This window comes from Bacillus sp. Root131 (assembly GCF_001429475.1).
GTDB lineage: Bacteria > Bacillota > Bacilli > Bacillales > Bacillaceae_G > Bacillus_A > Bacillus_A thuringiensis_S.
In genome coordinates this window covers 115,344-161,057 of the sequence record NZ_LMJQ01000044.1, presented here as the reverse complement: position 1 = coordinate 161,057, position 45,714 = coordinate 115,344, and the positions used below count along the sequence as shown (strand labels likewise).

Sequence of the window (45,714 nt, the reverse complement as noted above, 5' to 3'; positions counted from 1 at the left end):
ATCCCGGAAACGTCACCGATTACGGAGGAGTTTCCATTAAGTGCAACAAATCCATATGGTCAAACGAAATTAATGATTGAGCAAATTATGCGTGATGTRGCATTTGCAGATGCAGAATGGRGTATCGCATTACTTCGCTATTTCAATCCATTTGGTGCACACGAAAGTGGGCGTATCGGAGAAGATCCAAATGGAATCCCAAATAACTTAATGCCATATGTAACGCAAGTAGCAGTAGGTAAGTTAAAAGAATTAAGTGTATTCGGAAATGACTATCCAACGAAAGATGGAACAGGAGTCCGTGATTACATCCATGTTGTGGACTTAGCAAATGGTCACGTAAAGGCGCTTGAGAAAGTAATGAGTACAACAGGAGTAGATGCTTATAACCTGGGCACAGGCATGGGCTATAGTGTACTAGAGATGGTTGAAGCATTTGAAAAAGTTTCGGGCAAGAAAGTTCCTTATAAAATCACAGAGCGTCGCCCAGGTGATGTGGCAGTATGTTTTGCTGATGCATCGAAAGCAAAGCGTGAATTAGGCTGGGAGGCAACACGCGGATTAGAAGAGATGTGTGCAGATTCTTGGAAATGGCAATCAAATAATAAAAATGGCTATTTAGAAGTTTAATGATGAATAAAAAAATGACCTTTGCTTAAAAGCAAGAGGTCATTTTTTATATTCATTTTTTATTAAGTTTATTACCTAACCTAGAAAAGAACGTTCCCTGTTTTATAGGAATATTTGACTGGCAACACGTGTAGGAATCGATACTTTCAATATTAGTAAAGGTATTGATTATTAAGTATGCGCTCTATTTCTCGTCTTAGAACGAAAGTGTATTTAATATAGCCTAGTAGTAAGTGAATAAAGATTGAAAAGTGCTACAAAGGTATTGTTATAAATAAGGAAAATTATCGGAAAGGATATAGATGAGGGATCAACTGCCTGTAAAACCCCAACTGATTAAAGTTTTATTTTATGATCAGCCAGCAACACAAGAGCAATTTCAGCGAGCATATGTAAATTTATTAAAAGAAATTAAAGGTTTTGATTCAAGCCTATTCCTTATACAAAATTGAGGATTTGAAACAATCAAAAACTGTTAAGGGTTACTATCGCGTTTTAGGTCCGTAATACAATTTTCTCATAAGAAAGAATGTATTACGGACCACCACCTATTACATAATAGGAGGAATTAATGAATTCGAACAAGTTGTTTGTGATATACTGTGTTTCCCTCTTGACTTGTATATGGTGGGAGACTTCGTCCGAAACAATTTGCAATAATATTGGAGTGAGCGGGATAAGAAATACGTATTTCATACAAATCAATAGTCTCATCTAAATTAGCATAAAAGACTGCGAGATGATTGCCTTGTAAAACATATGGGAATTCTACTTCTGCATTTTCACCAATTAATACAGGTAACTTTACAGGATTAGAATAATTAGACCAATCCCACACTTCTATATTTACATAGTGAGCGTAATATGCATCTAAATTTACAATGTTTATGACCGCTGAAATAGTTGCAGGTTCTCTTGTTAATACACCTGTAGAGTGAAAAACAGAATGATTTGGATAATGAAGAGGCATAAATATCAAACCTTTCTTAAAATGATAGGATTTTACAATATCTTATGCTAGAAGGTAGTAGAATGAGATAGAGGAATGTATTATTTTATTCATTTTTTATGGAAATTGAAAGCGTATTATTGAAATGTATTCCAACACTTGTATCATCGCTAGAGTCCGTTTATAATCAAGGAATCCTAGTTCATGTTTTGATAGGATTATTTGTTATTGAAAGCGTTTTAAGTTCGCTCCTTTTTTAAGGTAGGAGGTCTGACTTATACAGATGAAAAATTATGTATGTAGTTTTAAATGGGAAGAAAAATAATATAAGTATCACTTTATAGTGTGGGGAGGTTAAAAGTGTGAAAGGTAAAGATTTTCACACGAGTATATATGGGTTATGTAGGATTATTACTTTCAGGGGCAGCTTTATTTTTAAATAGTCTTGTTATATTAGGGAAAGCAGAGATGAAAAGTGCGGGTGTTTTTAATTTATTTGTGGGTGCACTACAAATTATTATTCCGTTTTATTTGATCATGATTTCTGACCAAAGCAATTGGACAGTGTATTCATATGCGGCTACTTTCTTATTTGGATTAACCTATTTATATGTAGGTGTTACTTTTATAAAGGGAATGGATAGTAGTGGTCTAGGATGGTTTTGTATTTGGGTAGCAATTATAGCCTTATTCTATATGGTTGTTTCATTTGTTCAATTTCATGATGTTGTTAATGCGTTAACATGGTTTATGTGGGCATTACTTTGGTACTTATTCTTTGTGCTAAATACACAAAAAAAGAATATTAATCAATATCTCGGAAGAATCGCCTTCGTACAATCATGGGTAACATTGACTTTACCTTCACTATTTTATTTTATGGGAGTGTGGGGAGAGGGATTTGTATATGAACTATGGGTTTATGTATCAGTAATTTCTATTTTGTACTTTTGTTATTGTATTTTTAAATATAGAGTCCGTTAATATATTATCTGCATAAAAGCATGGAATCGTTAAACTGATTTCATGCTTTTTTTTATAGTAGCCTTTTATAATAAAAGAAGTAGTATTTTATAAATTGCAAAAATGGGGATGATGAAATTGAAGAAAGTGTTGGTGCTAGGAGGAACAAGATTTTTTGGTAAACATTTAGTAGAGTACCTTTTGCAAGCTGGACACGATGTAACAATTGCCACGAGGGGAGTTACTGAAGATTCTTTTGGTAACGCAGTAAAAAGAATAATTGTCGATAGAGAAGATGGAAAACTACTAGAAGAGCGTCTAGAAGGAAAAAGTTATGATATTGTATACGATAATTTATGCTATAGTTCAAATGCAGCGAAAATGGTATGTGAAGTTTTGAAAGGAAAAACGAAGAAGTATATTATGACATCTTCAATGGCTGTCTATGAACCTGCATTAAGCTTGTTAGAAGAGGACTTTAATCCATACGAATATGCAATTACATATGGAGATAGGAATGATTTTAATTATAGTGAAGGAAAGCGATTAGCCGAAGCGGTTTTATTTCAATATGCAACATTCCCAGTCGTTGCAGTGCGTTTTCCAGTTGTTATTGGAGAAAATGATTATACGAAAAGGTTACAATTTTACGTTGAATGTGTTGTGAACCAAAACCCTATCGTTGTGGATCATGTAGATGGAAATTTGTCATTTATACATGAAAAAGAGGCAGGAGAGTTTCTAGCTTGGTGCGGAATGGAAAATGTGAAAGGACCAATTAACGCCTGTAGTAATGGGGTAGTTTCTACGGAAGAAATTATTCATTTCATAGAAGAGAAGACGGGAATAAAAGCACTTATCCAGGAAGCTGGGGAAAATATAGCTCCTTATAATGAGGTAACTAACTGTACGTTACATAATGGAAAGGCTCGTGAATTTGGATTTTTGTTCCGAGAGCTGAAAATAGAAATAAAAAATGTTTTAAAACATTATATAAATACAATGAAGTAATCATAAATCCCCCGGTGGCAATCCGGGGGATTCTGGAGGATTTCGACAATACTGATTTTACATTACCAAATTTACCTTATACGTACGACTAATGTTTTTGCGATTGAATTGCTTGTAAATACTTCTCGTTTACTTGGTCCCAGTTTACTGTATGCCACCAGTTGGTAACAAACTCGGGGCGCCGATTTTGATACTTTAAATAATAAGCATGTTCCCATACATCAATTACGAGTAAGGGGATTTTTCCTTCTTGCAAAGGCGTATCTTGATTTGGTGTACTCATAACAGAGAGTTCCTCACCGTCAAGAACAAGCCATCCATAGCCACTTCCAAAACGACTAATAGCTGCTTTGGAAAGTTGATCTTTTAAGTTGTCAAAGGTATTGAAATAATAATCAATTACTTTTGCAACGTCTCCATTAGGCTCACCGCCACCTCGTGGGCTCATCACTTCCCAAAAAAGACTATGACAATAGTGACCACCACCGTTATTTCGTACAGCTGTAACAATTTCCTTCGGTAAAGCATCTAAATTACATAGCAATTCTTCTAAAGATTTATTATGTAATTCAGTATAATTTTCTAAAGTAGCATTTAAATTGTTTACGTATGTCGCATGGTGCTTTCCATGATGAATGGAAAGTGTATTGCTATCGATATGTGGCTCTAGTTCATCATAGTCATATGAAAGCTTTGGCAATTGAAATGAAGACATAACATTCCCTCCTTTCTATTCAAAAGTTGGTCTAGGTAAAAATACTTTACCTGAGTCAAAAATACACTCATTTTCTATGGAAGTCAATAGTAAGTTCGTTAATTTTCTGAAAAATATTACAATAAAAGTAACACTCTCGCTTTCATTTGTGACTCCTATCCTTTTTGCTTATACTGTAAAGTATCAGGGTTTTGTTGAAATAGAAGGAGATTGTTTATGAGTGAAACGAAACAATTAATAGAGGAAGCAAGTAATTTTATTACGATTTGTTATAAAGAGCTTCATAAAGAACAATTGATAGAAGAACGTATAAAAGAAATTCAAATTGAGGTAGAGAAGACAGGGACATATGAGCATACATTTGAAGAACTTGTTCATGGTTCACGAATGGCATGGCGTAACAGTAATAGATGTATTGGAAGACTATTTTGGAGTAAGATGCACATATTAGATGCGCGCGAAGTAAATGATGAAGAGGGTGTATATAATGCATTAATTCATCATATTAAATATGCAACGAACGACGGGAAAGTTAAACCAACCATTACGATTTTTAAGCAATATCAAGGTGAGGAAAATAATATACGAATTTATAATCACCAATTGATTCGATATGCAGGATATAAAACAGAAATGGGAGTGATCGGTGACTCTCATTCCGCTACATTTACGGACTTTTGTCAGGAGCTTGGCTGGCAAGGAGAAGGTACGAATTTCGATGTATTGCCACTTGTGTTTTCTATAAACGGGAAGGCGCCTACATATAAAGAAATTCCGAGGAAAGAAGTAAAAGAAGTGCCAATTGAACACCCAGAATACCCTATTTCATCACTTGGAGCAAAATGGTATGGGGTTCCAATGATCTCGGATATGTGCTTAGAAATTGGCGGTATTTCTTATACAGCTGCTCCGTTCAATGGATGGTATATGGGAACAGAAATCGGGGCGCGCAACTTAGCGGATCATGATCGTTATAATTTACTTCCGGCTGTTGCGGAGATGATGGATTTAGATACATCGAGAAACGGTACGTTATGGAAGGATAAGGCGCTAATTGAGTTGAATATTGCCGTACTACACTCTTTTAAAAAACAAGGAGTTAGTATTGTTGATCATCATACTGCTGCACAACAATTTCAGCAATTTGAGAAGCAAGAAGCTGCTTGTGGTCGTGTTGTAACAGGTAATTGGGTGTGGCTTATTCCACCATTATCTCCAGCTACCACTCATATTTATCACAAACCGTATCCGAATGAAATTTTGAAGCCAAATTTCTTTCATAAATAATATTTAGTGCAGTTTTTTTCTGCAAAATATAATTTTTTTAATTACTGTTATGTAGCAAATGGAAGCCTTTACTCTCGGTTATTTTTGGAAGAGGATTTTTGAACCAAGGAGTTCCTTATGTTATAATCAAATTTCTGTTTCGAAGACCTTATAGAAATATAAGGTCTTTTGTTTTGCTTTTTTATGTAAGAGAAAGAGATTTTTTCTTTTTAATAAGGGATTTGGCATATTTTTAGGGACAACATAAGTATGTGGGAAGTCGATAAAATGTTATGCATATATAATTATTTTGTTTTGGGTTTAAACAATAAAACATAATAAAGTTGTTTTTTTAGATTGCTGAGGAAGGAGGAAGTGTAAATGAGGATGAAGAGTCGAAAAACTGATTGGCCTGTATTTATTATTAGCGGTGGTTCACTTTTATTATTTGTAATTGCAGTTTTTTTGAACAAGGATTATGTAGAGAGTGCGATTAATAACAGTTTCGCTTTTTCAATTAAATATTTTGGTACCTTCTGGCAAGTTTTATTATTAGGTACATTTATTGTTGCGATGTGTATGGCGTTCTCCAAATATGGGAGAGTTAAACTTGGGGGATTAGAAAAACCTGAGATTAGTACGGCAAAATGGCTTGCTATTATTATGTCTACATTACTTGCCGGAGGTGGCGTTTTTTGGGCAGCAGCAGAGCCAATGTACCATTTGATGACGGTGCCACCAATACATGATGGTATATCTGCTGGAACGAAAGAAGCAGTCATGCCTGCTTTAGCACAAAGTTATATGCATTGGGGATTTTTAGCATGGACGATTTTAGGTACAATTAGTGCGGTAGTTATGATGTATGGACATTATCATAAAGGTATGCCGCTAAAACCTCGAACGCTTTTATATCCTATTTTTGGGGAAAAATTAAGAAAGAGCCTGCTTGGAACGATAATTGATGCAGCTGCAATTATTGCAGTAGCTGCAGGTACAATTGGCCCCATTGGATTTTTAGGTTTACAAGCAAGTTATGGGTTACAAGAATTATTTGGAATTTCTGATGTGTTTACTACTCAATTGGCAATTATTGTTTGTGTAGTGGCCGTGTCTACCATATCGGCAGTAACAGGTATTGATAAAGGGATTCAAATTATAAGTAATTTAAATGTTAGATTAGCAATTTTGTTAATGGCATTCATATTACTATTTGGGCCAGGTGGATTTATTATTGATTCGTTTGTTTCTTCGTTTGGATTTTATGTAAGTGAGTTTATACCGATGAGCACATACCGTGGTGATACAAGTTGGTTAGGATCTTGGACAATCTTTTTCTGGGGATGGTTTATTGGATACGGACCAATGATGGCAATTTTAGTGAGTCGAATTTCAAGAGGGAGAACGATTCGAGAAATCATCGTTGCAATTGGAATTATCGCACCTATTATTACAACGTTTTGGTTTACTATATTAGGTGGATCAGGTGTGTTTTATGAGTTAATGAATCCTGGTTCTATCTCGGACGCATTAAGTGAATCTGGTATGCCGGCAGCTATGATTGCAATTACAGGGCAATTGCCACTTTCTAATATTATTGGACCAGCATTTCTTTTATTAACAATTTTATTTGTAGTGACAACAGGAGATTCAATGGCGTATTCCATTTCAATGGCAGTGACTGGAGACGGAGATCCTAGAATTAGTTTGCGAATTTTTTGGTCGCTTATTATGGGAGCAGTTGCAGCAATTCTTTTATATATGGGTGAAGGAAGTATTAATGCGCTACAATCGTTTATCGTAGTGACGGCAGTTCCGGTATCAATTTTATTATTCCCAATGCTATGGTTAGCGCCTAAAGTTGCGGGAGAATTAGCATTAAAACAAGGTATTGTAAAAGAAGAAGATAAAACTGCATTCTTATTTCAGAAGGCTAGTAAATCAAAATAAATAAAAACGTAAAAGAGGAAGCATCTTAAATAAGATGCTTCCTCTTTTACGTTTAATCTAATACTTTTCCCTTTGTTTCTGGTACACATATTAGCATTGTAATTAACCCGATTGGGTAGATGATAAAAATCAAGGACAATGCTCCAAGCAGGTTGCCGCCTGTAGCGAGTAAGCCGATAATAACAGGCCCAAATCCAGCTAACCCACGTCCTGTACCGAAAATAAAGTTTTCTGCGGTAGAGCGAGCTTCAGCAGGGTAGTTTTCAGCTAAAATTGCCCCAAACCCTCCCATCATTCCATTTGCAAAGAATCCAAGCAATGCACTTCCCCATAATAATAATGTTGAATCTGTGAATAAGAAGAAGTAAATGAGACAGTATACTGTACCACCAATATAATAAATTGCAAAAGTTTTACGACGACCAATTTTATCAGCCAGAATACCAAAGATTGCAATTCCAATTAGCATACCGATGGTAGAAATGAACATCCAGCCACTCGCTTTTGCTAATGTATAGTTATATTTATTTGCTAAAATAGTTGGCATCCATGTGAAGATGCCGTAATATCCGAAGTTCTGGATAAACGACATAATAATAAGACCGATTGTTGTGATTGTTACTTTTTTATTGGCAAATAATTTTCGAAGTGGGAATTTTTTTATATGTTTTAGTTGTTCTGCTTCAGTAGTTGTTAATTTACCTGTAGCTTCTTTTTGCAATAGTTCCTTTTTGTAGCGTTGTTTTTGCTCCCATATTTTCGGTTCACTTAAACTTTTACGGACATAGACAGCTAGTAAAGCTGGAATTAATCCAAATAAGAAAACGGCTCTCCATCCAAAGTGTGGGACAATAAATGCTGGAAGGAGTGAAGCAATCAGTACACCAAATTGCCATCCAAGTGCAACAACAGATGTCGCTTTAGCGCGCATTTCTTTAGACCATGTTTCTGTTACAATGGCCATTCCGATTCCGAATTCACCACCAACTCCCACTCCAACTAAAAAGCGAAGAATTAATAATTGCCAGTAGTCTGTTGCGAAATAAATGAGTGCGGTTGCTAGTGAAAACAGTAAGATTGTGAAGGCCATTGTACGAATACGGCCAAATAAATCAGCAATAAATCCAAATAAATAAGAACCAATTAACATCCCTATTGTGGTAGCTAATGTTAAGTTTCCACCTTCAACAGGACTTAAGTGAAACTCTTTTAAAATATAGACAAGTACGAAAGATAATAGCAACATATCTAAACCTTCTGCTGCATATCCTAGCGCAGAACCAAATAATGTTTTATACCTTTTCGCTTTCGTTTCCTCTGTTGTTTGTTGTACATCAGTAGTGACGTTCATTATTACTCCTCCTTATTTTCTACAGTCGCTATGGAAGAATAACAAAAGGCCTTCTCACCTGATATGATGAGAAGGCCAAAAAAGCATACGTATCCCCAAAAAAGAACATACGTATATTGTATTCCGACTTCCTTCTCAACCTCACGGGGTTGGGTTAAAGGACTGTATTATATTACTTTATTTTTAGCACTCTTCTATTGGATTGTCAAATAAAGAGGAAGTTATTATGTGTGAAATATTTCAAAAAACATTTCGTTCTTCTTGACGTCGGCTTCATTATTTTCCCATAATAAAACTAACTAAATAAAAAGGAATGAATCAAAGATGCTAAATTTAGTACTCATGATGATTGAACGAGTCGGACTTATAGTTATTTTAGGATTTTTACTCTCTCATATTAAAACTTTCAGGCGCCTCCTTCATAAACAGGATGGCTATGTAGATAAGCTTAAGCTTATTTGTATTTTTTCGGTATTTACAATTGTAAGCAATTACACTGGGATTGAAATAGCGGGAAATACAATTATGAATGAAAATTGGTTACAAGGTGTTTCTTCGTCAAGTACAATTGCGAATACGCGTATTATGGGTGTTGGTATTAGCGGCTTACTTGGTGGCCCTATCGTAGGGATTGGAGTAGGGTTTATTGCTGGTATTCATCGTTATATGCTTGGTGGTACGACAGCGCTAAGTTGCGCAATCTCTTCTATTTTAGCGGGGATTATAACTGGTTATATCGGATATATTTTCAAAAAATATAACCGTACAATTACTCCTAAGTTTTCAGCAGTTTTAAGTATTTTTATCGTATCTTTAGAAATGCTTATGATTTTATTAATTATAGAGGATGGAATTAGCGTTGTGAAAACAATAGCGATACCGATGATTCTTGTAAATAGTTTTGGAAGTTTTATTTTACTTTCTATGATACAAGCTATTTTGCGTCAGGAGGAGAATGCAAAAGCACTTCAGACTCATAAAGTATTGCGTATTGCTGATAAAACGTTACCGTATTTTCGTCAAGGCTTAACAGAAGAATCGTGTAAGCATGTGGCACAAATTATTCACCGCTTTACAGGAACAGATGCGGTATCTTTAACAGATACAGAGAAAATATTAGCGCACGTTGGATTAGCATCAGATCACCATATTCCTTCACATAGTTTAATAACTGGTTTATCAAAAGAAGTTTTACATACAGGGCAAATAATGAAGGCGAAATCACGTGAGGTTATTAATTGCCAACATGAAGGCTGTCCCTTACAAGCCGCTATTGTTATTCCACTAACTTCACATGGAAATACGATAGGGACATTAAAACTGTATTTCAAAAATTCTAACCAGTTAAGTCGCGTTGAAGAAGAATTAGCAGAAGGGTTAGCAAAAATATTCTCCACGCAGTTAGAGTTAGGAGAAGCTGAGTTGCAAAGTAAATTACTTCAAGATGCGGAGATAAAAGCATTACAAGCGCAAATTAACCCGCACTTTTTATTTAATGCGATTAATACAGTATCAGCTTTATGCCGAACAGATGTAGAAAAAGCAAGGAAGTTATTATTACAGCTTAGCGTGTATTTCCGTTGTAATTTGCAAGGAGCACGTCAGTTATTGATTCCACTGGAACAAGAATTAAACCATGTACAGGCATACTTATCACTAGAACAAGCAAGGTTCCCAAATAAGTATGAGGTAAAGATGTATATTGAGGATGAGCTAAAGACAACTTTAGTACCACCATTTGTTCTTCAACTATTGGTTGAAAATGCATTGCGACATGCTTTTCCGAAGAAGCAACCAGTGTGTGAAGTGGAAGTGCATGTTTTTGAAAAAGAGGGTATGGTTCACTTTGAAGTAAAAGATAATGGACAGGGAATTGAGGAAGAACGTTTAGAACAATTAGGAAAGATGGTAGTTTCTTCAAAGAAAGGGACTGGAACAGCTTTATATAATATTAATGAACGTCTTATTGGGTTATTTGGGAAAGAAACGATGCTTCATATCGAAAGTGAATTAAATAAAGGGACGGAGATTACCTTTATTATTCCAAAAAAAGTAGGGGAGGAAGAGCCAGGTGTTAAAAGTATTAGTAGTTGACGATGAAATGTTAGCACGTGATGAACTAAAGTATTTATTAGAGAGAACGAAAGAAGTTGAGATAGTTGGTGAGGCTGATTGTGTGGAAGACGCATTAGAAGAACTAATGCAATGTAGACCAGATATTGTATTTTTAGATATTCAATTATCCGATGATAACGGATTTGAAATCGCGAATATATTAAAGAAGATGAAAAATCCACCTGCAATTGTATTTGCTACTGCCTATGATCAATATGCGTTGCAAGCATTTGAAGTAGATGCGTTAGACTACATTTTAAAACCATTTGATGAAGAGCGTATTGTGCAAACATTAAAGAAGTATAAAAAACAAAAACAAGCGCAAATAGAAACGAAGCACGAAATAAAGGGGACAGATGTAACAGCAGAGATGCATAAATTAGCATTACCAATTGAAGAATCAATCGTACTTGTGAATATTGAAGATATTATATATGTAGGGCTTGTAGATGGGAAAGTAACAGTAAAAACAATGAGGGAAACATATGTAACACATGATACACTTGTAATTTTAGAGAAGAAGTTACCACAAGCAAACTTCATGCGCGTCCATCGTAGCTTTATTGCAAATATTAATCATATTACTGAAATTCAGCCATGGTTCAATTCTACTTATAATTTAATCATGAAAGAAGGATCGAAAGTACCTGTTAGCCGTACATATGCCAAAGAACTCAAGAAGCTGCTTCGTATTTAAGAAGCAGCTTTTGTATTTCATCCTTTTATATTTGTAACTGATTCTGTATATTTGACGTTCTGTTATGTAAACGCTTACCTCGTTACTTACATCTTATACAATAAAGGTACCAAATCGAAAGAGGTGGCCAAAATGAGTACGAAAAAAGTATACAGTTTCTTATCACAAGCATTCATATTCTCAGCTATTATGTTAATTTCTAATATTATTGCAACACATTTACCAATTCCGATGCCTTCATCGGTAATCGGGTTAGTTATTTTATTTAGTCTATTATGTTTAAAAGTTATTAAATTGGAGCAAGTTGAATCACTTGGAACAGCTTTAACAGGTATTATCGGATTCCTTTTCGTCCCATCAGGTATTTCAGTTATTAATTCTCTTGGTGTAATGGGACAATATTTTGTACAAATTTTAACTGTAATTGTTGTAGCAACAGTTATTTTACTAGCTGTAACAGGATTATTTGCACAATTTATTTTAGGAAAAGATGAAAAAGAAACAGAAGATACAAAAGAATTGAAAGTAGTAAATAAAGGACGCAAGCACGGAAAGGTTGCGTAACCATTGCATTTATATATTGTTAGGAGGTAATGAATATGGCAAGCACAATGACTCCATATTTCGGAATCGTCGTTTCATTAATCGCATACGGGATCGGAACGTTATTATTCAAGCATTCAAAAGGATTCTTCTTATTTACACCATTATTTGTAGCGATGGTATTAGGGATTGTCTTTCTAAAGGTAGGTAACTTTACTTTTGAAGAATATAATACTGGCGGAAAAATGATTAGTTTCTTCTTAGAACCAGCAACAATTGCATTCGCTATCCCACTATACAAGCAAGTGGATAAGTTGAAAAAATATTGGTGGCAAATTTTATCGGCTATCGTGGTGGGATCTATTTGCTCAGTAATTGTCGTGTTCATTGTTGCAAAAGCAATCGGTTTAGATACAGCAGTAATGAATTCAATGCTACCACAAGCAGCAACAACAGCAATTGCGTTACCAATCTCAGAAAGTATTGGTGGTATTCCAGCAATTACATCGTTTGCAGTTATTTTCAACGCAGTTATCGTATACGCATTAGGGGCATTATTCTTAAAAACATTTAGAGTTAAGCATCCGATTGCAAAAGGTTTAGCACTTGGAACAGCGGGCCATGCATTAGGAGTTGCAGTAGGAATTGAAATGGGTGAGGTAGAGGCAGCGATGGCAAGTATTGCTGTAACGGTAGTTGGGGTTGTAACAGTAGTTGTCATCCCAATGTTTATGCCATTCATTGGATAGTAAAACTTACTTAAAAAATAAGAAAAGCAAGCTATTTGTAGGACAGATTTCTACTGATAGCTTGCTTTTTATGTTACAGTAGTGGTAAGACCTATTTAAAAAAATGTAAGTTTCCTTAAATCTTCATTAATACTATGTAGAATACGTTTTGAATTAGGTCATTGTATTGTAAAATAAGAAGTAATCTACTATATACCTGTTAAGATAGGCATATAATGAGTTTATAAAAATCTTAATATGAATGAATAATTTAAAAGTAGAAAAGAGAGAAATCTACTTATTAACGTTTTAGTTTATAGGACAGGAGAGAGTATTCGTCGATTATGCAAATAAAAAACCTGTTTCAAAGCAAAGGATTTCAGAGGTTACTCGTATTAGTAATACTTGCTCTCGTGTTATACGGGCTGCAAAGTATGTTGAATTTAATATTAATTACGTTTATTCTCACGTATTTAATGGATCGATTCCAAAAGTTTATTTCCCGCAAATTAGATCATTTCATGCCTATTAATCGAAAAATTATTATAGCATTTCTATATGTAATGTTAATTGGTGGAATTGCTATTACGCTATTTAAATATTTACCAGTATTAACGATACAAATTTCACAATTGATTTACCAATTCAATGTATTTTTAAGAAACCCACCAGATAGTGAACTAATTAAGTATGCAGTTAATGCTGTCAATCATATGGAGCTTTCTAAATATGTAGGACAAGGCGTAGACATTTTGTATAAATCGATTACGAATGTTGGTAAATTTGGCCTTCAAGTTTTACTTTCTTTAATTTTGAGTTTGTTTTTCTTACTAGAAAAATCTCGTATTGTTGGTTTTACTGTAAAGTTTAAAGAAAGCAGGCTTGCAATTTTCTATACTGAAATTGAGTACTTCGGAAAGAAATTTGCACGTTCATTTGGAAAGGTAATCGAAGCGCAATTTTTAATTGCTGTTGTTAACTGTGTTCTTTCAGTTATCGCATTATGGATATTAGGATTCCCACAATTATTAGGTTTAGCGTTAATGATTTTCTTGCTTGGCTTAATTCCAGTAGCGGGGGTTATCATTTCGTTATTCCCACTTTGTATGATTGCTTACAATATTGGCGGTATTATGTACGTTGTTTATATTTTAGTTATCGTAACAGTTATTCATGCGCTTGAAAGTTACGTATTAAATCCGAAGTTTATGTCGCAAAAAACAAATTTACCGATTTTCTATACTTTTATGGTATTAATTTTCTCAGAGCACTTCTTAGGTGTATGGGGACTGATTATCGGTATTCCAATTTTCATTTTCTTATTAGATGTCTTAGATGTGACAAGTGATGAAATGGAGAAGGATGTTGGAACAAAATAAAGTGAAGTAGAGAAAAAGCATCGATGTTCGATGCTTTTTCTTTTATAACATTATGTTTCTTATGCCATACTGTAAGGAGAATATAGAATAGGGGTGAAGTAATGGCTGTAAATGAAAAGGTAGAATTGGCTACATTTGCTGGAGGGTGTTTTTGGTGTATGGTTTCTCCATTTGAAGAGATGGAGGGAATTATACAGGTTATTTCAGGTTATACAGGCGGTCATAAAGAGGACCCAACGTATAAAGAAGTGTGCTCGGAAACAACAGGACATTATGAAGCGGTACAAATTACATTTGATGCAAATAAAATGCCGTATGAGGAATTGTTAAATATATATTGGAGACAAATTGATCCGACCGATATTGGGGGACAATTCCATGACCGCGGACAGTCTTATGAAACGGTGATTTTTTATCATAATGAAGAACAACATAAAAAAGCAGAAGCTTCAAAAGAAGAGCTTGAGCAGAGTGGGCGCTTTTCGAAACCAATTGCGACAAAAATACTACCAGCAGCTACATTTTATCCAGCTGAAGAATATCACCAAGGATATCATAAGAAAAACACATTCCGCTATGAGTTATATCGTAAAGGCTCAGGACGAGATGCTTTTATTAAGGAACATTGGCCAAAGGATAATGCTCATTTAAAAGAAAAACTCAATGAGATGCAGTTTTATGTAACACAGGAAAATGGTACAGAACCACCATTTCGAAATGAGTATTGGAACCATAAAGAGGAAGGTCTTTATGTAGATATCGTTTCAGGTGAGCCGTTGTTTACTTCTCTAGATAAATTTGATAGTGGATGTGGATGGCCTAGTTTTACAAAACCAGTTATGTCAGCAAGTGTGAAAGAAAAGATGGATGTGAGTCATAATATGACACGTACAGAAGTGAGAAGTAAAGAGGGAGATTCGCATCTTGGGCATGTATTTCCAGACGGTCCAGGACCGAATGGGCTTCGTTACTGCATTAATTCCGCAGCTCTTAGATTTATTCCAAAAGAGGAATTAGAGAAAGAAGGTTATGGCGATTTCTTAATCTTGTTTGGAAATAAAAAATAACCTCGCAGTTAGCGAGGTTATTTTTTTGCTATTTTGTTTTTTTCTTTTTAAATTTGCTTAATACTTCATAAACAATTGGAACAATAAGAAGTGTTAATAACGTTGAACTTGTTAATCCACCAATTACTGTTACACCAAGTCCTTTAGAAATTAAGCCGCTACCTTCAAATCCTAATGCAAGCGGGATAAGAGCTCCGATTGTTGCAATTGCAGTCATTAAAATTGGACGCAAGCGTGTTGCACCAGCTTCTAATAAAGCTTCACGTGTTGATAAACCTTCATTTTCTTTATGAATAACGCGGTCGATAAGCACGATTGCGTTTGTTACAACGATACCGATTAACATAAGCGCCCCAATCATTGCAGATACACTTAATGTTTCACCAGAGATTAATAAGGCAACAAGGGCCCCAATAATTGTGAATGGTAGCGAGAATAAAATTGCGAATGGTGCAAGGGCACCGCCAAATGTAACGACAAGAACGAAGTATACAATGGCAATCGCAGCTAACATCGCTAGGCCAAGTTGCTTGAATGATTCTTGAATATCTTTAGTAACACCGCCCATAGAAACATCTACACCAGAAGGAAGATCCATTTTATCTACTTCTTTTTGGACTGCAGCAGATGCTTTTGAAACGTCATCAGATGTTAATTTTGCACTAACCTCTGCATAAACACGGCCATCTCGGTGTGTTACTGTATTCGATGTTTCACCTTCTTTTACAGTCATAACATCTTTTACAGCTACTTCATTACCAAGTGGTGTTGTAATTTTGCGATTTGTTAAGTCATCGATTGTTTCATAATTTTGTTTTTCAGCTTCTACATATACATTGATATCTTTACCGTCTTTTTTAATTGTTGTCAGAACAGGGCGATCATGTTGATTAGAAAGTCCCATTCCAATTTGAGCAGCCGTTAAGCCCATTTTACTCAGCTTTTCTTGATCTGCGACTAAAGTGTACTCTGCATATGTTTTTGCAATACTAGAATCTATATCTTTTAAGTCTTTATTTTTCTTCATGATATTTTGAATATCTTTTACGACAGGCTTAATGTCTTCTGAGCTATCTCCGTAAACGTATAGTTTAATTTCGTTACTACCGCCACTTGCTCCGAAGTCTTGGTTTTTCCATTCACCTTTTCCAGACATTTTTTGTAAATCTTTCACGACTTCTTCTTTTTCTTTTTCGAAGTTTTTCGTGTCGTTATCATATTGAACGAAGAACATAGCTTGATTTGTTTGACCAGGGCTCATTGGATTCTCTCCACCTAATGAGAACTGAATTGTTTTCACGTCTTTATTATCTTGGAAGTGCTTCTCAGCTTTCGTTGCAATTTTTTCAACGTCTTCTAATGTTTGACCTGGTTCAGGTTTGTATGTTGCGATAATCATTTTTTCTTCTTCAGAAGGTAAGAAACTTACACCGATAACCGGTACAAGTGCGAGACTACCAACTAATAGAAGGACAGCAATACTAGATGTAATAATTTTGTGATTTAAAGCCCATTCAAGTATACGTTTATACCCATTTGCTAATTTGCTTGGTTTCTCTTCATGATGTACCTCTTTTTCCCTCGTGCTTTCTTTCTTAAATAAGGAATGGGCAAGCATTGGTACGATTGTAACAGCCACTAGTAACGATGCTAATAAAGCGAAGACAATAGTTAAGGCGAATGGTAAGAACATTTCACCAATCATACCTTTTACAAGTCCTAGCGGTAAGAATACAGCGATTGTCACAATGGTAGAAGACATAATCGGAATAAACATTTCTTTCGTAGCTTCACGAATTAAATCTCTTCCGCGCAATTTCTCTTCTGATAACGACATACGTCGGTAAATATTTTCAATAACAACAATTGAGTCATCAACAACACGGCCTATAGCAACTGTCATTGCTCCAAGCGTCATAATGTTAAGCGTAATATCCATTTGCTTTATGACTAAAACAGCAATTAATAACGAAAGTGGTATTGAAACGACAGAGATTAACGTTGTTCGAATATTTCGTAGGAACAGCATAATAATAACAATCGCAAAGATAGCACCGAAAATTGCTTTGCTTAGCATTGTTTCAACTGACTTTTCAATAGGTGCACCTTGGTCGAATGTTGAAATGATCTCTAAATCTTTATATTTTTTCTCAAGATCTTTTACTTTATCTTTTACTGCATTTACAACATCAACTGTATTTGCATCAGAGGCCTTCACAATTTGAATTCCAATTGCTTCTTTTCCATTTGTTCGAGAAATGGATTCTGCTTTCCCAACTTCTTTAATTTCAGCAATTTCGTCTAATGTAACTGTTGGAATTCCGTTCATAGCAGCTGGATTCATTTGCGGCGTTTGTGCACCAGCGCCAGCATTTTGACTACCTTGACCGTTAGGTGATGAAGGTATAGCTGGGATTTTGAGTTCTTTTAATGCTTTAATCGTTGTAATATTGCCATCTACAACAACTGATTTTTCCGTGTCTTTAAACGTATATAGGCCAAGTGGTAAAGATACATCCGATCCTTTAATTACATTTTTTACAGTATCTTCACTTAGTCCTAGTTCTTTCATTTTATCTTTCTTGAAGACGAGCTGTACTTCATCTACTTGTTGGCCTGCAATTTGAACAGATGCAACACCATCAAGTCCTTTTAAGCCCGGTACAATATTTTTCTCTACATTTTCAGTTAAGGTAGCTAAAGATTCATTCTTGCTTGCTACGCTTAACGAAATAACAGGAAAAGCATTGAAGTTTACTCGTGAAACCTTAGGGTCTTTAACACCGTCAGGGAGCTTTACATTTGTGAGAGCTTCTTTAATTTCTGTTTCTGCTTTTTCCATATTTTTATCAAAATCGTATTCTACTTGAATAGAAGATGCGTTTTGAAAAGATGATGAGCTAACAACGTTAACACCACTTAAATTTTGTAGTTGTTCTTCCATCGGCTTTGAAACTTTATCGGCTACTTCTTCTGGTGTAGCACCAGGATAGACCGTAGTTACTGTCACAATCGGTGTTGTAATATCAGGAATTGTTTCCAGCTTCATATTGAGGCCAGAGTAAATTCCCGCAATAGTAACAATAATGGTTAGTAGCCAAACTGCGAACTTATTTTTTAACGAGAAATTGATGATTTTGTTCATGTTTGCGCTCCCTTTGTATTATATTGACCAACTGGTCAGTCTAATACATAATATAACTGACCAGTTGGTCAATCGTCAATAAAAAGAGATGGTATAATAAATCCATAATAAGATGCGAGATTAAATTTAGGAGAGAAGATATGAAAGAAAAAGAGCGTTTAATTATAGAATCGGCTATGAAGTTATTTGCTACTAAGGGTGTAAATGCGACATCAGTGCAGGAAATTGTGACAGCTAGTGGTATATCTAAGGGAGCTTTTTACTTATATTTTAAATCAAAAGATGAGCTTTTATTAGCGACACTTCGATATTATTATGACAAAATTCAAAAGAAAATGCTGGATATTGAGCAAGAGTCTTTGTTACCACGTGAAAAATTTGCAAAACAATTACATTGTCAGTTTAATGATATACAAAAGCATAAAGAGTTTATTATTATGCATGCGAGAGAAAATGCGATTCCGTTTAATAAAGAAGTGGAAGAATTTATGATGCGGATGAAGTTAGAGTCTCATGCATTTTATCGAAATAGTTTATTGTCCATTTATGATGAAAAGATTATGCCATATTTATTGGATTTAGTAATTATGGTGGAAGGCATATGCCGTGGGTATTTAGAATTAATTATTTTACAAGCAACAGAAATTGATTTATCTTACGTCTCTGCTTTTATTTTAAAAAGAGTAGATAATTTAGTAGATGGCTTGGTAGAATCTTCGGAAGAACCTATTTTACACGAAGAAAAGCTTGGAGAATTTCTTTGTAAATCAGAGCTCATTAAGGAACAGGTTAAAGAGCATTTTTTAAAAGAAATTATTGGATTTAAGCGTACTCTAGCTGATCAATTAGAGGACGATGAGCTGCTAGTAACATTAGATGTTTTAGAGGCGGAAATGCGATTGCTTAATCCAAGAATTCCGGTAATTAGAGGTATGTTAGCAAATTTAGAGGTTTATCCGGAATTAAAAGAATTTCGCTTACGCCTTATAGGATACTACAATATAAAAAATTCTTAATAAAAAACTCCTTGTCTACACAAGGAGTTTTTTATTAAAGATTACTTACTATTTTGAGACCATTTTTCTACATCCCAAACCTTTGTGATCCAATCTTCATAGAATTCCGGTTCGTGACATACAAGGAGAATTGTTCCTTTATATGCTTTCATAGCCTTCTTAAGTTCTTCTTTTGCTGTAACATCAAGATGGTTTGTCGGCTCATCAAATAGTAGCCAGTTACTTTCTTCACCCATTAGCTTACATAAACGAACTTTTGCTTGTTCTCCACCACTTAATTGACTTAATGGACGAGAAATATGTTCATTTTTTAATCCGCATTTCGCTAACATCGCACGAATTTGATGCTGGTCTAGGCCAGGGAATGTATTCCATACATCATCAATTGGTGTTATATTATCAGCTTTAACTTCTTGCTCAAAGTATGCAGGCTCTAAGAAGTCACCAAGACTTGTTTTACCGTTTAAAGGTTTAATTTTACCTAAGATTGTTTTTAGTAGCGTTGATTTACCAACACCATTACATCCAACAATAGCAATTTTTTCACCACGCTCAATTGTCATTGATAACTTTGGTAGTAGCGGATGTGTATATCCGATTTCTACATTTTCACCTTCAAAGACGAAGCGACTACTTGCACGACTTTCTTTAAATGAGAATTCAGGTTTGATTGCTGTTTCCGGACGATCAATAAGTTCCATGCGATCAAGTTGTTTTTGACGACTCTTTGCACGACCTGTCGTTGAATAACGAGCCTTGTTCTTTGCAATGAAGTCTTCTTGCTTTTTGATAAACTCGCGCTGCTTTTCATAAGCGTTTATATGTTGATTTTTATTGATTTCTGCTAGTTCTAGGAATTTTTCATATGTCGCTGTATAGCGTGTCATTTTTGTGAATTCTAGATGGAAAATAACATCAACACATTTGTTCATAAATTCCGTATCATGAGAAATCAATAAGAATGCATGTGGGTATTCTTTTAAATAAGTTGTTAACCAATGAATATGTTCAACGTCTAAATAGTTAGTAGGTTCATCAAGCAATAACACTTCTGGTTGTTCAAGTAATAGCTTTGCAAGCAATACTTTTGTACGTTGTCCACCACTTAGTGCTGAAACATCACGATCTAAACCAATAGCATCAATTCCAAGACCACGTGCAGCCTCTTCAATTTTCATATCTAGTAAATAGAAACCACCTGCTTCAAGTGCATCTTGTATTTCTGCCATTTGCTCAAGAAGTTCTTCTAGTTCTTCTGGTGTAGCAGTTCCCATTTTTTCTGTAACTTCATTTAAAGCTGTTTCCTTTTCGAATAACGGTAAAAATGCATCCGCTAGTACGTCACGAATTGTACGTCCAGGCGTTAAAACCGTATGCTGATCTAAGTAACCGTAATGTGTGCCTGGTGTCCATTCTACACGACCTTCGTCATGAATAAGCTGACCAGTAATGATATTCATAAATGTTGATTTACCAACACCGTTTGCACCAACTAATCCAACGTGCTCACCTGCTAATAATCGCATAGATACATCTTTAAATAATGTACGATCGCCAAATGTATGTCCTAATTTTTCAACTGTTAATAAGCTCATAGTATCCTCCGTCCAACTTGAAATAGTACCTTGAATCATGATACTAAATTCTTTCATATAATGCCATCATTTCAAAATGTAGATTTTTTCAAAAAAAGGGTTGCATTAATTTTCTGAAAATATATAATATAATTGAACAGTGGTTAATTATATGTGTGAGGTATGAAATATGTCGCCAAGGAAAGCAGTTAAACAAGAACTAACAAGAGAAATGATTATGAATGTAGCTAGGGAGCTATTTATAGCACAAGGATATCAACATACTTCAATGCGCAAAATTGCAACAGAACTTGGATATAGCCATGGTTCGATTTATTATCATTTTAAAAACAAAGCAGAGCTATTTTACGCAATGGTGGAACAGGATTTTCAATTATTAAACAAAAAGTTAGATAAAATTTGTAATCAAAAGTTATCGAGAGAGGAGCAACTAAGAGCGGTTTTATTCGGTTTTATTGAATTTGGTCTAAGAAATCAGAGTCATTATGAAATTATGTTTTTAATTAAAGATGCCGAATTAAAAGAGTGTTTGGCAAATAGTCCTAATGTTAGTTATGAAAAATTTGCGAAGGTTATTTCTTTTTTATGTGATGGGGAATTAAATGCGATGATAATATGGTCTGTTTTTTTATCATTACATGGATTTGTAGCACATTATTGCAGAAGTGGCCAAACGTTTGAAGAACTACAAGGTTTGGCTAAGGTACATGTAGAGTTTATTTCAAAATCGCTTCTTATGTAAGTGATTTTCTTTTTAATATTAATTAAACAGTGGTTAATTAATTTAGGAGGGGATTTATAATGAAAAAGGCTTTAGTATTAGGTGCTTCTGGTTCAATGGGTTATGCAATTGTAAACGAATTATGTGGCCGAGGGATTCATGTGGTTGCTTTTGCAAGAAATAAGGAGAGATTAGGTGCATTATTTTCTGGGAACAAACATGTAGAAGTTGTAGCCGGCGATGTATTTGTAAAAGAGGATATAATGAATGCTGCTAAAGATGTTGATATTATATTTCATGTTGTAAATATTCCGTATTCAGATTGGGAGAAACAGCAAGAGAAATTATTAATAAACATATTAGAGGTATCGAAACATTACGGTATCAAACTAGGGATAGTTGATAATATTTATGCGTATGGAAGGCAAGGGGAAGGGCTTGTAAAAGAAGAGGCTAAAAAAAGACCACACACAAAGAAAGGGAAGATTCGTTTACAACTTGAAGAGATGGCAAAACAAGCTAATGTACGAATGTTTATTGCTCATTTCCCAGACTTTTATGGTCCAAATGCAGAAAGCACACTTGTTCATCATACATTAAAGGGAATACTTGCAAATAAAATGTCTAGCTTTGTTGGAGATAAAAAGATTGCCCGTGAATATATTTTTACACCAGATGGTGCAAAAGCAATGGTTGAATTAGCTTTACATGATGAGGCCTATGGACAAAATTGGAACATACCAGGTTATGGTGTTATTACAGGTGAGGAAATGATTCAACACATACGGGAATTAACGGGGTATACGAAACGAGTAATAACTGTAAAAAGAGGAATGATCCAGTTTATTGGTCTGTTTGATAAGCAGATGAAAGAATTTATGGAAATGCTATATTTGACGGAAAAACCAGTTGTATTAAGCGGGGAGAAATATGAGAGGTATATCGGGGATATACCAAAAACTTCGTATTATAATGGGCTAAAAGAAATGATTATATCTATGCAAAAAAAGGGTTTGTAAATGTTAGTATATAAAAAAGTTACTTCTACCTACAGAAGTAACTTTTTTGTTATGCCTTTTGTTTAACTTCACTAACTTTCTTTTCAGCTACAATAAAATGCGGTCTACGTTTTGTTTCATAATAAATACGACCGATATATTCACCAATAACACCTAGGAATATGAGTTGAATACCGCCAATAAATAGTATAGCGGAAATGAGAGTAAAGTAACCAGGAACTTCCACACCACCAAGGATAATTTGAACGAACGTAGTGATTACATATAAAAGTCCAAAAATGGTTGTTAGTAATCCAAGATATATAGATAGGCGTAACGGTTTATTATTGAATGAAATTACACCATCAATTCCGTAATTTAATAATTTCGAGAAGGTCCATTTACTTTCTCCATCAGAACGTAATACATTTTCATATTCAATAATTAATTCGTTATAACCAATCCAAGAGAATAAGCCCTTTGAAAATCGGTTGTACTCACTTAAGGATACTAATGAATCCACTGCTCTTCGACTTAAAAGTCTAAAGTCACCAATACCATCTACTAATTCAATATCTACAAATTTATTCATCACCTTATAGTAAAGACGAGAGACGAAAGAGCGAACGGGTGAATCACCAGTTCTTGTCCTTTTTGCAATGACTTGGTCGTAGCCATCGTTATATCCTTCTAACAGTTCTTTTATTAACGTAGGAGGGTGTTGTAAGTCAGCATCCATAATAACAATGGCATTGCCTGTAGCGTATTTTAAGCCAGCTAACATTGCAGCTTCTTTTCCGAAGTTTCGACTAAACGATATATAGTGTACCGATGAATCTGAACTAGCTAAATCACGTAAAATATTTAATGTATCATCTTTACTACCATCATTAACAAAAACAAATTCATAATCGGTAGTTAATTTATGAATTTCAAGAGAAGTCTCTGAATAAAAGGCTCGAAGCACCTTTTCTTCATTGTAGCATGGTACAACGATTGAAAGAGTCATTTTTGACACTCCTTGTTTGTAGTGGGTTAAAACAATGTTATGCGTTTTTATATGAAGCTATCCAATTGGATAGCTTCATGATTCATTGATTGCTCATTATTGCTTTTTAAAAGAAAATTTTCGTCGTGCTTTTGGATTTGTGAAAATTAGTAAAGCTACACAAATAATTAGTGAGATAATTGATATAATCATACCTAATTTGAAGTAAGGTGTAACGTAAGTCATTTCGATTACATGTGAGCCTTTTGTAATGGGAACACCGATAAAGGCAGAATTCGCTTTCGTAAATTCCTTTTCTTTTCCATCAACTTTTATAGTCCAACCTTTACTATATGGAACAGATAAATATAGGAGCCCGTCTTTATTTGAGTTGATATCCCCTTTTAAATAATTGTTCTTATAATAAATATTTTCAAGTCTATTTTCAGTTAATTTTTTTGTTTCTTTTTGTACACTTTCATAGTTTACGATATTTGCTTGTAAGTCACCTAATTCATACTCACCTGCCATATCAATAGAGATAGTTAGGTTTTCTGGACGCTCAGTGCCTAAATTGTAAACAAATCTTTCTAACGGATACGAGTATGCACCAGCATCGTCACCTTTTCCGATTGTTTTTCCATTAACAGTTGCATTGAATGTACCTGTATTTTTCAATTTTAATTCTATCAGTAGGTCACCAGGCGTATTAGGATAATTGATAGGTAAGATCATATTTCCAAAGCCATGAACAATTAGTTTGTTTCCTTCTTTTACCATATTTTCGAATTTTGCTTTTTCCATTTTAATAGATACTGCCTTTGACTTAAGGTCTTGTTTATTAAAATGGTTTAATGAAAATTCTTTTGTATTATTAACGACAACAGCATGTAATAATAATTGATCACGCTGAGCGAAGTTTAATTTAGAAAACTCTTCTTCACTTATAGCCGAATCATATACATACCCTAACGGTAAGGTATAGTTATTTTTGTAAATATTATATGGTCCTACTTGCTGTAATAGTTTATATCCATAAGGTACATTCTTTGGATCTGTATCAGCACTTAATACGCGATATTTTATACCTAGCATATTTTCAAGTAGCAGTCGACTATCAGCTTGATAAAACATTGAGGGTGTATCGTACATTTGGAATACGCCATATTTATTTTTCATAAAGTCATGGACATAATAATTAACCAAGCTTTGATATGTACTTACGCCATGATATCCTTGTAGCATTGGTGTGTTATATTCGCTATATGGATTAAGAATACGATAAAAGTCTTTATCATTTTCTTGTATGTAGCGAATTGCAGCAATTTCTTCTTTATTATCATAGCCTGGTTCGTGTAACTTTTCAGTTGAAATCTGGCTCTGTCCGTAAACGGTACTAAGTATATTATTCGCATACATATAATTCATAGAAATTGTGCTAACGAGTATGTTCAATACAACTAAAAATTGTATGAAAGGTTTAGAAATATAACGCCATAAACATACTGTAATAACAGAAAGAACGACAGTTCCGAGTAAAATGTTATCAACGTCTTGTAAAGGTTTATCAGTTACATTTATATTTGCTTTTCTATAAAATGCATAAATGAATAATCCAATAGACACTAATAAACTTATTAAATAAGGTAATTTGTAGTCTTTCTTATGAATAATCATCCAATCTAGAATGTATGCAATTGTTTGGGCAATGACAAATACAAATAAATAAAACCATCTAGATTGCATTGCTGAAAAACCATTAAATACAGAATATGTATATGGAAGCATAAACAGAATGAACATGAATAACGTAAAGAATACTTTATTTTTAACGAGTTTATCACGTATAAACATTCCAAATACGATTAAGAATAAAATTAAAGCTGGTAAAGCTAGTTGATGATTTTCAGCACTATACATGAAGAAAATATTTTCCATTAAATCTTTATAAAATTTATCTTCAAATAATAGTGGTATCTCAAACTTTTTTGATAGTCGATCGGCGCTAAATACGGCATTAACTGATGGGAGGAAGCAAACGGCGGCTAAACCGAGTGATAGTCCGTACAATAAGCCGATTCTAATATAATAAGTTAGAAAAGAGACAATCGTTTTATTTTTTTGTGTCGCAAAGTATTGGAATAATGCATAAATGAATATGAAAATACTTGTGATAAAAGCAAAATAAAAGTTTGATGCTAACATTAAAGTAGCAGCGATTAGGAAAAGTCCGCGCTTCTTTTCAATAATATATTTATCAAGTCCCCATATTACTAATGGTAAAAATACAATGGCATCAGCCATGAAATCCCATAGTAAAGAGTGGCGGATGAAAGTAATACAGCCACCATATATAATAGCAGCAACAAAAGATGAGAATGCTGTTTTATTATGGTAACGTAAAGAGCCATACATGAATAACATAGCTAAAAAGTTTTTTAAAATACTCATGTATAATTTCACGTCATACACTTGCTCAAGACTTAGTTTAGGTAGTAACAGTGTAATCCAGAAAAACGGTGATGTGCTGTAATAATAACTAAACTCTCCAAATAAATCTCCACCTAACCCATAATCAAAAGACCAGAAAAGGTTGCCATCTTTAAAGGCATGTTGCAGAAGAAACGTAAAGAAGCCAAATTGGCGTAATGCATCCCCTGTACCAGAAAAGGCTTGATTAGATGTTAAAAAGAAATAATGAAAAGCAAAAGCACACAATAATAATATTGGCATAATTATTATCGTTTTCTTGGAAAAGAACTTATTATTCGGCTTTATGCTCATAAAAATTGATAATCCTCCTTTAAAAGTTGTTATCATGTAGCAACTAGTTTTTAGGTAGCATATAAAAACACACCAATTTTTAAAGGTGTGTTCTTTAGTTTTAACATGAGAAAATATATATTTTTGTTGAAGCATATATATTTTTACAGGCATTGAAATTCATAGTTTACATGTAATTTAGTATAAGGCATTTTCAGAAAGTAAGTCAATTTGACCTGGAATATATAGAATTTTTTTACTGAAGAAAAATAGTGGTATATAAAAAAACAAAAAGCTTTTCCATTTTTAAATAGGAAAAACTTTTTGTTTTTAAGCATGTTTGCGAATGAGCTTTTGTTTTATAAACCCTAAAACGAATCCACGTATTTGAGGGTCAATTAAAACCCCGATTATACCGTATAGTATACCAGTAAGCGTTAAAGCAACTAATGGTGGTAAGTTGATTAATGCGATTCGGTATATACCGTAACTAATAATAAAGGCTAAGGAATTAAATATAATTCCTTTAACTAATAATTGCATGCCTTTACGAATAAAGAGGGTAAATCCGATTAATAGTGTAATTTCGGTAAGGATAGCTGCGGCAGCTGCCCCCATCATTCCATATTTACTACCTAGTACAATATAACCTATGATGGCAACAACTAATCCAATAGTCATTGTTGTTGCGCGTTTCCATTGCTGGCCAATTGTTGTTAAATTGTCGGCTAGTGGATAGTTAATTGATTGTAAAATAACCATAAACGCTAAAATAGCAAGAGCGTCACCAGCGGGAGCGTACTTTTCTCCTAATAAACTAACAATCCAGAAACTTGGATCAGCAATAAAGGGGATAGAAATTCCCATTCCTAAAAAAGACATAAGTTTTAATTCAAAACTTGATAATTTTCTATGTTCTTCGATGTTTTTCTCATTACCAAAAGCAAAAAGCCTTGGATAAAAGGCAGCTGCAATTACTCCCGGTATTTGATATAGTACAGCTGGTATTTTAGATGCAGCACCAAAGAATCCAACTTGATTATATGTTGAAACCTTTTCTAAGATAATAGGCCCCAATTGTGGTAAGAGCATAATGATGATTCCATTGATTGTGAAAATAAGTAGTTGATCTAAAATACCTTTATCCCAACCCTTATGGACTTTTGTATAGCGTATTGTCATTATAAAGGCGATAACACCTGTTACAAGACTAGATACCCCGTACATGGCAGCAACCATCATAAGTGACCATTGGAAAGACATCCCTAGTAATAGGGCAGCAGCAGCTGTTACACCTTGTAGTACAGAAATAATAGCTGTAAATTGCATGCGTTCTGTTACTTGGAAGTAAGCCATCCCAACACCTTGTAAGGTTGCTCCGAACATTGTTGGTAGAACAACCCAATATACCATCGCACGTAAGTAAGCATCGGGATAGAAGAACTGGGCAAAAATAGCGAAAAGTACAGAAATTACGATAGCTAATATTAAACGAATACGTAAATAACTACTTATTAGCACGCTAATATTAGCATCGCTTCTCGTTCCTTCACGCATAAACGTATGTGTCAAGCCTGCATCTGTAAAGTAACAAATAACAGCTGAAACTGCTAACGCAGTTGTAAACATACCGTAATCACTTGGAGAAACATATCTTGCAAAGAAAATGGTTGCAATAGCCAGTACAAATCGAACAGTAATATTTCCTACAAATAGGTAGGAGGCATTTTTAAGAATCTTATTTGTTTTCATGGGAAAAAACCTTTCTATTCTTTAGGACCTTTTTTGTCTGTCCTATTTGTAAATTTGATTTGTTTACGGAAAGAGAGGTGAGTACTATACTTTCAGTTTAAGAAAACAGAAATTTAATTCGTACAAACCAAAGCATTGCATATAGTTTTTTACTACGCTTTCCGTTTTTTGAATAGATTTTACGGCAATATTTCTTTATATCTTTTTTGATTAATTGAACTTGGGCATTATTTAATTGAGAGTTTTCTTTAATGTATATACAAGCATTATTGATAACCGTATAAGGGAATAAATAAGTCTCAAGAATCTCAATAAGTGACTGAGGGTCTTTCGTAATGAAGTCTTGAGATTTATTATGTACCCAGTCTTTCATACGATTGAATACTTCCAGTTCTTTAGTTGTTTTTAATTCGTAATCTTTATATTTAGAAGAAAGATTTCCTTCTGATAAGATTCTATAATATGTTAAATATTCATCGACATAGCATACATTTGTCACACTCATTAGTTTAAATAAAAACTCCAAGTCTTCTCCCCAGCTACATCCTGGTGTAAAACGGATATTATGATTCATTGCGATAGAGCGTTTGAAAATCCAAGTACTTGTTTGAGCAACAACTTGGTGTGTTAAGAATGCTTTTGCCATATCACCTTTAATAAAGTTTGTTGTATGCTCAACCTTTTCGCCTGTTTCTTCGTAGAAATTCATATAACCACAATAGCACGCGTCCATGTTGTTTTTATGCATACTCTCGATTTGTTTCTCAATTTTAGTTGGATGCCATAAGTCGTCACTATCAAGGAAAGCGACGTATTCTCCGCTAGCATTTTCAATCCCTGTATTACGAGCTACTGAAACACCTTGGTTTTTTTGGTGAACGTACTTTACTTGACCCGGATATTTTTCGGCAAGGTTTTTCACGATAGAAGGTGATTGATCTTTACTTCCATCATCTACAATTACAATTTCAATGTTTTTATATGTTTGATCTAGTATTGACTGCATCGTTTCTTCAATATATTTTTCCGTGTTATACAGAGGTATGACAACAGAAACAAGTTGCTTTTGTTCCATCATAGAATTTTTATCTCCTCAAGTTTTTTATGTCTTGCACCATATATACAAGCCCTTTGAAAGGGAGAAGATTACAAGAACATCTGTATAAGTTTAACGCATATAAACTTTGTAAATCAACTTTCTATTGTTGTACTTTGTATAAAAAGTATTTATTATAGAACGTATTGTGTTGTAAAAATATAGAAAAAATTTTTGAAGGTTATGTATCTGAAGGGAGAAGATGAGATGTTAGGGCGATTTACTCGCAAATCTAATATAGTCCTTTTAGGGATTATTATGATTGTCGGGTTTGCACTTCGTTTTGCAACTTTACAAACACATGGTGCAGATCTATCTATAGCTAGCGATGATATAGGTTATCAAAAAACGGCAAATATTTTATTGGAAACAGGGATGTTAACATACCATGAACCAGATAAACCAACGATTCATATTATGCCGGGTTTTCCAGCCTTATTAGCTGCTGTATTTTACTTTTTTGGAAATGGCAGTGAAGGTCTTTTTATAGCCAAATTAATCATTATTCTATTAGGGGTACTTAGTATTTTGCTAACTTATAAGATTGGTACTTATTTATTGAATCCTGCTGCAGGATTAATAGGTGCTTTCTTATTAGCTGTGTATCCTCCAGAGATTGTTATGGAAAATTTAACTTTAACAGAAGGGCCGTTTCTATTCCTTTCATTAGGATTAGTATATTGGAGTTTAAAATTAGCTGATACTCATAAAACGAAACATCTTCTGATTGTATTAATTTTCTATTTTTTAGCACTGTACCTCCGCGTACAAATTGCCTTATATCCAATCTTATTATTTGGGTATCTTTTAATGAAACGCTATCCATTCCGGATTATGATGAAGCAGGCGATTATAAGCATAGGAATAGGACTTATCGTACTTGGACCATGGTGGGCCCGCAATTACATTCAATTTGATAAATTTATCCCACTAACTGCAGGGGCAGGGAATCCGTTATTACTTGGAACGTATCAAGGGGAAGGTTACCCAGAAGGTAAGGATATGGGGGAACTTGAAATAGAATTACATGCAAAGTACCCTAATCTTGAAGCGCATGAATTTATGGAGTTAGAAGAAAAAATAGCCATTGATAAAATGAAAGAATGGTGGAAAACGAATAAGGGCTCTATGATAGAGAGTTATTTAGTCTTGAAACCAGAAATTCTTTGGAAAAAACCGTATTATTCTATAGAGCATAATATTGAAGTATTCAATGTTTCTGCAAAGGATATGAATGAAATATATAATTTTATTAAGACGACGTTTTTAATATGTACAGTACTTTCATTTATTTTCCTTTTAAAAAGGTGGAGAGAGACTACATTTTTATGGTCAATCCTTTTACTGCAAACAGCTTTAACATGTTTTTATGTTGCATATGAACGATATGCATTACCGTTAATACCATTCTTATTTATTATAATTGGAGTAGGGACCGTGGCAACGATTATGAAAATTAATAAATTATTAATTAGAAAAAAATAATTTGCAATAAAAAACATCTTAATTTTTTTAAAAAATTAAGATGTTTTTTTGTATATATTCATATTTAAATAGAAAACTATTCGTTATCGGTTTCAGTTTGCGTTACTTTTAATTTTTGCTTTAATAACGCATAATCTTGCGTTAATGTTACAAGTTGATGATGTAATTTAGAAATTTTTCTTGTTAAGTCAAAAATTAAGATGAAACAGAATAATAGTCCAAATAAAAATAAAACAGATGGAGGATATTCTACGTGTAATAGTTGTCCAATCCAATTTATAATTTTTTCAGTAGAACTTAAAATTGCCATTGAAACACAAACAAAAATCCATAAAATGGCATATTTAGTTTCTAAAGCTCCACGACGAATAGAATTAATAATTAATAAAAATAATAATAGAATGAAGATAAATGAAAAGGTAATTATAGGCATTTATTATCAACCTTTCACAATTTTTTGCATCAATATAGCAAGGCTTACTTTAATCATGTAATATGCAGATTTAAGAGGTGTAATAGAAGATTGTCCCCCTTGGCGCTCTTGCATATTTACGGATATTTCATGAATGCGTAATTTTTTCTTTTTTAAATGAATAAGGACTTCTGGTTCTGGATAATCTTTTGGATAATTATGTGCAAAAATCTTAATTACTTCTCGATTGATAGCACGATACCCAGAAGTTGGATCCATAAAGGTTTGTTTTGTTAGTACTTTCAGTAGAGCAGTAAAATAAAAAATACCAACTCTTCTGGAAATACTACCTTTATAAGCTGTTTTCTCTGTAAAACGTGAACCTAGCACCATATCGCATTGGTCTTCAGCAATAGGTTTTATAATTTTGTACAAGTCATCAGGATTATGTTGCCCATCAGCATCGAACTGAATTGCAATATCATATCCATTCTCATAAGCGTATTTATAACCAGTTTGTACAGCTGAGCCAATACCTAGGTTATATGGTAAGTTCACAAGGTGAACAGGAAAATCATTTACGATTTGAGCTGTTTTATCATGTGATCCATCATTAATAACGCAAATGCTTAATTCTGTAAAATGCTGTTTTAGTTTTAATAGTCTTGTTAATGTATCTGCAATTGCTTCTTCCTCGTTATACGCAGGAATAATAATTAACGTTTTTGGTATTGAAATTGGTACCTCAATAGACATTATCGCACCATCCCTTATATACTTAATTATATTATAGTTATTTTTAAACGAACCTTATCTAATATACCATTAATAGTATAGCAAAATAAAGGAAAAACTGGTGGGTTATTTTAGGAGACAAACAGTAAATAAAAGATAAGAGCTGGAATTTTTTTATAATAAAAAATACATGCAAGGATGAAATAAACCTGTGCATGTATGAAGTGAGAGTAGCGTATTATATATTCCATGGCTTACTTAAAGTTAAAACTTCAGCCATCTCTTTACTTTTTAAACGTCCCTTTTTTCGGTTTTCCGCACGTTCTAAACCGGTTGTGTGTAACCAATGTTCTTCCTGAGTTTCAGGGAGTACTTGTGGTACGGACGAAGGTTTTCCATCTTTTATTGCCACAAATGTAATGAAGCAAGTAGCAGCAATTCTACGCTCGCCTGCTAGTAAATTTTCTGCGATTACTTTTACGAAAACTTCCATTGAAGATTTCCCTGTATAACATACAAATGCTTCATAACAAACAGAATCAGCTTGGTGAATTGGAGTTAAAAAATCAACTGAATCAATAGATGCTGTTACGCAATGTTTACGACTATGTCTTGCAGCCGCAATTGAAGCAATACTATCAATTTCTGCTAATAATTTCCCTCCAAAAAGTGTTTGGTGATTATTTAAATCGTTAGGAAAAACACGTGTTGTCTTAATTGCTTTAGATTCTCGCATGAATTTCTTTTCCATATATTCAGCCCCTATAGTCTGTTTTCAATCAGAATAATATGTGTAAGCGGAGTACTCATATTAGATATTTAATGAAGTAAAGTGTATTCCAAAAGAGAATGATTTAAACTTCTGTATTTGTATTCATATAACTGAAAGAAAATTTATTTTATCTAAAATGTAGTGTAAAAGAGGATTCGCTTACATTGCAAGTAAAAAGTAATGACTATGTATTTGTCATAGAAATTCCCTATCAGCCGTGTACCCATTCATGATAGAATCGTTTTGTTATGAATGGAAATAGAGGTGCAATGGACATATGAATCATATACAAACAAATTTTTCATCTTTCTTCAATAAAATTACGATCGGTGCGATGCTCGCATTTTTTGTTTATAGTTGTTGGGCAGCATTTGAGACAAGTAAGCAATTTTTTGGAGGAAGTACAACAAGTGTAACAATCATACTGGCAATTTTCGTCATACTCATTTTGTTAGTGGCATCAATCCTACAATATCGTTTTACAGATAAACAATTTCTTATTTTTCTTATAAGTATATCTATAGTTGTGAGACTTAGTATGCTGTTATTTGTAGATGCTCCAATAATTGGTGATATGAAAGTGATGTATGAGTCTGCAAAGCAGATTGCAATTGGTAATAATATAGGGACTGTAACTCATTTGCCTTTTATTATATATGAGTCAGTAATTATTCGTATATTTGGTGATACATTATTCGCTTTACAACTATTTAATGTGTTATTTTGCGCAGGAACCGCATTTTTTATTTATCGTATTGCGGCAATGGTTTTTGGAGAAGAATGCGGGCGTATTGCTTCTATATTTTATGCTCTGTATATTCCAAATATATTCATGAGTTCCGTATTAACTCCTGAGTCACTTGCAATATTTTTATTTTATTTTGCTTGTTACATACTTTTATATAAAGGATTAGATCATCCTTATATGTGGGTGTTTTCAGCGATTTTATTTGCATTTAGTAATATGATTTTCCCAATGGGATTATTTCTTCCTATTTTTATCACGGTATATATATTATTAATTGAAGTGTTTCAATCAGCAACGAAACAAAAAGTGTTACTAAAGATGATAGGGATACTTATTCTATTTTATATTGCTCATTTTAGTGTGAATTATGGAATTAAGACAATGGGACTGTCACAATATACGATTGCGAATGAGACGTATGTTCAATCTGTCTTAATTGGAAAAACGCAACATGAGGAAAAAATATCGAAAAATCAAAGTGTAACAGAGCATATTGATCAAAAGTTAAAAGAGATTGAGGGAGAAAGATTTAAACTTTTAGAACCGATGATAAATCAGTTTTCAGAGGAGGGGATAAATTCTATTCTTTTCAAATGTGAAAAACTGATATATATAGCCGTAACATTGTTTATGAATATAGCTCTATTACACTTCCTAATTAAGAAACAACAAAATGAGGGATATATGTTGTTCTTATTTTTAATTAGTGGCTACGTATTGTTAAAGCTCTTCCAAGTAGATATGGCATATTACAATGTAATTATGCCGGCATTGTTTATTTTGCAGAGCTTTGGTGTTTATATGAGTTATGTGTATTGTCAAAAAATATTTTTCAGAAAGTAAAAAGAATCCATTCTGGATTCTTTTTTTGATGAAAGATGAAATTTAGTAGTCAGTGCAGATGAAAAGTATGCCTGACCTGAATTTTGTCTTATCGATTTAGTTCTAGTTGCAAATTATCGGCTGTTAGAGCCATTTGTGAGGAATCATCTTGAATTCCTTTCATGACTTGTGAAATAGTTTGTAGCTCATGTTCAATTTTCTTATTCTGTTCTTTTGAGTTAGACATATCTTTTACAATTTCTTGGAAGTATCGATCTGTTGCCGACATACTATCCGTTCCTTCCGATACGAGAGAGCTAATTTGTTTCACGGAAGACGAGACACGGGTAATTTGTTCATTTGTTTTTTCGACGAGCTTTGTAACGTTAAATATCGATTCTTTCGTTTGCTCTGATAATTTTCGGATTTCACCAGCAACAACAGAAAACCCCTTCCCAAATTCTCCAGCACGTGCAGACTCGATAGCAGCATTTAGTGCGAGTAAATTTGTTTGCTCCGCGATCGATTTAACGATATCTATGATTTCGTTAATTTTGTTAGAAATATCGAGAAGTTCATGAGTATCTGTAATAATCGTTTCCATATTCATTTGAATAGATCCCATTCGTTTGTTTTGCTGGTTTAATTGTTCTTTCCCTTTATTCGCTTTTTCTTCAGATGTTGTAGCTAATGATGTACCTGTTTTAGCAATCTCTACAATAGTTTCAGACTTAGCGGTTAGTTTTTGAATAGAAGAGCTTGTCTTTTCAGATACAGCAGCTAGTTCTGTTGCGATATGCGTAATTGTCATAGCAGTTAGTTCTTTTTCTTTCTCATGCTCTTTTTGCATTCTTTCATATTCAGATTCATAAGCTGCAAGAACAAGTTCTTGTTCAAGAGTGAATAATTTATTTATGACATTTATAGAATAGGAAAAATCATCGATTGTTGTTATTTTTGTTTGCAAAATCTTCATAATAGAGCGGAATAATTCTTGATAAGCAGCAGTATACCATTTTCGATGTAAGCCAATTTGTACATGTCGTTTGGCAATCCTAACACGCTGTTCAATAAAATCTTCATGCATATTGCCGCTGAATAATTCTTTAATATGTGTTTTTAAAGTTTGCTTTAGTTTTGGAATAGAGCTGTAACGTTCAATAATAGTAATTAAATTAGGTTGTTTTGTAATGTTGGCATAGAATTTTTCAGTAATCCAATCAATTTCTGCATAAATAAAAGGCTGTAGTACTTTTACAACTTGTAAATCTTCTTTTGAAATGTGTAGCATATCCATTTGAATTTTCAGTTCAGAATTAGTAGGTACATTAAAAGTTATTTGTTGGTCCTTACTTAATTCGATTATACTAGCGTTTGTTTTATTAATATTTTTTTTGAAAACCCCAAGCATCATTCTTCCCCCTGTGTATAAAACGTTTTCAATTTTAAAACTAATATAGAGTAATTATATATGCTTATATATAATTACTCTATATTAGTTCGTAGAATAGTATATAAATTAAGAGAATTCTAGATAGAATTCTCTTAATGGCCTTTATTAATTTTAGCATGTGTTTTAAAGAAAACAGGGAAATGCACATTATATATTACAGTGACGACACGAATAACGAATGTTACTAATAAACAAACATAGAAAGCTAATACGTGCGCGCCCATAGCGTGTGTGATTAGGAAGCTAATTGCTCCTAAGATAGAAGCGATTGCGTAAATCTCTTTTCGGAATACGTAAGGGATATCTTGAGCACAAATGTCACGCAAAATACCGCCTCCAATACCTGTAATGACTCCCATTGAAACAACTAAAAATGAGGCGTCAACATGATGTGACATTGCCGCATTTGCACCAATAGCTGTAAAAACGCCTAAGCCAACAGCATCAGAAAGCATAATAACGATTTGAAGTTTATTGATGCGCTCAAAAAACATACAAGTAAATAATGCTGATAATACACTTACGAAAAAGTAAATGGGTTTTACAAATGCGACAGGGGGCAGGTTACCAATCATGATATCACGAATAATACCGCCGCCGAGCGCAGTAGCTACAGCTAAACAAAGGACACCAAATAAATCTAAATCTTTTTTTAAACCAACTAATGTACCAGAAATGGCAGCGGCGATAATGCCAAGAAACGTAAATATATCGATTAATAACATGGCCTTAATCCCTTCCTCTTAAAGATGTTCCAGAGAAAAAATATACACTAAAGTATTGGAAATAACAATTACTTTTCGTTACATGTAGAAAAACGGATAAAATACATAAAGAAAGCGTTTGAAAATGTTTAGGGGAAAACGAAGCAAGGTTAATTTTTAGTTGTAGGGTAGCCGAGTGAATGTCATTTTTTAACCGTTAAATTATATATATCAATAAAATGATTAATAAATGTTTGCTATAATGCTGATAATAAGTGAAAGAGTGTTAGATAGTTTTTATAGAGATAGGGAAGGATAGCTAAAGGATAATATTTTCTAGTTACTAGTTACGATGGATTGGCTAGTTTCGGTATAAAAATAGTTCTCAATTTAAATATGAGTTATGTTATAATTGCTAGGTGTGTTTTAACGATAATAAATTATGATTAAAAGATAATGTTAAGATTTTGTATGGAGGTCTTGGAATGTTAGCAAATCAAGCTAGGGTTAGATTTGAGCATTTTTTGCTCTTTTTTATTATTTTACAGCCTGTTTTAGATTTATTAACGTCTCTTAGCATCACTTTATTAAAGTCAAATGCTACCGTTGGAATTTTAGTAAGATTCCTTATTATGGCTGTTGGTGGTATTTACATTTTAATTCAGGCAAAAGAGAAGGAAAATAGAAAGTTTTTAATTTATCTTATATTATTAGCCGGAGTTTTAGGGGTAGGATTTATTAATAATAAACTAGTTAAGGATCCTATTGTACTTAGTGAAGAAGTTAAATTCGTTGCGAAAGCATTATATATATATATTATGCTGGGGTCATACATTTTAGCTTTAAAATCATTGAAAAAGACAGTTAATATTAGTGATAAGGTTCGAAATAGTATTGTATATTCTACATTAATCATTAATGCAATTATGGTTATTTCTATTTCAACATCTACTGACTTTGGTAGTTATGAATGGATGAAGGTTGGTTCTCGAGGTTGGTTCTATGCAGGGAATGAACTAGGTTCAATCTTAGCTATTATTTTCCCTATTGTGGTACTATATTCTATTCAAAAAACAAAGAGCTGGAAACACATTTTATATTGGATTCCATCAATTTTAATGATTTATTCGCTAATTCAGGTTGGTACGAAAGTAGGAATGGGCTCAATTGGTGCTACGTTAGCGGCAGCAATCGGGATTATTTTACTTCAATTATTATTTGATAGAAAAAATCCGAACAAAAAATCCCTTGCGCTTAATGCAGTAATTGCTATTATCCTATTGGCCGGTGTAGTTGGAACGTTTAAACAAACGCCATTAGCACAAAATATGGGTATTCACAATAATTATTTATCAGAGCAAAATGTGGCACAGCAAGGTCAAAAAGAAAAAGAAATTAAAGAGAAGCTGAAAAAAGAGCAAGAACTTAAAGAAAAAGAAGAAAAGCACCATAAGGCTGAAAAACCAGAAGAAAAGGCGAAGATAGAAGAGGAAGTTAAGAAAGAGCTTGAGAAAGAGCAAAAGAAAGAAAATCAAGAAAACCTTATTTTCAGTGGACGTCAAGTATATGAAGAAAGACATAAGCAGTTCTTTAAAGAAGCGCCAATGTCACAAAAGTTATTAGGAATGGGTTATGCAGGTAACTTTAAATACAATGAACAAAAGCAGCCAGATCCAAAATTAATTGAAATGGACTTCCATGATTGGTTTTATGATTTCGGGATTATTGGCTTTGTATTACTAATGATTCCATTTATTTATTACGGGCTAAGAATTCTACTAGCATTTGCTACGAGATTTAAGGACATATTTAATATAAAATATGGAATGATTTCAGCAAGCTTATTGTTAGCGTTAGGTATTGCTTATATTGCAGGACATATTTTAACAGCACCAGGAGTTGGGATTTACTTTGTAGTGGTGCTAGCTTATCTAATAGTAGACCTAGAAATTGAATGATAAAAATAAAAGCTAACTTTTGTTAGCTTTTATTTTTTAGTACAGTAAAATAAAAATAGCTGGAAACGTAGCGAGGATTTAAAGGAGGAAAAAACATGAGAATATTGCATATGAATGCAGGAGCAGAAGATGGGGGAGGGAAAACACATATTATTTCACTTCTCGATCAGTTTCCAACTGGTGAAGTAGAATTAGCAGTATTTGAAGATGGAATTGTTGCGAAGGAAGCAAGGGAATTAGGGATAAAAGTCCATGTGTTTTCACAAAAATCGCGCTATGATTTATCCATTTTAAAGAATATAAGTGAATTTATTAATAAAGAAAAATTTGATGTAGTTCATACGCATGGTCCTAGGGCTAATTTCTATGTTTCTTTAATGAAAAAGAGAATAAAGGCAAAATGGGTAACGACTATTCATAGTGATCCATTTCAAGACTTTACTAAACAGGGCTTCAAAGGTTGGATTTTTACGAAATTAAATTTGAAAGCTTTAAAAAATATAGACTTATTTTTCGTTGTAACAAATAGATTGAAAAAAAGCCTGGCAGCATTAGGGATTTCAAATGAAAAGATGCATGTTATTTATAATGGAATTGAATACGATAAGGAAAAAGCAGAAGGCTATAATAAAAAAGAAATGTTCAATATTGCTGAAGATGTATTTACGGCAATCCAAGTAGCGCGATTACATCCTGTCAAAGGACATGAAGTTTTATTCGATGCGTTACAACAAACAAAATTGGAGAAAATTAAAGTATTATTAGTTGGCGATGGCCCATTAGAAGAAAATCTAAAGTCATTAGCTACTGAAAAAGGGATTAACGATAAAGTAGAGTTTTTAGGACATCGTCAAGATGTAAAACAATTATTTGCGTCGTCACATGTAAATTTATTAACTTCTCATAGTGAAGGGTTCCCACTAGTTTTATTAGAAGCGGCAAATCAACGCGTACCATCAATTGTGACTAGGGCTGGAGAAATTGAACCATTAATCGTAGATGAAACTTACGGATGGATTGTGCCAACAGATGATGGAAAGGCATTAGCATTAGCTTTAGAAGAAGCGTATGATAAGTGGAAAACTGGAGAATTAGCAGCAATGGGTAAACATATTTTTGAGCATGCTACTATGAATTTCTCACTTCAAAAACTATATGAAGATACAAAGGAAACATATAAGCAATTAATAGCGAAAAACTTGTAATGATAGAGAGGATAGTTAACTATGGCAGTACAAACAGTTGATATTCTAGGCGTTCCTTTTTCTACAATGACAATGGATGAAACGGTCAAATATTTAAAAGAACAACTAGAAGCGGAGCGAACTCATACGTTTCAGGTAGTAACAGCAAACCCTGAAATTGTTATGTGCGCAAAAAAGGATGAAAAGTTCTATCAAACATTATTGAATACAGATTTAATTACACCTGATGGTATTGGGGTTGTAAAGGCAAGCGGCATGCTTGGTACACCTTTAAAAGAACGTGTAGCAGGTTTTGATTTAATGTGTAATTTACTTGCGAAGTTATCAGAAGATAGTAAACCAGTATCTGTTTTCTTATTAGGTGCAAAGCCGCATGTTGTACAAGCTGCAGCAGATCATTTAACAAAGACATATTCAGCTGTATCCATCGCCGGTACACAAGATGGTTATTTCAAACAAGAAGACGAAGAGAATATTATTTCTCGCATTCAAGAAGCAAAACCAGATTTATTACTTGTTGCACTCGGTTTCCCGAGACAAGAGAACTTTATCCAAAACAATAAGCATCGTTTAGAAACGAAAATGGCTGTTGGAGTGGGTGGAAGTTTAGACGTATGGGCTGGAGAGGTAAAACGTGCACCAAAATGGATTCAAGCGATTCATTTAGAGTGGTTTTATAGATTATGCAGTAATCCAACACGCTGGCGTCGTCAGTTAGTATTAGCGGAATTTTTAAAAGAAGTAATGCGTTCGAAAAAGTAGCGAAATATCGCTACTTTTTTTTATTTATTCATTTTTAATGAAGTGAAACTTTAATCAGTGAGTCATCCCTACTGATTATTAGCCCTCACCAATCGGGATAGACGTTTTACTTTTTGGGAATGATGAAGGAGAATTTTTTACACAAAAGTATTTTACTTATACAATTCACACATGTAAAATGATGTGTAAAGACACCTGTGTGAGGAGGACTTCTAGTGGGCAAGGTAAAAGAAATTTCGAAGCGCAAACTACTTGGTATAGCTGGACTTGGATGGCTATTTGATGCAATGGATGTTGGAATGCTTTCATTTGTAATGGTAGCCTTGCAAAAGGATTGGGGATTAACGAGCCAGGAAATGGGCTGGATAGGCAGTATTAACTCAATCGGTATGGCAGTAGGAGCGCTTATTTTTGGGATACTATCAGATAGAATAGGCCGAAAATCAGTCTTTATTATTACATTATTATTATTTTCTATCGGTAGTGGTTTAACTGCATTAACAACGACACTCGCGATGTTTCTCGTTTTACGCTTTTTAATTGGTATGGGGCTTGGCGGAGAGCTTCCGGTTGCCTCTACACTAGTATCAGAGAGTGTTGAAGCGCATGAGCGTGGGAAAATTGTTGTGTTATTAGAAAGTTTTTGGGCAGGTGGATGGCTAATTGCAGCCCTTATCTCGTATTTTGTTATTCCTAAATATGGTTGGGAAATTGCGATGGTATTGAGTGCAGTTCCAGCACTATATGCTTTATATTTAAGATGGAATTTACCGGATTCCCCAAGGTTCCAAAAAGTTGAAAAAAGACCATCTGTTATTGAAAATATAAAATCAGTTTGGTCTGGGGAATATCGTAAAGCAACAATTATGCTATGGATTCTATGGTTTTGTGTTGTCTTTTCTTATTATGGAATGTTCCTTTGGTTACCGAGTGTAATGGTGCTAAAAGGATTTAGTTTAATAAAAAGTTTCCAATACGTACTTATTATGACATTAGCTCAACTTCCAGGATATTTCACCGCTGCTTGGTTTATTGAACGTCTCGGTCGTAAATTTGTGTTGGTTACGTATTTAATCGGGACAGCTTGCAGTGCCTATTTGTTTGGGGTTGCGGATTCATTAACAGTATTAATCGTGGCAGGTATGTTACTATCCTTCTTTAACTTAGGTGCTTGGGGAGCATTATACGCCTATACACCTGAACAGTATCCGACGGTTATTCGTGGTACTGGTGCAGGAATGGCAGCAGCATTTGGGCGTATTGGTGGTATTCTTGGGCCACTATTAGTGGGGTATTTAGTTGCCTCAGAAGCTTCACTATCACTAATATTTACGATTTTCTGCGGATCAATTTTAATTGGTGTATTCGCTGTAGTAATACTTGGACAGGAAACGAAGCAACGAGAATTAGTATAAAGTGAAATTTTAAACGTAGCCCTGACCGTTTATTACCCTACACTACTCCGCTCTTTCTAGGCAGTTAATGTAGGATAAAGGGGGAGAGGAAACCGAAGTGGTTTCCTTTTTTCTGTTTTTTTAGATAAATAATGGTATAGTAAGAAAAAGGGATTATTTCTTATAAAAGCGAATGTATACAGCAGGACATATGGACAAAGAATTAGGTGGTTGAAGAAATGAAAATTTTACTGATCATGGAAGAGGCAGAAGAGAGAAGAGAGTTAGCTGAAAATTTCACTGAAAATATGAGAAATGTAGAATGTTTTGAAGCAAAGACAGGAACAGAATCTTTATTTATGATGAAAAAACATATACCAGACTTTGTTTTTTTAAGTTCCAAATTACTAGATGGTACTGGTTTTGAATATGCAAGTTTATTACGAGAAATAAATTGCTATACAAAATTTATTTTTGTAGGTGAAAACATAGAGGAATCTATTACAGCTTTTCGTTTCCAAGCATTTTATTATTTATTACGACCATTTCGTGAAGAAGATTTACAATTTCTTTTATATAAAATAGGTAAAGAACAAGGTGAGAAAGCAAAGAGTTATTTGCGGAAACTACCGATAGAAAGTCAAGAGGGTATACGATATATTCTTCCAGAAGATATCGTATATGTAAGTAAAAATAAAGAAAATAAAACTGTTTCAATTTACACAACGAATAATCAGTATATTTCAACATATACACTTCAGGAATTAGAAAATAAGCTAAATGCATATGATTTTTTACGTGTGCATAAAAGCTATTTAATTAATATGTCATATGTAAAAGAACTGAAACCTTATTATAATGGCACGTATAATTTGTATTTAGATAGGTATGATGAGCAACCGATTCCAGTCAGTCGTAATTATGTAAAACGCCTTCGAAATAAAATTGAATTATAGTAGGTAATGAGAGTATTTTAACATGATAAACTGAAAATCCTTCATGATAGGGAGGATTCAAGTTAAATATTCAGAAAATTTAGTACAATCTCCACTAAGAAATAGTATTGGGGGAATTGTATGTGAAGACATTGAAATCGATCTTACTTTGGGGCGTTATTACAGCAGTAGGAGCAGGGGCTTTTGGGGTAATAGCTTTATCACAAGGTGAAACCATTAATGCTGTATGGCTCTTAGTAGCTGCTGTATGTGTATATGCAGTTGCTTATCGCTTTTATAGTAGATTTATAGCGAGAAAGGTTTTTAATTTAGATGATAATCGTCAAACACCAGCCCATACATTAAACGATGGGAAAGACTATGTTCCAACAAATAAGTGGGTATTGTTTGGACATCACTTTGCAGCGATTGCTGGGGCGGGACCTTTAGTAGGACCGATTTTAGCAGCACAAATGGGATATTTACCAGGGACCATTTGGATTATTGTTGGGGTAGTTGTTGCGGGGGCTGTCCAAGATTTTGTCATTTTATTTGCTTCGATGAGACGTAATGGTAAATCGTTAGGAGAAATGATTAAGGATGAGATTGGGCCTGTTACAGGACTAATTGCAATGATAGGTATTTTAGGAATTATGATTATTTTATTAGCAGTATTAGCGTTAGTCGTAGTAAAGGCACTGATTGGAAGTCCTTGGGGAATGTTTACGATAGCAGCAACGATTCCCATCGCTATTTTAATGGGAGTTTACATGCGCTATATTAGGCCTGGTCGTGTTGGAGAAGGGTCAGTAATTGGTATTATCCTACTTATTTTATCTCTTATTGGAGGACAGTATGTAGCAGAAAATCCAACACTTGCAAGTATGTTCACATTTAGTGGCGAAACAATTGCTATTATGCTTATTGTATATGGATTTATTGCATCTGCATTACCAGTTTGGATGTTATTAGCACCACGTGATTATTTAAGTACATTTTTAAAAGTTGGAACAATTGTTGGATTGGCGATAGGTATTTTAATTGTAGCACCTGATTTACAAATGCCAGCAGTTTCGCAATTTATTGATGGAACAGGTCCTGTTTTCTCCGGTAATTTATTCCCGTTCTTATTTATTACGATTGCCTGTGGTGCAGTCTCTGGATTCCATGCTCTTGTTTCATCAGGTACGACGCCAAAAATGATTGAACAAGAGGGACATGCACAGCCAATTGGTTACGGAGCAATGTTAATGGAGTCGTTTGTAGCTGCGATGGCAATGATTGCAGCTTGTGTATTAACACCAGGAACTTATTTTGCGATTAATAGTCCGGCAGCACTTATTGGTACGGATGTATCGCAGGCAGCTCAAGTTATTTCTTCATGGGGATTTGCTATTACACCAAATGAACTAAAAGAACTTGCTGTAAATGTTGGAGAGCAAACAATTTTATCACGTACAGGTGGCGCACCAACGTTAGCGATAGGTATGGCATATATTTTCTCACAAGTAATAGGTGGAACGGCGATGATGGCATTCTGGTATCATTTTGCTATTCTCTTTGAAGCCCTATTTATTTTAACAACGATTGACGCAGGAACGCGTGTAGGACGATTTATGATTCAAGATATTTTAGGGCATGTATATAAGCCGTTTGCGAAAACAGATTCTACATTAGCAAATGTAATAGCTACAACGTTATGTGTATTAGGATGGGGTTATTTTTTGTACCAAGGGGTAGTAGATCCACTTGGTGGAATTAATACATTATGGCCACTTTTCGGTATTGCAAATCAAATGTTAGCAGGTATTGCATTATTACTTGGAACGACAATTTTGTTCAAAATGGGGAAAAAGGCATATGTTTGGGTGACACTTATTCCAACTGTTGGATTGCTTATTGTAACGATGACGGCGGGTTATCAAAAGCTATTTCATGAAAACCCTAAAATAGGATTTCTATCTCATGCAAAGGTGTTCCAGGGAGCATTAGATGAGGGGAAAGTGTTAGCACCAGCTAAAAATGTTGCTCAAATGAAGCAAATTATTTTCAATGATTATATTGATGCAGCGCTTTGCGGGATTTTTATGATAGTTGTAATCGCTGTATTAATTTCTGCAATTCGAATTTGGATTCAAGTATTAAGAAATAAGCCGATGCTGCTAAAAGAGGCAGCATATATTTCTAGAGATGAAAGTGAGTCGAGGAACTATTATGCTTAAACGACTACGGAAAGTATGGGGGGAAAGAAAACGCTTTATTAGTTTGCTCGTTGGGGTACCAAGTTATGAAGTATATGTGGAGCATATGAAAAAGCATCATCCTGAAGAAGAGGTTGTATGTCAAAAGCAATTTTTTGCTGAGGCACAAGAAGCAAGATTTAATGCAAAGGGTGGAAAAATATCACGCTGTTGTTAATGAAGAAGGGCGAGTTTTCGCCCTTTTTATTTTTTTGCTGTTTCACGTGGAACAGCAAAAAATAAACAAAAAACTTTGGGAATTATAGGGATTTCGTATACAATAAAGTGGGGAAGGGGATAGATGGAAAAGTAGGGAGATTATTTTATGTTAAGGGACTTATTTGTAAATACAACAATTATTCTTTCCTTTATTTTTGTTGGAGGTCAGCTTTTAAGAGATAGGCCGTTAAAAGAAGAGTTTTCTCTTTGGCAGAAATGTGTAGTAGGTATTCTTACTGGAATATTAGGTATATTACTAATGTATTTCGGTGTTCATGTTGGTACCATCCTATTGGATTTGCGCTACTTAGCTGTTATTTTAGCTGTTATAATTGGAGGCCCGATAGCGAGTACTATAGCTGTTAGTATGATTTTAGTAACTAGGTTATTATTTATGGATTATTCATTAGCTTCTCAAGTAGCTTTTTATAC

The 45,714-nt window shown here is 34.0% G+C and carries 38 protein-coding genes and 1 pseudogene (1 of these 39 cut by a window edge); 25 read left to right on the top strand and 14 right to left on the bottom strand.

Annotation, left to right across the window (positions count from 1 at the left end; all coding sequences use genetic code 11):
* Together galE and ASE54_RS37675 are read left to right on the top strand one after the other, a co-directional pair.
* Positions 1-630, top strand: a 630-nt coding sequence (galE, locus tag ASE54_RS32350) for a UDP-glucose 4-epimerase GalE (protein ID WP_082599729.1), incomplete at its 5' end; no start/stop codon positions are given.
* A 249-nt stretch (positions 631-879) separates the two neighbouring features.
* Positions 880-1,079: pseudogene (locus ASE54_RS37675) on the top strand (glucanotransferase); the annotation flags it as partial.
* 119 nt (positions 1,080-1,198) lie between these two features.
* Here the strand turns inward: ASE54_RS37675 and ASE54_RS32345 are convergent.
* Entirely contained in the window at positions 1,199-1,600 is a 402-nt protein-coding gene (locus tag ASE54_RS32345) for a hypothetical protein (RefSeq protein WP_001128270.1), read from the bottom strand.
* A gap of 372 nt (positions 1,601-1,972) precedes the next feature.
* On the opposite strand from ASE54_RS32345, the gene ASE54_RS32340 reads away from it, so the two are divergent.
* Positions 1,973-2,563, top strand: coding sequence for an AmiS/UreI family transporter (locus ASE54_RS32340; protein ID WP_000542567.1), 591 nt, complete (start codon positions 1,973-1,975; stop codon positions 2,561-2,563).
* Between the two features lie 102 nt (positions 2,564-2,665).
* The gene (locus ASE54_RS32335) at positions 2,666-3,553 is read left to right on the top strand and encodes an NAD-dependent epimerase/dehydratase family protein (protein ID WP_003310130.1); all 888 of its coding nucleotides are present in this window, start codon (positions 2,666-2,668) and stop codon (positions 3,551-3,553) included.
* Positions 3,554-3,641: 88 nt separating this feature from the next.
* On the opposite strand, the gene sodA is transcribed toward ASE54_RS32335, so the two are convergent.
* Complete coding sequence (sodA, locus tag ASE54_RS32330) at positions 3,642-4,268, bottom strand: superoxide dismutase [Mn] (protein WP_000094037.1); 627 nt, start codon at positions 4,266-4,268, stop codon at positions 3,642-3,644.
* Positions 4,269-4,484: 216 nt separating this feature from the next.
* Between sodA and ASE54_RS32325 the strand changes: the two genes are divergently transcribed.
* Both ASE54_RS32325 and ASE54_RS32320 read left to right on the top strand, forming a co-directional pair.
* Entirely contained in the window at positions 4,485-5,555 is a 1,071-nt protein-coding gene (locus ASE54_RS32325; RefSeq protein WP_000005086.1) for a nitric oxide synthase oxygenase, read from the top strand.
* A 360-nt stretch (positions 5,556-5,915) separates the two neighbouring features.
* A complete protein-coding gene (locus ASE54_RS32320) occupies positions 5,916-7,484 on the top strand; it encodes a BCCT family transporter (RefSeq protein ID WP_001242452.1) in 1,569 nt (522 codons plus the stop codon).
* A 52-nt stretch (positions 7,485-7,536) separates the two neighbouring features.
* Here ASE54_RS32320 and ASE54_RS32315 read toward each other — a convergent pair whose 3' ends face one another.
* Positions 7,537-8,835 carry an MFS transporter gene (locus ASE54_RS32315; RefSeq protein WP_001103416.1) on the bottom strand — a complete coding sequence of 433 codons (1,299 nt, stop codon included), beginning with the start codon at positions 8,833-8,835 and terminating at the stop codon, positions 7,537-7,539.
* A gap of 324 nt (positions 8,836-9,159) precedes the next feature.
* Here ASE54_RS32315 and lytS point away from each other — a divergent pair, with 324 nt between their 5' ends.
* The 6 genes from lytS (at position 9,160) to msrB (ending at position 15,364) form a co-directional block, all read left to right on the top strand.
* Positions 9,160-10,929 (top strand): two-component system sensor histidine kinase LytS, encoded by a 1,770-nt coding sequence (gene lytS, locus ASE54_RS32310; RefSeq protein ID WP_000933558.1) that lies wholly within the window; start codon positions 9,160-9,162, stop codon positions 10,927-10,929.
* Entirely contained in the window at positions 10,907-11,647 is a 741-nt protein-coding gene (locus ASE54_RS32305; protein ID WP_000921846.1) for a LytTR family DNA-binding domain-containing protein, read from the top strand. The genes lytS and ASE54_RS32305 overlap by 23 nt, the downstream gene beginning before the upstream one ends.
* Before the next feature lie 132 nt (positions 11,648-11,779).
* Positions 11,780-12,211 (top strand): antiholin-like murein hydrolase modulator LrgA, encoded by a 432-nt coding sequence (gene lrgA / locus ASE54_RS32300; protein WP_000104901.1) that lies wholly within the window; start codon positions 11,780-11,782, stop codon positions 12,209-12,211.
* A gap of 35 nt (positions 12,212-12,246) precedes the next feature.
* Complete coding sequence (lrgB, locus tag ASE54_RS32295) at positions 12,247-12,939, top strand: antiholin-like protein LrgB (RefSeq protein WP_000168869.1); 693 nt, start codon at positions 12,247-12,249, stop codon at positions 12,937-12,939.
* A 323-nt stretch (positions 12,940-13,262) separates the two neighbouring features.
* On the top strand, positions 13,263-14,297 hold the full coding sequence (locus tag ASE54_RS32290) for an AI-2E family transporter (RefSeq protein ID WP_001166012.1): 1,035 nt from the start codon (positions 13,263-13,265) through the stop codon (positions 14,295-14,297).
* Positions 14,298-14,398: 101 nt separating this feature from the next.
* Positions 14,399-15,364: a peptide-methionine (R)-S-oxide reductase MsrB gene (gene msrB / locus ASE54_RS32285; RefSeq protein WP_000290172.1), complete on the top strand. Its 966-nt coding sequence runs from the start codon at positions 14,399-14,401 to the stop codon at positions 15,362-15,364.
* Positions 15,365-15,392: 28 nt separating this feature from the next.
* Here msrB and ASE54_RS32280 read toward each other — a convergent pair whose 3' ends face one another.
* A complete protein-coding gene (locus ASE54_RS32280; protein ID WP_001033480.1) occupies positions 15,393-18,509 on the bottom strand; it encodes an efflux RND transporter permease subunit in 3,117 nt (1,038 codons plus the stop codon).
* A 140-nt stretch (positions 18,510-18,649) separates the two neighbouring features.
* Here ASE54_RS32280 and ASE54_RS32275 point away from each other — a divergent pair, with 140 nt between their 5' ends.
* A complete protein-coding gene (locus tag ASE54_RS32275; RefSeq protein ID WP_014895367.1) occupies positions 18,650-19,525 on the top strand; it encodes a TetR/AcrR family transcriptional regulator in 876 nt (291 codons plus the stop codon).
* 41 nt (positions 19,526-19,566) lie between these two features.
* On the opposite strand, the gene ASE54_RS32270 is transcribed toward ASE54_RS32275, so the two are convergent.
* Positions 19,567-21,120 (bottom strand): ABC-F family ATP-binding cassette domain-containing protein, encoded by a 1,554-nt coding sequence (locus tag ASE54_RS32270; RefSeq protein ID WP_002083531.1) that lies wholly within the window; start codon positions 21,118-21,120, stop codon positions 19,567-19,569.
* A gap of 169 nt (positions 21,121-21,289) precedes the next feature.
* Between ASE54_RS32270 and ASE54_RS32265 the strand changes: the two genes are divergently transcribed.
* Positions 21,290-21,862 carry a TetR/AcrR family transcriptional regulator gene (locus ASE54_RS32265; protein ID WP_000074953.1) on the top strand — a complete coding sequence of 191 codons (573 nt, stop codon included), beginning with the start codon at positions 21,290-21,292 and terminating at the stop codon, positions 21,860-21,862.
* Positions 21,863-21,921: 59 nt separating this feature from the next.
* Positions 21,922-22,860, top strand: a complete 939-nt coding sequence (locus ASE54_RS32260; RefSeq protein WP_000709951.1) for an NAD-dependent epimerase/dehydratase family protein — start codon at positions 21,922-21,924, stop codon at positions 22,858-22,860.
* A 49-nt stretch (positions 22,861-22,909) separates the two neighbouring features.
* Here ASE54_RS32260 and ASE54_RS32255 read toward each other — a convergent pair whose 3' ends face one another.
* The 4 genes from ASE54_RS32255 to ASE54_RS32240 all read right to left on the bottom strand — a co-directional run bounded on the left by ASE54_RS32255 (position 22,910) and on the right by ASE54_RS32240 (position 29,420).
* Entirely contained in the window at positions 22,910-23,848 is a 939-nt protein-coding gene (locus ASE54_RS32255) for a glycosyltransferase family 2 protein (protein WP_000175831.1), read from the bottom strand.
* Positions 23,849-23,944: 96 nt separating this feature from the next.
* Positions 23,945-26,611, bottom strand: coding sequence for a YfhO family protein (locus tag ASE54_RS32250; RefSeq protein ID WP_000023698.1), 2,667 nt, complete (start codon positions 26,609-26,611; stop codon positions 23,945-23,947).
* Between the two features lie 309 nt (positions 26,612-26,920).
* Positions 26,921-28,342 carry an oligosaccharide flippase family protein gene (locus tag ASE54_RS32245; protein WP_000856134.1) on the bottom strand — a complete coding sequence of 474 codons (1,422 nt, stop codon included), beginning with the start codon at positions 28,340-28,342 and terminating at the stop codon, positions 26,921-26,923.
* Positions 28,343-28,439: 97 nt separating this feature from the next.
* Positions 28,440-29,420, bottom strand: a complete 981-nt coding sequence (locus ASE54_RS32240; protein ID WP_000970526.1) for a glycosyltransferase — start codon at positions 29,418-29,420, stop codon at positions 28,440-28,442.
* A gap of 225 nt (positions 29,421-29,645) precedes the next feature.
* On the opposite strand from ASE54_RS32240, the gene ASE54_RS32235 reads away from it, so the two are divergent.
* Positions 29,646-30,923 carry a glycosyltransferase family 39 protein gene (locus ASE54_RS32235; protein ID WP_000901472.1) on the top strand — a complete coding sequence of 426 codons (1,278 nt, stop codon included), beginning with the start codon at positions 29,646-29,648 and terminating at the stop codon, positions 30,921-30,923.
* Positions 30,924-30,999: 76 nt separating this feature from the next.
* Here the strand turns inward: ASE54_RS32235 and ASE54_RS32230 are convergent, their stop codons facing one another.
* The 3 genes from ASE54_RS32230 to ASE54_RS32220 form a co-directional block, all read right to left on the bottom strand.
* Positions 31,000-31,356, bottom strand: coding sequence for a DUF2304 domain-containing protein (locus ASE54_RS32230; protein WP_001121769.1), 357 nt, complete (start codon positions 31,354-31,356; stop codon positions 31,000-31,002).
* Positions 31,357-31,362: 6 nt separating this feature from the next.
* Positions 31,363-32,091 (bottom strand): glycosyltransferase family 2 protein, encoded by a 729-nt coding sequence (locus ASE54_RS32225; protein ID WP_000021477.1) that lies wholly within the window; start codon positions 32,089-32,091, stop codon positions 31,363-31,365.
* 217 nt (positions 32,092-32,308) lie between these two features.
* Entirely contained in the window at positions 32,309-32,821 is a 513-nt protein-coding gene (locus tag ASE54_RS32220) for an acyl-CoA thioesterase (protein WP_000412126.1), read from the bottom strand.
* Between the two features lie 298 nt (positions 32,822-33,119).
* Between ASE54_RS32220 and ASE54_RS32215 the strand changes: the two genes are divergently transcribed.
* Complete coding sequence (locus ASE54_RS32215; RefSeq protein ID WP_001015635.1) at positions 33,120-34,433, top strand: glycosyltransferase family 39 protein; 1,314 nt, start codon at positions 33,120-33,122, stop codon at positions 34,431-34,433.
* Between the two features lie 88 nt (positions 34,434-34,521).
* On the opposite strand, the gene ASE54_RS32210 is transcribed toward ASE54_RS32215, so the two are convergent.
* Positions 34,522-35,823 carry a globin-coupled sensor protein gene (locus ASE54_RS32210; RefSeq protein WP_000901886.1) on the bottom strand — a complete coding sequence of 434 codons (1,302 nt, stop codon included), beginning with the start codon at positions 35,821-35,823 and terminating at the stop codon, positions 34,522-34,524.
* Between the two features lie 134 nt (positions 35,824-35,957).
* Positions 35,958-36,590 carry a TRIC cation channel family protein gene (locus ASE54_RS32205; protein WP_000924367.1) on the bottom strand — a complete coding sequence of 211 codons (633 nt, stop codon included), beginning with the start codon at positions 36,588-36,590 and terminating at the stop codon, positions 35,958-35,960.
* A 464-nt stretch (positions 36,591-37,054) separates the two neighbouring features.
* Here ASE54_RS32205 and ASE54_RS32200 point away from each other — a divergent pair, with 464 nt between their 5' ends.
* The 8 genes from ASE54_RS32200 to ASE54_RS32165 all read left to right on the top strand — a co-directional run.
* Complete coding sequence (locus ASE54_RS32200) at positions 37,055-38,527, top strand: O-antigen ligase family protein (RefSeq protein WP_000880761.1); 1,473 nt, start codon at positions 37,055-37,057, stop codon at positions 38,525-38,527.
* A 95-nt stretch (positions 38,528-38,622) separates the two neighbouring features.
* Positions 38,623-39,732, top strand: a complete 1,110-nt coding sequence (locus ASE54_RS32195) for a glycosyltransferase family 4 protein (RefSeq protein ID WP_001221222.1) — start codon at positions 38,623-38,625, stop codon at positions 39,730-39,732.
* 21 nt (positions 39,733-39,753) lie between these two features.
* On the top strand, positions 39,754-40,494 hold the full coding sequence (locus ASE54_RS32190) for a WecB/TagA/CpsF family glycosyltransferase (RefSeq protein WP_000290744.1): 741 nt from the start codon (positions 39,754-39,756) through the stop codon (positions 40,492-40,494).
* A 215-nt stretch (positions 40,495-40,709) separates the two neighbouring features.
* Positions 40,710-41,909, top strand: a complete 1,200-nt coding sequence (locus ASE54_RS32185; RefSeq protein WP_000521109.1) for an MFS transporter — start codon at positions 40,710-40,712, stop codon at positions 41,907-41,909.
* A 218-nt stretch (positions 41,910-42,127) separates the two neighbouring features.
* A complete protein-coding gene (locus tag ASE54_RS32180) occupies positions 42,128-42,844 on the top strand; it encodes a LytTR family DNA-binding domain-containing protein (RefSeq protein ID WP_000698255.1) in 717 nt (238 codons plus the stop codon).
* Positions 42,845-42,966: 122 nt separating this feature from the next.
* Positions 42,967-45,045, top strand: coding sequence for a carbon starvation protein CstA (gene cstA / locus ASE54_RS32175; RefSeq protein WP_000854306.1), 2,079 nt, complete (start codon positions 42,967-42,969; stop codon positions 45,043-45,045).
* A complete protein-coding gene (locus ASE54_RS32170; RefSeq protein WP_000919819.1) occupies positions 45,038-45,241 on the top strand; it encodes a YbdD/YjiX family protein in 204 nt (67 codons plus the stop codon). Before cstA ends, ASE54_RS32170 begins: the two co-directional genes overlap by 8 nt.
* A 147-nt stretch (positions 45,242-45,388) precedes the next feature.
* Positions 45,389-45,714, top strand: partial view of a diguanylate cyclase gene (locus ASE54_RS32165; protein WP_000942921.1) — the 5' end (the start) only. Its footprint extends 733 nt past the window's final position; the window shows 326 of its 1,059 coding nt (coding positions 1-326); the start codon lies at positions 45,389-45,391; its stop codon lies off the right edge, out of view.

Excerpts from the sequence above, each read along its gene's own strand:
- msrB (WP_000290172.1), top strand. The coding sequence starts at position 14,399 with ATGGCTGTAAATGAAAAGGTAGAATTGGCTACATTTGCTGGAGGGTGT.
- ASE54_RS32345 (WP_001128270.1), bottom strand. The coding sequence starts at position 1,600 with ATGCCTCTTCATTATCCAAATCATTCTGTTTTTCACTCTACAGGTGTA.
- ASE54_RS32325 (WP_000005086.1), top strand. The coding sequence starts at position 4,485 with ATGAGTGAAACGAAACAATTAATAGAGGAAGCAAGTAATTTTATTACG.
- ASE54_RS32335 (WP_003310130.1), top strand. The coding sequence starts at position 2,666 with ATGGGGATGATGAAATTGAAGAAAGTGTTGGTGCTAGGAGGAACAAGA.
- ASE54_RS32225 (WP_000021477.1), bottom strand. The coding sequence starts at position 32,091 with ATGTCTATTGAGGTACCAATTTCAATACCAAAAACGTTAATTATTATT.
- ASE54_RS32290 (WP_001166012.1), top strand. The coding sequence starts at position 13,263 with ATGCAAATAAAAAACCTGTTTCAAAGCAAAGGATTTCAGAGGTTACTC.
- ASE54_RS32200 (WP_000880761.1), top strand. The coding sequence starts at position 37,055 with ATGTTAGCAAATCAAGCTAGGGTTAGATTTGAGCATTTTTTGCTCTTT.
- lytS (WP_000933558.1), top strand. The coding sequence starts at position 9,160 with ATGCTAAATTTAGTACTCATGATGATTGAACGAGTCGGACTTATAGTT.
- ASE54_RS32170 (WP_000919819.1), top strand. The coding sequence starts at position 45,038 with ATGCTTAAACGACTACGGAAAGTATGGGGGGAAAGAAAACGCTTTATT.
- ASE54_RS32250 (WP_000023698.1), bottom strand. The coding sequence starts at position 26,611 with ATGAGCATAAAGCCGAATAATAAGTTCTTTTCCAAGAAAACGATAATA.
- ASE54_RS32340 (WP_000542567.1), top strand. The coding sequence starts at position 1,973 with ATGGGTTATGTAGGATTATTACTTTCAGGGGCAGCTTTATTTTTAAAT.
- ASE54_RS32240 (WP_000970526.1), bottom strand. The coding sequence starts at position 29,420 with ATGATGGAACAAAAGCAACTTGTTTCTGTTGTCATACCTCTGTATAAC.
- ASE54_RS32275 (WP_014895367.1), top strand. The coding sequence starts at position 18,650 with ATGAAAGAAAAAGAGCGTTTAATTATAGAATCGGCTATGAAGTTATTT.
- ASE54_RS32230 (WP_001121769.1), bottom strand. The coding sequence starts at position 31,356 with ATGCCTATAATTACCTTTTCATTTATCTTCATTCTATTATTATTTTTA.
- ASE54_RS32260 (WP_000709951.1), top strand. The coding sequence starts at position 21,922 with ATGAAAAAGGCTTTAGTATTAGGTGCTTCTGGTTCAATGGGTTATGCA.
- ASE54_RS32255 (WP_000175831.1), bottom strand. The coding sequence starts at position 23,848 with ATGACTCTTTCAATCGTTGTACCATGCTACAATGAAGAAAAGGTGCTT.
- ASE54_RS32220 (WP_000412126.1), bottom strand. The coding sequence starts at position 32,821 with ATGGAAAAGAAATTCATGCGAGAATCTAAAGCAATTAAGACAACACGT.
- ASE54_RS32210 (WP_000901886.1), bottom strand. The coding sequence starts at position 35,823 with ATGCTTGGGGTTTTCAAAAAAAATATTAATAAAACAAACGCTAGTATA.
- ASE54_RS32195 (WP_001221222.1), top strand. The coding sequence starts at position 38,623 with ATGAGAATATTGCATATGAATGCAGGAGCAGAAGATGGGGGAGGGAAA.
- ASE54_RS32265 (WP_000074953.1), top strand. The coding sequence starts at position 21,290 with ATGTCGCCAAGGAAAGCAGTTAAACAAGAACTAACAAGAGAAATGATT.
- ASE54_RS32315 (WP_001103416.1), bottom strand. The coding sequence starts at position 8,835 with ATGAACGTCACTACTGATGTACAACAAACAACAGAGGAAACGAAAGCG.
- ASE54_RS32205 (WP_000924367.1), bottom strand. The coding sequence starts at position 36,590 with ATGTTATTAATCGATATATTTACGTTTCTTGGCATTATCGCCGCTGCC.
- ASE54_RS32280 (WP_001033480.1), bottom strand. The coding sequence starts at position 18,509 with ATGAACAAAATCATCAATTTCTCGTTAAAAAATAAGTTCGCAGTTTGG.
- ASE54_RS32245 (WP_000856134.1), bottom strand. The coding sequence starts at position 28,342 with ATGAAAACAAATAAGATTCTTAAAAATGCCTCCTACCTATTTGTAGGA.
- ASE54_RS32235 (WP_000901472.1), top strand. The coding sequence starts at position 29,646 with ATGTTAGGGCGATTTACTCGCAAATCTAATATAGTCCTTTTAGGGATT.
- ASE54_RS32270 (WP_002083531.1), bottom strand. The coding sequence starts at position 21,120 with ATGAGCTTATTAACAGTTGAAAAATTAGGACATACATTTGGCGATCGT.
- lrgA (WP_000104901.1), top strand. The coding sequence starts at position 11,780 with ATGAGTACGAAAAAAGTATACAGTTTCTTATCACAAGCATTCATATTC.
- ASE54_RS32190 (WP_000290744.1), top strand. The coding sequence starts at position 39,754 with ATGGCAGTACAAACAGTTGATATTCTAGGCGTTCCTTTTTCTACAATG.
- ASE54_RS32180 (WP_000698255.1), top strand. The coding sequence starts at position 42,128 with ATGAAAATTTTACTGATCATGGAAGAGGCAGAAGAGAGAAGAGAGTTA.
- ASE54_RS32320 (WP_001242452.1), top strand. The coding sequence starts at position 5,916 with ATGAGGATGAAGAGTCGAAAAACTGATTGGCCTGTATTTATTATTAGC.
- ASE54_RS32215 (WP_001015635.1), top strand. The coding sequence starts at position 33,120 with ATGAATCATATACAAACAAATTTTTCATCTTTCTTCAATAAAATTACG.
- sodA (WP_000094037.1), bottom strand. The coding sequence starts at position 4,268 with ATGTCTTCATTTCAATTGCCAAAGCTTTCATATGACTATGATGAACTA.
- lrgB (WP_000168869.1), top strand. The coding sequence starts at position 12,247 with ATGGCAAGCACAATGACTCCATATTTCGGAATCGTCGTTTCATTAATC.